At 72.0% G+C, this 48,517-nt stretch carries 43 protein-coding genes and 1 pseudogene; 16 read left to right on the top strand and 28 right to left on the bottom strand.

All coding sequences use genetic code 11. From position 1 onward, the window contains the following. Nucleotides 1-71: 71 nt before the first annotated feature. Together ABD350_RS01940 and ABD350_RS01935 are read right to left on the bottom strand one after the other, a co-directional pair. Nucleotides 72-434 carry an ATP-binding protein gene (locus ABD350_RS01940; protein WP_344345742.1) on the bottom strand — a complete coding sequence of 121 codons (363 nt, stop codon included), beginning with the start codon at nt 432-434 and terminating at the stop codon, nt 72-74. Then, nucleotides 428-646: a hypothetical protein gene (locus ABD350_RS01935; RefSeq protein WP_344345740.1), complete on the bottom strand. Its 219-nt coding sequence runs from the start codon at nt 644-646 to the stop codon at nt 428-430. The genes ABD350_RS01940 and ABD350_RS01935 overlap by 7 nt, the downstream gene beginning before the upstream one ends. Nucleotides 647-762: 116 nt before the next feature. On the opposite strand from ABD350_RS01935, the gene ABD350_RS01930 reads away from it, so the two are divergent. Beyond that, nucleotides 763-1,623, top strand: coding sequence for a helix-turn-helix domain-containing protein (locus tag ABD350_RS01930; RefSeq protein WP_344345738.1), 861 nt, complete (start codon nt 763-765; stop codon nt 1,621-1,623). Beyond that, nucleotides 1,610-1,876: a DUF397 domain-containing protein gene (locus tag ABD350_RS01925; RefSeq protein ID WP_344345778.1), complete on the top strand. Its 267-nt coding sequence runs from the start codon at nt 1,610-1,612 to the stop codon at nt 1,874-1,876. Before ABD350_RS01930 ends, ABD350_RS01925 begins: the two co-directional genes overlap by 14 nt. Before the next feature lie 111 nt (nt 1,877-1,987). On the opposite strand, the gene ABD350_RS01920 is transcribed toward ABD350_RS01925, so the two are convergent. Continuing rightward, complete coding sequence (locus ABD350_RS01920; protein WP_344345736.1) at nt 1,988-2,620, bottom strand: DUF305 domain-containing protein; 633 nt, start codon at nt 2,618-2,620, stop codon at nt 1,988-1,990. Beyond that, the gene (locus tag ABD350_RS01915; protein WP_344345734.1) at nt 2,617-3,294 is read right to left on the bottom strand and encodes a thioredoxin-like domain-containing protein; all 678 of its coding nucleotides are present in this window, start codon (nt 3,292-3,294) and stop codon (nt 2,617-2,619) included. The genes ABD350_RS01920 and ABD350_RS01915 overlap by 4 nt, the downstream gene beginning before the upstream one ends. Before the next feature lie 139 nt (nt 3,295-3,433). Here ABD350_RS01915 and ABD350_RS01910 point away from each other — a divergent pair, with 139 nt between their 5' ends. Next, a complete protein-coding gene (locus ABD350_RS01910; RefSeq protein WP_344345732.1) occupies nt 3,434-3,880 on the top strand; it encodes an RrF2 family transcriptional regulator in 447 nt (148 codons plus the stop codon). Nucleotides 3,881-3,887: 7 nt separating this feature from the next. Here ABD350_RS01910 and ABD350_RS01905 read toward each other — a convergent pair whose 3' ends face one another. Beyond that, entirely contained in the window at nt 3,888-5,072 is a 1,185-nt protein-coding gene (locus tag ABD350_RS01905; protein WP_344345730.1) for a globin domain-containing protein, read from the bottom strand. A 303-nt stretch (nt 5,073-5,375) separates the two neighbouring features. Between ABD350_RS01905 and glnA the strand changes: the two genes are divergently transcribed. Next, a complete protein-coding gene (gene glnA / locus ABD350_RS01900) occupies nt 5,376-6,737 on the top strand; it encodes a type I glutamate--ammonia ligase (protein WP_344345728.1) in 1,362 nt (453 codons plus the stop codon). Nucleotides 6,738-6,860: 123 nt separating this feature from the next. Here glnA and ABD350_RS01895 read toward each other — a convergent pair whose 3' ends face one another. The 4 genes from ABD350_RS01895 to ABD350_RS01880 form a co-directional block, all read right to left on the bottom strand. Next, nucleotides 6,861-9,236 carry an Orn/Lys/Arg family decarboxylase gene (locus tag ABD350_RS01895; protein WP_344345726.1) on the bottom strand — a complete coding sequence of 792 codons (2,376 nt, stop codon included), beginning with the start codon at nt 9,234-9,236 and terminating at the stop codon, nt 6,861-6,863. A gap of 143 nt (nt 9,237-9,379) precedes the next feature. Next, a complete protein-coding gene (locus ABD350_RS01890; protein WP_344345724.1) occupies nt 9,380-10,399 on the bottom strand; it encodes a TolB family protein in 1,020 nt (339 codons plus the stop codon). Then, nucleotides 10,396-11,649: an MFS transporter gene (locus ABD350_RS01885; RefSeq protein ID WP_344345722.1), complete on the bottom strand. Its 1,254-nt coding sequence runs from the start codon at nt 11,647-11,649 to the stop codon at nt 10,396-10,398. Before ABD350_RS01885 ends, ABD350_RS01890 begins: the two co-directional genes overlap by 4 nt. Nucleotide 11,650: 1 nt before the next feature. Further along, nucleotides 11,651-12,538 (bottom strand): alkaline phosphatase family protein, encoded by an 888-nt coding sequence (locus tag ABD350_RS01880; protein WP_344345720.1) that lies wholly within the window; start codon nt 12,536-12,538, stop codon nt 11,651-11,653. Nucleotides 12,539-12,665: 127 nt separating this feature from the next. On the opposite strand from ABD350_RS01880, the gene ABD350_RS01875 reads away from it, so the two are divergent. Next, the gene (locus ABD350_RS01875; RefSeq protein WP_344345718.1) at nt 12,666-13,547 is read left to right on the top strand and encodes a DUF72 domain-containing protein; all 882 of its coding nucleotides are present in this window, start codon (nt 12,666-12,668) and stop codon (nt 13,545-13,547) included. A 264-nt stretch (nt 13,548-13,811) separates the two neighbouring features. Further along, on the top strand, nt 13,812-16,805 hold the full coding sequence (locus ABD350_RS01870) for a bifunctional [glutamine synthetase] adenylyltransferase/[glutamine synthetase]-adenylyl-L-tyrosine phosphorylase (protein WP_344345716.1): 2,994 nt from the start codon (nt 13,812-13,814) through the stop codon (nt 16,803-16,805). A gap of 72 nt (nt 16,806-16,877) precedes the next feature. On the opposite strand, the gene ABD350_RS01865 is transcribed toward ABD350_RS01870, so the two are convergent. Both ABD350_RS01865 and ABD350_RS01860 read right to left on the bottom strand, forming a co-directional pair. Continuing rightward, entirely contained in the window at nt 16,878-17,741 is an 864-nt protein-coding gene (locus tag ABD350_RS01865; RefSeq protein WP_344345714.1) for a phosphatase PAP2 family protein, read from the bottom strand. A 94-nt stretch (nt 17,742-17,835) separates the two neighbouring features. Next, nucleotides 17,836-18,870: a LacI family DNA-binding transcriptional regulator gene (locus ABD350_RS01860; RefSeq protein WP_344345712.1), complete on the bottom strand. Its 1,035-nt coding sequence runs from the start codon at nt 18,868-18,870 to the stop codon at nt 17,836-17,838. 342 nt (nt 18,871-19,212) lie between these two features. On the opposite strand from ABD350_RS01860, the gene ABD350_RS01855 reads away from it, so the two are divergent. From ABD350_RS01855 to ABD350_RS01830, 6 genes are all read left to right on the top strand, one after another. Further along, complete coding sequence (locus ABD350_RS01855; protein ID WP_344345710.1) at nt 19,213-20,487, top strand: extracellular solute-binding protein; 1,275 nt, start codon at nt 19,213-19,215, stop codon at nt 20,485-20,487. 139 nt (nt 20,488-20,626) lie between these two features. Continuing rightward, nucleotides 20,627-21,631, top strand: a complete 1,005-nt coding sequence (locus tag ABD350_RS01850) for a carbohydrate ABC transporter permease (protein ID WP_344345708.1) — start codon at nt 20,627-20,629, stop codon at nt 21,629-21,631. A 19-nt stretch (nt 21,632-21,650) separates the two neighbouring features. Beyond that, nucleotides 21,651-22,556, top strand: a complete 906-nt coding sequence (locus tag ABD350_RS01845) for a sugar ABC transporter permease (RefSeq protein ID WP_344345706.1) — start codon at nt 21,651-21,653, stop codon at nt 22,554-22,556. Nucleotides 22,557-22,687: 131 nt separating this feature from the next. Beyond that, nucleotides 22,688-24,358, top strand: a complete 1,671-nt coding sequence (locus ABD350_RS01840; RefSeq protein WP_344345776.1) for a glycoside hydrolase family 13 protein — start codon at nt 22,688-22,690, stop codon at nt 24,356-24,358. 160 nt (nt 24,359-24,518) lie between these two features. Continuing rightward, entirely contained in the window at nt 24,519-29,885 is a 5,367-nt protein-coding gene (pulA, locus tag ABD350_RS01835; protein WP_344345704.1) for a pullulanase-type alpha-1,6-glucosidase, read from the top strand. A gap of 32 nt (nt 29,886-29,917) precedes the next feature. Further along, complete coding sequence (locus tag ABD350_RS01830; RefSeq protein ID WP_344345702.1) at nt 29,918-30,280, top strand: 5-carboxymethyl-2-hydroxymuconate Delta-isomerase; 363 nt, start codon at nt 29,918-29,920, stop codon at nt 30,278-30,280. Between the two features lie 9 nt (nt 30,281-30,289). Here the strand turns inward: ABD350_RS01830 and ABD350_RS01825 are convergent, their stop codons facing one another. From ABD350_RS01825 to ABD350_RS37910, 7 genes and pseudogenes are all read right to left on the bottom strand, one after another. Next, entirely contained in the window at nt 30,290-30,979 is a 690-nt protein-coding gene (locus ABD350_RS01825) for a TetR/AcrR family transcriptional regulator (protein WP_344345700.1), read from the bottom strand. A gap of 36 nt (nt 30,980-31,015) precedes the next feature. Further along, nucleotides 31,016-32,068: a PDR/VanB family oxidoreductase gene (locus ABD350_RS01820; RefSeq protein ID WP_344345774.1), complete on the bottom strand. Its 1,053-nt coding sequence runs from the start codon at nt 32,066-32,068 to the stop codon at nt 31,016-31,018. A 5-nt stretch (nt 32,069-32,073) separates the two neighbouring features. Then, nucleotides 32,074-32,952: a metal-dependent hydrolase gene (locus ABD350_RS01815; protein WP_344345698.1), complete on the bottom strand. Its 879-nt coding sequence runs from the start codon at nt 32,950-32,952 to the stop codon at nt 32,074-32,076. Between the two features lie 70 nt (nt 32,953-33,022). Beyond that, the gene (locus tag ABD350_RS01810; RefSeq protein ID WP_344345696.1) at nt 33,023-34,936 is read right to left on the bottom strand and encodes a hypothetical protein; all 1,914 of its coding nucleotides are present in this window, start codon (nt 34,934-34,936) and stop codon (nt 33,023-33,025) included. A gap of 159 nt (nt 34,937-35,095) precedes the next feature. After that, entirely contained in the window at nt 35,096-36,370 is a 1,275-nt protein-coding gene (locus ABD350_RS01805) for a VanZ family protein (protein ID WP_344345694.1), read from the bottom strand. A gap of 92 nt (nt 36,371-36,462) precedes the next feature. Continuing rightward, nucleotides 36,463-36,870, bottom strand: a complete 408-nt coding sequence (locus ABD350_RS01800) for a hypothetical protein (RefSeq protein ID WP_344345692.1) — start codon at nt 36,868-36,870, stop codon at nt 36,463-36,465. Nucleotides 36,871-37,117: 247 nt separating this feature from the next. After that, a pseudogene (locus tag ABD350_RS37910) lies at nt 37,118-37,655 on the bottom strand (transposase); the annotation flags it as partial. A 120-nt stretch (nt 37,656-37,775) separates the two neighbouring features. On the opposite strand from ABD350_RS37910, the gene ABD350_RS01790 reads away from it, so the two are divergent. Further along, nucleotides 37,776-38,168, top strand: coding sequence for a hypothetical protein (locus tag ABD350_RS01790; protein WP_344345690.1), 393 nt, complete (start codon nt 37,776-37,778; stop codon nt 38,166-38,168). Between the two features lie 75 nt (nt 38,169-38,243). Here the strand turns inward: ABD350_RS01790 and ABD350_RS01785 are convergent, their stop codons facing one another. The 8 genes from ABD350_RS01785 to ABD350_RS01750 all read right to left on the bottom strand — a co-directional run bounded on the left by ABD350_RS01785 (nt 38,244) and on the right by ABD350_RS01750 (nt 45,714). Further along, nucleotides 38,244-39,728 carry a DUF1996 domain-containing protein gene (locus ABD350_RS01785; protein WP_344345688.1) on the bottom strand — a complete coding sequence of 495 codons (1,485 nt, stop codon included), beginning with the start codon at nt 39,726-39,728 and terminating at the stop codon, nt 38,244-38,246. Nucleotides 39,729-39,863: 135 nt separating this feature from the next. Continuing rightward, nucleotides 39,864-40,517 (bottom strand): LuxR C-terminal-related transcriptional regulator, encoded by a 654-nt coding sequence (locus ABD350_RS01780; protein ID WP_344345686.1) that lies wholly within the window; start codon nt 40,515-40,517, stop codon nt 39,864-39,866. Then, nucleotides 40,502-41,779 (bottom strand): sensor histidine kinase, encoded by a 1,278-nt coding sequence (locus ABD350_RS01775; protein WP_344345684.1) that lies wholly within the window; start codon nt 41,777-41,779, stop codon nt 40,502-40,504. Before ABD350_RS01775 ends, ABD350_RS01780 begins: the two co-directional genes overlap by 16 nt. A 51-nt stretch (nt 41,780-41,830) precedes the next feature. Further along, nucleotides 41,831-42,859: an NAD-dependent epimerase/dehydratase family protein gene (locus ABD350_RS01770; protein ID WP_344345682.1), complete on the bottom strand. Its 1,029-nt coding sequence runs from the start codon at nt 42,857-42,859 to the stop codon at nt 41,831-41,833. A 61-nt stretch (nt 42,860-42,920) separates the two neighbouring features. Continuing rightward, nucleotides 42,921-43,511, bottom strand: coding sequence for a winged helix-turn-helix domain-containing protein (locus ABD350_RS01765; protein WP_344345680.1), 591 nt, complete (start codon nt 43,509-43,511; stop codon nt 42,921-42,923). Nucleotides 43,512-43,629: 118 nt separating this feature from the next. Next, nucleotides 43,630-43,752 (bottom strand): hypothetical protein, encoded by a 123-nt coding sequence (locus ABD350_RS01760; RefSeq protein WP_267925127.1) that lies wholly within the window; start codon nt 43,750-43,752, stop codon nt 43,630-43,632. Nucleotides 43,753-44,037: 285 nt separating this feature from the next. Beyond that, the gene (gene glnII / locus ABD350_RS01755) at nt 44,038-45,069 is read right to left on the bottom strand and encodes a glutamine synthetase (RefSeq protein WP_344345676.1); all 1,032 of its coding nucleotides are present in this window, start codon (nt 45,067-45,069) and stop codon (nt 44,038-44,040) included. Nucleotides 45,070-45,345: 276 nt separating this feature from the next. Beyond that, nucleotides 45,346-45,714 (bottom strand): ArsC/Spx/MgsR family protein, encoded by a 369-nt coding sequence (locus ABD350_RS01750; RefSeq protein ID WP_344345674.1) that lies wholly within the window; start codon nt 45,712-45,714, stop codon nt 45,346-45,348. Between the two features lie 220 nt (nt 45,715-45,934). On the opposite strand from ABD350_RS01750, the gene ABD350_RS01745 reads away from it, so the two are divergent. Further along, a complete protein-coding gene (locus ABD350_RS01745) occupies nt 45,935-46,249 on the top strand; it encodes a hypothetical protein (protein ID WP_344345672.1) in 315 nt (104 codons plus the stop codon). A gap of 41 nt (nt 46,250-46,290) precedes the next feature. Here ABD350_RS01745 and ABD350_RS01740 read toward each other — a convergent pair whose 3' ends face one another. Further along, complete coding sequence (locus ABD350_RS01740) at nt 46,291-47,031, bottom strand: alpha/beta hydrolase (protein WP_344345670.1); 741 nt, start codon at nt 47,029-47,031, stop codon at nt 46,291-46,293. Nucleotides 47,032-47,224: 193 nt separating this feature from the next. Between ABD350_RS01740 and ABD350_RS01735 the strand changes: the two genes are divergently transcribed. After that, on the top strand, nt 47,225-47,500 hold the full coding sequence (locus ABD350_RS01735) for a hypothetical protein (protein WP_344345668.1): 276 nt from the start codon (nt 47,225-47,227) through the stop codon (nt 47,498-47,500). 65 nt (nt 47,501-47,565) lie between these two features. Here ABD350_RS01735 and ABD350_RS01730 read toward each other — a convergent pair whose 3' ends face one another. Next, nucleotides 47,566-47,823: an SCO2583/SCO2584 N-terminal domain-containing protein gene (locus ABD350_RS01730; RefSeq protein WP_344345666.1), complete on the bottom strand. Its 258-nt coding sequence runs from the start codon at nt 47,821-47,823 to the stop codon at nt 47,566-47,568. 159 nt (nt 47,824-47,982) lie between these two features. On the opposite strand from ABD350_RS01730, the gene ABD350_RS01725 reads away from it, so the two are divergent. Further along, nucleotides 47,983-48,471, top strand: coding sequence for a hypothetical protein (locus ABD350_RS01725; protein ID WP_344345664.1), 489 nt, complete (start codon nt 47,983-47,985; stop codon nt 48,469-48,471). Nucleotides 48,472-48,517 lie beyond the last annotated feature (46 nt).

The following is a 48,517-nucleotide window of genomic DNA, read 5'->3' as shown; positions in this document are numbered from 1 at the left end:
GAACGCGCCCTTGACTCACCTCGCGGAGGCACGACACTGACCAAGAAGCGGGCGGCCCCACGGCCACTTCTTCAGTTCCTCAGCTCACACCACACCGTCTTGCAGTCGGGCCCCTGCACTACACCCCAGCACTCGGCCAAGGCATCCACGAGCGCCAGACCCCGCCCCGACTCCTCAGACACCGTCGCGGAGAGCAGAACGGGCAACGCGCGCGGATCAGGATCGGTCACCTCGATACGGGTACGGCCGTGACGCGCCGCCGTACCGATGACCCGTACGGTCACCGGCGTGCCGTCGCCCAAGTGATCGATGACGTTGGTCAGCAACTCGGTTGCGCACAGGCGTACGTCGTAACCGTGATCACGGAGCTGGTGACGCAAGTCCGGCGCGGCCTTCGGCGTCGCCAACAGGTGGAACTCCAGCGACGTCAGCATTGGTCCGCCGCCTTCCGCAGCGCGGCGGCGAGGGCCCGCGCCGTGGTCGTGTTGCAGTTCCCGAGCGACACGAGACCGGGGCTGTGCGAATCCGCGAAGCTCGGCAGGTCGACCTGGAGCGACGGGAGCGTGATGCCGTGCAGGGCGAGGGCGGCGCGTAGTTCCTCTACGCAGAGGACGACGGTGTAGGGAGCGGGGGAGTGGTCGGGCATGTGGGGGTTGCAACCTTCTGTGCGAAGTGTGACGAACGCCTCACAGAATGTCGTTGCGCTCGCTACCGTGAAAGGGGTTTCGCGTTCGCGATCACGGCAGCGGAGGAGGATGAGCGATGGCTCGCGGCAAGGACATCGACGGTTCGATCAGCGTCCCCACCTTCTACGGCAAGGAGTTGCGCTGGAAGAGGGAGGCGGCGGGCCTGTCACTGGAAGCGTTCCTTGAGGGCAGCTTCTACGGCAAGACCTACCTCAGCGACATCGAACACGGCGAACGACGCATGCCCCTCGACTTGGCCCGGCACGCGGATCGGGTCCTGGGGACTGACAGCTTCTTCGAGCGACGTTGCGAGGACGTGCGGAAGGCGCGGAAGAGTAGTCACGCCGAGTACTTCGCAGATGTGCTTGAGTTGGAGAAGCACGCGCTGGAGTTCGAGGAGTGGGATCCGATGTTGATCCCGGGACCGCTCCAGCTGGAGCCGTACATCAGGGCCGTGGTCCTGTCTGCGTACCCCGCAGAGCCCGAGGGGAGCCTGGCGGCCAAGGTCGCTGATCGCCGCAGTCGTGCGTGGCTCTACGAGGACAAAGACTCACCCGAGAGCTGGATCGTTCTGCATGAGGCGGTGCTGTTGCAGCCGATCCTTCCACCAAACGAAATGGCGGAACAGCTGGCCCACATCGCGGAAGTGCTGCGCCACCGCCGAGCGTTTGCGCAACTTGTACCGCGGAAGTTCGGCGCCCACCCCTTCATGATGGGCATGGCAAGGTTCATGACCTTTGCTGATGCGCCGCCGGTCATGTACACCGAGGGCATGTACAGCGGTCAGCTGATCGATGATCCGGTGCTCGTGAAGCAGTACTCGAAGGCATACGGTCGTCTCAGGGCCGCTGCGCTGGATCCAGAGGCGTCCCTGAATCTCATTGAGCAAGCAGCCGAGGACTACCGAAATGGCAAGCAACCACATGCACTTGAGTGACGCTCTCTGGTTCAAGAGCAGCTACAGCAACGAAAGTGGCGGCAACTGCGTCGAAGTGGCCGGCGACTTCCCCGGCGCCGCCCTCTGGCGCAAATCCAGCTACAGCAACGGCGACGGCGGGCACTGCGTAGAGGTCGCCGACAACATCCCCGGCCTCGTCCCCGTCCGAGACTCCAAGCGCCCCGACGGCCCCGCCCTCATCCTCCCCGCCACCGCCTGGGCCCCCTTCATCGCCTCCCTCAAGACGCAGTAACGAGCGGGCCGTCGCCGTGTCCGAGTGGCGCTTCACCCTCGGTCGGCGTGCGCTGCGACGGCACCGCGACGTCGGAGGGCGTACCCGAAGTGCCCGGTCCCGGCTCCCGCGTCACGAACGCGGCCGCGCGCCCCGCTCCTTGAGCATCCCCGCCATCAGCTCGATCTCCGACTGCTGCGCGTCCACCATGCCCTGCGCGAGCCGCTTCTCCACCCCGACCGCGCACTTGTCCACACAGCCCTCGGCCATGTGGATGCCGCCCTTGTGATGCTCCGTCATCAGCTGGAGGTAGAAGACCTCCGCCTGCTTGCCGTCGAGCGACTGGAGCTTCTTCAGCTCGCTGTTGGTGGCCATCCCCGGCATCAGCGCACCGTCCTCGCCGGGAGGCATGCCGCGCATGCCCATCCACGTCATCGGCGGGTCGGCCGACACCTTCGGCAGCCCCCACAGATCCAGCCAGCCCAGCATCATCCCGCGCTGGTTGGCCTGCGTCTGCGCGATGTCGTACGCGAGCCGCCGCACCTCCTCGTTCCTGGTGCGGTCCCGCACGATGTACGACATCTCGACGGCCTGCTGGTGGTGGACGGCCATGTCCCGCGCGAAGCCCGCGTCGGCCGACTTCGCGTCCGGCGTCCGCGTACCGGGGCCGTCGCCGTCCTGGGCGACCGCGTAGGTGATCGCGCCGGCCGCGACGAGTGCCGCCGCCGCGGTCCCGGCGATCCAGCCGAGGGAGCGCCGGCTCACTTCATGACCCCGCCGGTGCACGACGCGCCCGGCTCAGGCGTCTGGGTGCCCTGGACGTACTTCTCGAAGAACTTGTCCACTTCCGGATCCTTGGCGCTCTTGACCGCCACCTGGTGGCCCCAGGCCGACAGCAGCAGCGGGGCGTCCTGGTTCTCGTAGGGGCTGATCATCGAGTACGGCGTGTTCTTCACCTTGGCCGCGAGCGCGTCGACGTCCGCCTTGGGCGCCTTCGCGGTGTACGTCACCCAGACCGCGCCGTGCTCCAGCGAGTGCACGGCGTTCTCCTCCGGCACCGGCGCGGTGTAGACGTCACCGTTGCAGTTCAGCCAGACCGGGTTGTGGTCGCCGCCGACCGGCGGGCGCATCGGGTAGGTCACCTTGGTCGTCACATGCGTCCGGCCCAGCTTGCCCGACCAGGTCCGCACCCCGTCCTTGCCGGTGGTGAAGTGCCCGGAGTCGCCGGAGCCCTTGGCGTCACCGCTCGCGGTGGAGTCCTTGTCGTCCGACTGCGAGTTCACGAGCACCACGCCGCCGACGACGAGACCGGCGACGACCACCACGCTCGCGGCGATGGCGAGGATCCGGTTACGGCGGTCCCGGGCACGCTCGGCGCGCCGCATCTCGTCTATGCGCGCCTTGCGCGCAGCGGTGCTGCTGTTCTTGCCGGAGCCCATGTGACGTGTCCTTCTGGAGAGGAGTGGGTGGGGACGGTGGGGCTCGCTGATCGTAGTGCGGGAAGGGCCGACTGCCGTAGGGATCTCACGGCAGCACGGATGATTTGGCGCCAGGGTGCCCATTACCTACGCTCGCGGTATGCGGCTGCTGCGCTCCACCGATCTGGCCCTGCGCGTCCTGATGCGACTCGCGGTCGCCGCCGACGACATCCCCACGACCCGCAGGGTCGCCGCCGACATGGGGGTGCCCTACACGCACGCCGCGAAGGTGGTCGCCGAGCTGCAGCACCTCGGTCTGGTCGACGCCCGCCGGGGTCGCGGCGGCGGGCTGGCGCTGTCGGAGAAGGGCCGTACGGCGTCCGTGGGCGCGGTGGTGCGCACCTTCGAGGGCGAGGGCGACGTGGTGGACTGCGAGGGTGCGCCGGGCTGCCCGCTGCGCTCCGGCTGCCGGCTGCGGGGCGCGCTGCGACGGGCCCAGGAGGCGTTCTTCGCCACCCTGGACCCGGTCACGATCGCCGACATCGTCACCGACCCGACCGGCCCCCTGCTGCTGGGCATCTCCCGGGGGCCGGCGGAACGGGACTGAGGGGCTGCTAGCCCTGCGCCAGCCACAGGTCGGGGCCGAACACCTCGTAGTGGATGTCGGCCGGGGCCACACCCTTGCCGATCAGCTGGGCGCGGACGGCGCGCATGAACGGCAGCGGGCCGCACAGGTAGGCGCGCGTGCCGGGCCGTACGGCGATGTCCGCCAGGTCGACCAGGCCGGTGCGCGCGCCCGGCCCGGCGTCGCGCTCGTAGAAGAAGTGCGCGTCGGCGTCGGCCAGCTTGCCGGCGTAGGCGGTGTGGTCGGCGCGCAGGGCGTGGTCGGCGGGGGAGCGGTCGCCGTGCACCACGGTGACCGGGCCGCGGTGGCCGGCGGCGGCGAGGCCGGCCAGCATCGCGATCATCGGGGTCACGCCGATGCCCGCCGAGGCGAGCAGCACCGGGGTGTCGTCGCCGGCGTCCAGGACGAGGTCGCCGTAGGGCTCGGACAGTTCCAGGACGTCGCCGGGGCGGACGTGGGCGTGCAGGTGGGTGGAGACCTCGCCGTCGGGCGTGGGGCCGCCGTGCACCCGCTTGACGCTGAACTGGCGCACCGAGTCGGCCGGCGCCCCGGTCAGGCTGTACTGCCGGATCTGCCGGGCGCCGTCGGGCAGGGTGACGCCGACGGAGACGTACTGCCCGGCGCGGAAGGCCGTCACCGGGCCGCCGTCCGCCGGGCGCAGCCGGAAGGTGGTGACGTCGGCGGTCTCCTCGACCCGCTCGACCACCTCCCAGCGGCGCGGGCCCGGGCCGCCGCTCTCCTCGTAGAGCCGCTTCTCGATCGCGATGAGCGCGTTGGCCATCAGCCAGTAGACCTCGTCCCAGGCGGCGGCCACCTCGGGCGTGACGGCCTCGCCGAGGATCTCGGCGATCGCGGCGAAGAGGTGCTCGTGGACGACGTGGTACTGCTCCGGCGCCACGCCCAGGGAGGCGTGCTTGTGGGCGATGCGGCCGAGCATCGCGTCCGGCCGCCGGTCGGGGTGGTCGAGCAGGTGCGTGGCGAAGGCGGCGATGGAACCGGCGAGGGCCTGCCGCTGGGTGCCGGCGGCCTGGTTGCCGCGGTTGAACAGGTCCCGCAGCAGTTCGGGGTGGGCGGCGAAGAGGCGGTCGTAGAACCGCTCGGTGATCTCGCCGATGGCCGCGCCGACGGCGGGCAGGGTGGCGCGGACGGTGGCTGCGGACTGCTCGGTCAGCATCGGGACTCCTCGGAGAACTCGGCTGATCAGCACCGTAGGGAAATTGGCATATAAGCAAATTTAAGTGTGGTGGCATCGGTCACCGGGGAAACGGACCGGCCATTACGGATGCGGGAGCGAGCAGGCAAGATGGGCGAGAGCGCGGTACACGTGCCGTATGAGAGGCCTTCGGCGCGAGGACGCTCGGGCGATCACGCTCCGCAACGCGCGTGAAATGGTGTTGTGGTGGGATGCTCAGGTGCCCGACCGCCTCCCGCAGTACGGGGACAGGCGGCCTGACCAGCAAGGATGGGGAAGCGGAAGATGGACAAGCAGCAGGAGTTCGTGCTCCGGACCTTGGAGGAGCGCGACATCCGGTTCGTACGCCTGTGGTTCACGGACGTGCTGGGCTTCCTGAAGTCCGTCGCCGTGGCCCCCGCCGAACTGGAACAGGCCTTCGACGAGGGCATCGGCTTCGACGGCTCCGCCATCGAGGGCTTCGCCCGGGTCTACGAGTCCGACATGATCGCCAAGCCGGACCCGGCCACCTTCCAGGTCCTGCCGTGGCGCGCGGAGACCCCCGGCACGGCCCGCATGTTCTGCGACATCCTCATGCCGGACGGCTCCCCGTCCTTCGCCGACCCGCGCTACGTCCTCAAGCGGGCCCTCGCCCGCACCTCCGACCTGGGCTTCACCTTCTACACCCACCCCGAGATCGAGTTCTTCCTGCTGAAGGACCGCCCGCTGGACGGCTCCCGCCCCACCCCGGCCGACAACTCGGGCTACTTCGACCACACCCCCACCAACATCGGCATGGACTTCCGCCGCCAGGCGATCACCATGCTGGAGTCGATGGGCATCTCGGTGGAGTTCTCCCACCACGAGGGCGCGCCCGGCCAGCAGGAGATCGACCTGCGCTACGCCGACGCGCTGTCCACGGCCGACAACATCATGACCTTCCGCCTGGTCATGAAGCAGGTGGCGCTGGAACAGGGGGTCCACGCGACGTTCATGCCCAAGCCCTTCTCCGAGCACCCCGGCTCCGGCATGCACACCCACCTGTCCCTCTTCGAGGGCGACCGCAACGCGTTCTACGAGTCCGGCGCCGAGTACCAGCTCTCCAAGGTCGGCCGCTCCTTCATCGCGGGCCTGCTGAGGCACGCCGCCGAGATCTCCGCGGTCACCAACCAGTGGGTGAACTCCTACAAGCGCATCTGGGGCGGCTCCGAGCGCACGGCGGGCGCCGGCGGCGAGGCCCCCTCGTACATCTGCTGGGGCCACAACAACCGCAGCGCCCTGGTCCGCGTCCCGATGTACAAGCCGGGCAAGACCGGCTCGGCGCGCGTGGAGGTCCGCTCCCTGGACTCCGGCGCCAACCCCTACCTGGCCTACGCCGTCCTCCTCGCCGCCGGCCTGAAGGGCATCGAGGAGGGCTACGAGCTCCCGCCGGGCGCCGAGGACGACGTCTGGGCGCTGTCCAACGCCGAGCGCCGCGCCATGGGCATCGAGCCCCTCCCGCAGAACCTCGGCGAGGCCCTGACCCTCATGGAGAGCAGCGACCTGGTCGCCGAGACCCTCGGCGAGCACGTCTTCGACTTCTTCCTGCGCAACAAGCGCCAGGAGTGGGAGGAGTACCGCAGCGAGGTCACGGCCTTCGAGCTGCGCAAGAACCTGCCGGTGTTGTAGCTTTCCGTCGTGCGGGGGCCGGCGTTCGCAAACCGCCGGCCCCCGCACGCGTCAGTCCTCCCGCACGCGTCAGTCCTCCCGCACGCGTCAGTCCTCCCGCACGCGTCAGTCCTCCCGCACGCGTCAGTCCTCCCGCACGCGTCGGTCCCGACGCAGGCACTCGATCTCGTAGTCCCCCGTGTCCTCGTCGATCGTCACGCCGTGGGTCTCGCTGCGGAAGCCGGGGAAGCGGCGGTCGAAGGTCTCCAGGGCGGTGAGGTAGCGCAGGAGGGGGCCGTCGGGGGCGCCGGTGGACTCGCCGGGCATGAGGACCGGGATGCCGGGCGGGGTGACCGTGACCATCGCCGCCGCCACCCGGTGCGCGGCGTCGGCGACGCGGACGCGTTCCGTGCCGCCGCGCACCAGCCGCTGGTAGCAGTACTGCGGCGGGAAGACCGGCTCCGGAAGCTCCTGGAACGCGGTGTCCAGCAACTCCACCAGACGGGCCGAGCGCAGCTCGTCGTGCATCTCCTGGCACAGCTGCCGCAGAGTCGTCCCCGCGTAGCGGCGCGGGTGCGCGGCGACCGCCTCGGGCAGGACGCGGTCCAGCGGGGCGTCGCCGTCGTAGAGGGCCTTGAAGTCCATCAGGGCGTCCAGCAGCGTGCCCCACTTGCCCTTCGTGATGCCCATCGAGAACAGGATCAGCGTGGTGTAGCTGTCGGTCTTCTCGACCACGATGCTCCGGGTGGCCAGGTACGCCGTCAGCACCCGCGCCGGAATGCCCTCCTCGGCCATCTCACCGGTCGCCGTGATCCCGGGACAGGTCAGCGTGACCTTGACCGGGTCCAGCATGCAGTGGCCCTCGGTCAGCCCGGGGAAGCCGTGCCAGGCCGCGCCCGGCTCCAGCAGCCAGCAGGACTGCTCCCGGCCCAGCAGCTCCGGCGGGGCCTCGTCGAAGGCCAGCCGCTTGCCGGTCGCCGGGTCGGTGACCTCCTCCGGCTGCCAGACGCCGAAGAACCACGGCGGCCGGTCCCCGGCGCTCGCCACCCGCCGCCCGAGCCGCACCATCTCCTGCCGGAACCGGACGGCCTCGGTGACCGCCTCGTCCACCAGCCACTCGCCCTGCGGCCCGTCCATCATCGCCGTCGCCACGTCCAGCGAGGCGATCATCGGATACAGCGGGGAGGTGGTGCCGTGCATCATCAGCACCTCGTTGAACCGGTCGTGCTCCACCGGGGCCCGGGGCGCCGGCCGGACGTGCACCATCGCCGACTGCGACAGCGCGGCCAGCAGCTTGTGCGTGGACTGGGTGGCGAACACCGTCGGCCGCCGAGGGCCCGGGAAGGCCGCCTCGTCCACGGACATGCCGTACCGGCCCGCGTACAGCGGGTGGAAGCGGGCGTAGGCGAACCACGCCTCGTCGAAGTGCACCCGGGGGGTGCTGGCCGCGAGTGCCTTCGCGGCCGGTACGGCGTCGTAACTCAGGCCGTCGTAGGTGGAGTTGGTGAACACCGCGTACTGGGGCTCGCGGGTGGCGGCGCCCTCGGCGAGCGGGTGTGCGGCGATCCGGGCCGCGATCGACTCCGCCGCCAGCTCGGCCGGGGGCAGCGGGCCGGCCAGGCCGTAGCCGTTGCGGGTCGGGATGAGGTAGACCGGCCGGGCGCCGGAGACCACCAGGCCGTGCAGCACCGACTTGTGGCAGTTGCGGTCCACCAGCGCCAGCTCGTCCCGGGTGACGCTGAAGTGGCCCACCAGGCGGTTGCAGGTGGAGTCGCCGTGCAGCACGAAGTAGGTCAGGTCGGCGCCGAAGACCCGGGCCGCGTTGCGCTCGGCCTCCCCGATGGGCCCGGTGTGCTCGAACAGCGAGCCCAGCTCCTCCACCGAGATCGACAGGTCGGAGCGGAGCAGCCGCTCGCCGAAGTAGTCGTGGAAGGCGCGCCCGGCGGGCGACTTCAGGAAGGCGACGCCGCCGGAGTGGGCCGGGGTGTGCCAGGAGTACTCGTGCGCGTCGTGGAAGCGGCGCAGCGCCCGGAAGAACGGCGGCAGCACGTCCTCCCGGTAGTTGCGGGCGGCGCTGGTGATCCGGCCCGCGATGAACCCGGGAGTGTCCTCCAGCGGCCAGACGTACCCGACGACCGTCTCCGACACCCACAGCGGCAGTTCCCGCACGCCCTCCTCGGCCATGACCAGGAACACCGGCAGATTCCGGTAGCGCCGCCCGATCCGGCGCAGTACGGCGGCCCCGCCCGGCGCCTCCTCGACGGTGCCGGCCGGCCCGGCGAGCGCCGCCCCGGGACCGTCGCCGGCCCGCGCGCCCCCGGGCAGGTCCCACGCCACCAGGGCCGCCGCCAGGCCCGCCTCGGTGCGCAGTACCGCGTCGGCGTCCTCGGCGGTGACGGCCCAGCGCACCCCGAAGCCGTCCGCCTCCACCGCCTCCCGGATCTTCCGCAACTGCTCGGCGCCGGCACCCTCCGCACGCGGGTGCTCCGGCACCGCCACCAGGATCCTGCTCTCGCTCATCCGGTGCCCTGCCCTCTCCCGGCGGCCGCCCGGCCGCCACGGCGGCAAGTCTCCGGCGCGGCCCGCCGGGCGGGCGGGCGGCGGCGACGGAAGAGCACCCGGATGGCGCACATCCCCGCCACCGCGTTGACGCAAGCGGGCGGCTAACCGAGGTACGCGGGCGACACCGCGGCCCGGCTGATCTGCCGTGAGTGGCCCGTTCCGTCCGCCGGGACCTGGTACAGGTCGGCGCCGTAGTCGCCGGGGAGCGCGTACACGACCGTGTGCGCGTCGCGCCACACCGCCTGGTCGTCCACGCTGCGTGTCTCCGCGAGCGCGGTCTCCCGCATCGTCCGCAGGTCGAGGACGTACAGCCGCCAGGGCGCGTCCTTCGGCAGGCCCGCGACCCGCTTCTTGTACGCGACCCGGGTACCGTCCGGCGACAGCGACGGGCACTCCACGTTGGCGTGCAGGGTGGTGACCGTACGCGCGCGCAGGTCGCCGCGGACCAGGTACGTGCGGCCCTTCGTCGCCAGCGTGGCGTAGAACGTACGATCGTCGGCCGCGAACGTCACCCCCCAGAAGTTGACGTCCGCCGCCCGGTAGGTCCGCCCGTCCTTGACGATCCGGAACGCCTCCAGCGACGGGATCAGCTCCCCGCCGCGGGTGTCCACGACCGCCGTCCGCGTGGAGAAGTCCGTCCCCGCGTACGAGTCACCGCCCACGAACGCCGTCCAGGCGGCGAAGTGCCCGGTGGGGGAGACCCGGGCGCGGGAGGGGATGCCCGGCACGTCGTAGCGGCCCCGGATGTGCAAAGAGGCGTCCAGGACCAGCGCGCGGTAGGTGTCCGACACCGGCCCGTGCACCGCTTGCAGACACACTCCGGTGCCCGCGGCGGCGTGGAAGCGCAGGCACTTCGGCCCCGCTGCGGTGCGCGGCCCGCCCGGATCGTCCGCCGGGACGCTCGTCAGCTCGTCCCGGTGCGGCCCCCACGCCAGGTTCCGGAACACCAGCCGCCCGGAGGCGCGCAGCGACACCGCGCCCGGCGTGACGCGCGGCCCGCCCGCCTGGGTGTGGTCACGGCGCTCCGCCCGCGCGGAGGCGTGCAGGACGGCGGCCAGCCCGACCGCCGCGAGCACGGCGACGGCGAAGACGAGGGTCAGCACCCGGTTGCGTACGCTCACGCGGCCACCGCCCCCTTCGGACGCAGCGTCAGGGCGAACGCCCCGCACCCCACGAGCGCCACCGCCGCCCCGGCCAGCGCCGCCCGGTCGCCCCACACCGTCCAGGCCGCGCCGAACAGCAGCGAGCAGGCGAACCGGGTGAGCGCCTGCCCGGTCTGTACGACGGCCAGCCCGGAGGAGCGCAGCCCCTCCGGCACGCTGTCGCAGGCGGCGGCCATCAGCACCCCGTCGGTGGCCGCGTAGAAGCAGCCGTGCAGGGCGAGCACCAGCCAGGGCAGCGCCGGGCCGCGCCAGGAGCCGAGCAGCAGCCCGTACCCGGCGAGCAGGGCGCCGTGCCCGGCCAGGAAGACCGTCCAGCGGCCCACCCGGTCCGCGAGCCGGCCGAGCGGCACCGCCAGCAGCAGGAACGCGGCGGCCGTGCCCAGCGGCAGCAGCGCGAACCAGCGGTCGGGCACCCCGAGCCGGCGCTGGAGCAGCAGGTACACGAAGGAGTCGCTGACCGTGGCCAGGCCCAGCAGCAGCGCGCACACGGTGATCCGGCGCAGGTCGCGGCGGCGCAGCAGGGCGAACGCGGCCCGCAGCGTGGGCCGTTGCCCCACCGCCGGCGCGCCCCGCCCGCCCGGCACGAACAGCACCAGCACCAGCACGCCCACCGCGGCGACACAGAAGCTGACGGTGAACACCGCGTCGTAGCCGTCCACGGTGGCCCGCAGGATCCAGAACGCCACCAGCGGCCCGAGCAGGGCCCCGGCGGTGTCCATCGCCCGGTGCACACCGAAGGCCCGGCCGCGCGTATCGGGCGTGCTGGACAGCGAGATCAGCGCGTCCCGGGGCGCGGTCCGCAGCCCCTTGCCGGTCCGGTCGGCGGCGAGCACGATCCCGATCGGCGTCAGCGAGTGCGCCACCAGCAGCAGCGGCTTGCACACGGCCGAGATGCCGTAGCCCAGCCCGGCGACCCACTTGTGCCGTCCGCCGCCCCGGTCGGCGAAGTGCCCGCCGACCAGCCGGACGAGCGCCGAGAACCCGTTGTAGACGCCGTCCAGGAGCCCGAACCCCAACGGCGACAGACCCAGACCGCTCACCAGGTACAACGGCAGCACCGCCGTCACCATCTCCGAGGAGACGTCGGTGACCAGGCTCACCGTCCCCAGCGCGAGCACGGTCGGCGCGACCGCCGCACGGCGCCGCCCGGCCGGGGGCCGGACGGCGCCATGAGCGGACGTACCGGCACGACTGTCCGCTACGTACACGTCAGGACGCCCAGATGCCGGTGATGTCCTCGGCGGAGGCCGCGTTGCCCGCGTGGGTGGTCAGCCCCTGCGTGTCCTCCAGGGTGCGCAGCAGGTCGTAGTGGTTGTACGTGGTGCTCGACGAGGACCCGGCGAGGACGGGCTGCCCGTAGAACACCGTGGGGATCCGGTTCCCGCTGAGCCGGTTGTCCTCGTCGAAGGTGACGACGAGCAGGCTGTTGTGGGTCTTGGCCCAGGTGGCGTAGGCGCCCAGGTTGTTCTTCAGCCAGGTGTCACCGGTGGACACCGAGCAGTCGTGCATGTCGCTGCACAGGTTCGGCACCACGAACGACAGCTGGGGCAGCGTCGAGTAGTCGGTGGGGAACTGCGCGAACGTCTTGGCGGTGGACGTCGGCACGTTGCCGAACCCGAACCAGGGGTTGTGCTTGCGCGCGTACTTGCCGCTGCTGCACGTCGTGGACCCCTGACTCGGCAGGGTCTCGTTGTAGCTGGCCCAGCTGCGCCCGGCGGCGATCATCTCGGACGCCAGGTTGGGCGCCGAGGAGAAGCCCGGGGTGTAGCAGCTGTCGTCGGTGATGCCCTGCGTGGACCCGGAGAACATCGCGAAGTAGTTGGGCTGGCTCGGGTGGGTCTCGGCGTACGACTGGGTCAGGTTGGCACCCCCCGCCTTCAGCGAGTTGAGGTACGGCGCGCTGGACGACCCGATGACCTGGCTGTACGCGTGGTTCTCGAAGACCACGACCACGACGTGGTCCGGGCGGGGCACGGTGCCCGCGGCGTGCGCGGACTCCTGGCCGAGCCCGGTCCACAGCCCGACCGCGGCCGCGGCGAGGGCCGCCGCGGCGGCCACGAGGGCCCGGGCACGGCGGTACACGGAACTGCCGGACACATCAACCTCCGGGAATGGATGGACGGCTGGCGGTGCGGACAGAGCATGCACACGTCAACATTCCCGCGCCCTACGCGGGCCAACCCCATGGGTGAAGACCGGATGAACGCCGGGTACCCCCGCCCCCATGGCGGACATCCTCATCGGCACCTGCGGCTGGACCGACCCGAACCTGCTCAGGAGCGGCTGGTACCCACCGGGCCACAGCGACCCGGAAAAACGCCTGCGCCACTACGCGACCCGCTTCCCCCTGGTGGAGGCGGACTCCCCGTACTACGCCCTCCCGTCCCCCCGCACCACCACCCACTGGGCGGAACGCACACCCCCCGGCTTCCGCTTCGACGTCAAGGCGTTCTCCCTCCTCACCGGCCACCCCACCCGCCCCGCGGCCCTCCCCCCGGACCTGCGCGCCCACCCCCGGAACGAGGCCCTGCGCACGGAGGTCTGGACCCGCTACGCCGAAGCCCTGACCCCCCTCCTCCACTCCGGCCGCCTCGGCACCCTCCTCTTCCAGTACCCGGCCTCCCTCCACCCCGGCCCCGAGGCCGAGGCCTTCATCCGCACCGCCCGCGAACGCGCCCACGGCTGGCCGTTCGCCGTGGAGTTCCGCGACCCCGCCTGGTGGCACCCGGCCCACGCCCCCCGTACGACCGCCTTCCTCAAGGACCTGGACGCCACGGCGGTCGCCACGGACACCCCCGAGACCCGGCACCCGGTCCCCGTCACCACCCCCCGCCTCACCGTCATCCGCTTCCACGGCCGCAGCCCCCACTGGCGCACCGGCACCAAGGAAGAGCGCTTCCGCCACACCTACACCGAGCAGGAACTCGAAGAGTGGCTCCCCCGCATCCACACCTCGGCGGCGACCGCGACCGAACTCCACCTCCTCTTCAACAACTGCTGCGGAGACGCGGCCCCCAAAGCGGCCGAAACGATGCGACAGCTACTGACCAGAAGCGGACTCCCGCACCAGCGGGCAGCGACGAAGGAGACCCCGACGGGCCCGTAGGCGAAACGACACGATCCCGCAGCCGTGCACGGGGGACGGGGGAGGGGAGCGAGGCGGACGCGCTCCTGGGACAGGACGGGGAAGCCCCCGAACGACGGCGGGCGCCACCGCAACCACGACGCACCCGCACAGGCCGCCGCAGGCATACAGGCCACGCACCCGCAGCCGGCGAAGCACAGCCATCCCCACAGCCCAAGCCGCCCCCGCCCCCGCCGGTTACGCTCTCGCCAGGACGCCGCACACACCCCAGAGGAGACCACGGACATGACGCCGGGGCGCAGAAGCAGCACCTTCACCCGTCTGCTCCGACACGGCTTCACCGACCCCTCCGCGGCCGAGCGCCTCCTGGACGGCCCCGAACTGGCGACCGTCCGCGACGACCCCGTCCTCCTGGAAGCCCTCGGCGCCACCGCGGACCCCGACCTCGCCCTGCACGGCCTGGTCCGCCTCCTGGAGGCCCAGCCCACCCCCACCGCCCACCGCGAACTGCTGGACACCCTCATCGCGGCCAAACCCCTCCGCGACCGCCTCCTCGGCATCCTCGGCGCCTCCGCCGCCCTCGCCGACCACCTCGCCCGCCACCCCACCGACTGGCACGTCCTGGTCACCTACGAACCGCACGACCTCCACCCGGGCGTCACGGAGTTCGAACAGGGCCTGGCCGAGGCCGCCGACCCGGTCACGCTCCGCGTCGCCTACCGCCGCTGCCTGCTCTCCCTCGCCGCCCGGGACGTCTGCGGCACCACGGACGTCGCCGAGACCGCAGCCGAACTCGCCGACCTGGCCACCGCCACCCTCCGCGCGGCCCTGGCCCTCGCGGAGGCCGCGGCCCCCGAGGACGCCGCCGCCTGCCGCCTCGCGGTGATCGCGATGGGCAAGTGCGGCGGCCACGAACTGAACTACGTCTCCGACGTCGACGTGATCTTCGTGGCGGAACCCGCGGAGGGCACCCCGGAGACCCAGGCCCTGCGCTCCGCGACCAAACTCGCCTCCCACCTGATGCGGATCTGCTCCGAGACGACCGTGGAGGGCTCCATCTGGCCGGTGGACGCCAACCTCCGTCCCGAGGGCCGCAACGGCCCCCTCGTGCGCACCCTCAGCAGCCACGTCGCCTACTACCAGCGCTGGGCCAAGACCTGGGAGTTCCAGGCCCTCCTCAAGGCCCGCCCGGTGGCCGGCGACCCGGCGCTCGGCCAGGCGTACCTCGACGCGCTGCACCCCCTCGTCTGGAAGGCGGCCGAGCGGGACAACTTCGTACCGGACGTGCAGAAGATGCGCCGCCGCGTGGTGGAGAACATCCCCGCGGCCGAGATCGACCGGGAACTCAAACTCGGCCCGGGCGGCCTGCGCGACGTGGAGTTCGCCGTCCAGCTCCTCCAGCTGGTGCACGGCCGCACCGACCCCGCCCTGCGCAGCGGCACCACCCTGGACGCCCTCCAGGCCCTCGCCGCCGGCGGCTACGTGGGCCGGGAGGACGCCGCCCGGCTGGACGAGGCGTACCGCTTCCTGCGCTCCCTGGAGCACCGCATCCAGCTGTACCGCCTGCGCCGCACCCACCTCGTCCCCGAGGCGGAGGCCGACCTGCGCCGCCTCGGCCGCTCGCTGGGCCTGCGCACCGACCCGGTGGCCGGGCTGACCCGCGAGTGGAAGCGGCACACCACGGTCGTACGCCGCCTGCACGAGAAGCTGTTCTACCGCCCGCTGCTCGACGCGGTCGCCCAACTCGCGCCGGGCGAGGCGAGGCTGAGCGCGGAGGCGGCCCGCGAACGCCTCATCGCCCTCGGGTACGCCGACCCGGCCGCCGCCCTGCGCCACCTGGAGGCCCTGGCGTCCGGCGTGACCCGCAAGGCGGCCATCCAGCGCACCCTGCTGCCGGTACTGCTCGGCTGGTTCGCCGACTCCGCCGACCCGGACGCCGGCCTGCTGAACTTCCGCAAGGTCTCCGACGCGCTCGGCAAGACCCCCTGGTACCTGCGGCTGCTGCGCGACGAGGGCGCGGCGGCGGAGAACCTGGCCCGCGTGCTGTCGGCGGGCCGCCTCGCCCCCGATCTGCTGATGCGCGCCCCGGAGGCGGTGGCCCTGCTCGGCGACGGCGACGGCGGCGGCCTCGCACCCCGGCAGCGCGCCGCGCTGGAGCAGGAGATCCTGGCGGCCGTGGGCCGCGCCGAGAACGCCGTGCAGGGCGTCACGGCGGCCCGCGGGGTGCGCCGCCGCGAGCTGTTCCGCACCGCCGCCGCCGACATCGTCGGCTCCTACGGCACCGAGACCAGCCCGGCCGAGGCCGACCGGGGCGCCCTGGTGGACCGGGTCGGCGCGGCCGTCTCCGACCTCACCAAGGCCACCCTGGCCGGCACCCTGCGCGCGGTCGTCCGGGAGGGCTGGGGCGACACCCTGCCCACCCGGTTCGCGGTCATCGGCATGGGCCGCTTCGGCGGGCACGAGCTGGGCTACGGCTCCGACGCCGACGTGCTGTTCGTGCACGAGCCGAGGGAGGGCGTGGCCGAGCAGGAGGCGTCGGCCGCCGCCAACCGGGTCGTCGCCGAGATGCGCCGGCTGCTCCAGCTGCCCAGCGCCGACCCGCCGCTGCTCATCGACGCCGACCTGCGCCCGGAGGGCAAGTCGGGGCCGCTGGTGCGCACCCTGAAGTCGTACGAGGCGTACTACCGGCGCTGGTCGTCGGTGTGGGAGTCGCAGGCGCTGCTGCGGGCCGAGCCGGTGGCCGGCGACGCCGACCTGGGCCGGCGCTTCATCGAGCTGGTCGACCCGCTGCGCTACCCGGCGAAGGGTCTCACCGAGGACGCCGTGCGCGAGATCCGCCGGCTGAAGGCCCGGATGGAGTCCGAGCGGCTGCCGCGCGGCGCCGACCCCAAGCTGCACACCAAGCTGGGCCCCGGCGGGCTGTCCGACGTGGAGTGGACGGTCCAGCTGCTCCAGCTCCGCCACGCCCACCACGAGCCGGGACTGCGCACCACGCGCACCCGCGAGGCGCTGGCCGCCGCCCGCGCGGCCGGGCTGCTGTCCGCCGAGGACGCGGAGATCCTGGACGAGGCGTGGGTGCTGGCGACCCGGGTGCGCAACGCGGTGATGCTGGTGCGCGGCCGGGCCGGGGACACCTTCCCCACCGAGCCGCGCGAGCTGGCCGCGGTGGGCCGCTACCTCGGCTACGGCGCCGGCCACGCCGGAGACATGCTGGACGCCTACCGCCGCACCACCCGCCGGGCCCGCACGGTGGTGGAGGACCTGTTCTACGCGGACTGACGCCGGCCGAACCCGCCCCGGCCGGAGGCCGGAGCCCGCACCGGTCGGTCGAGCGGATTCGTCCCGCGCGGGCTACACGGACGGTGCCGACCCCCACGCCCGCCCCGCGGGCCGGGGGAGCAGCCGGGGCAATGCGTACGGCAGGCTGCCGTACCAGACGCGGGACGCCGTGAAGCCGAAGGCGAGGCAGAGGACCCCGCCCACCGCGTCCAGCCAGAAGTGGTTGGCCGTGGCGACGATCACCACCAGGGTGAGGGCTGGATACAGCAGCCCCAGCACCCGCGCCCACGGCACCGACGCCAGCGCGCAGATCGTCAGCCCGCACCACAGCGACCAGCCGATGTGCATCGACGGCATCGCCGCGTACTGGTTGGACATGTGCTTGAGGTCGCCGGAGGCCATCGAACCCCACGTGTGGTGCACCATCACGGTGTCCACGAAGTGCCCGCCGCGCATCAACCGGGGCGGTGCGAGCGGGAACAGGTAGTAACCGAGCAGGGCCACACCCGTGGTCGCGAACAGCACCAGCCGGGTCGCCGCGTACCGCCCGGGATGCCACCGGTACAGCCACACCAGCACCCCGAGCGTGATGACGAAGTGCAGTGTCGCGTAGTAGTAGTTCATCCCGATGATGAGCCAAGACACCGAATTGGCGGCGTGGTTGATCGCCTGCTCCACGCCGACGCCGATCGCGTGCTCGAACCGCCAGATCCAGTCCGCGTTGCGCAGCGCCGCGGCCCGCTGCTCCGGAACGGCGTTGCGCACCAGCGAGTACGTCCAGTAACTCACCGCGATCAGAAGGATCTCGAACCACAGCCGGGGACGGCGCGGGCGCCGGAGCCGGCCCGGTGGACCCGCCCTGCCCTCGCCCGTGACGGCCCGCGGAGCGGCCACTTCCTCGCGACCGTCCGGCTCTGTCACGGTCGAGTCACTCATGGTCACAGAGTCTGCCAGAAAAGGTTGTTTACCCGGCCGATCATCCCAAGGTTGGCTCCGCGGCGCACCTTCTGGGGCCGCGCGGCCCCGCGGCCTAGGCCGGGCGCGGGCCGTGCGGAGCCGAGGCGGTCGAGCCGCGCACCACCAGCTCCGGCATGAACACGAACTCGCTGTGCGGCGCCGGGGTCCCGCCGATCTCCTCCAGCAGCGTGCGCACCGCCGCCTGCCCCATCGCCGGGACCGGCTTGCGGACCGTGGTCAGCGGCGGGTCGGTGAAGGCGATCAGCGGGGAGTCGTCGAAGCCGACCACCGACACGTCCCGGGGCACTTCGAGGCCCCGCTGCCGGGCCGTGCGTATCGCGCCCAGCGCCATCATGTCGCTGGCGCAGACCACCGCGGTGCAGCCCCGCTCGATCAGCGCCGCCGCGGCGGCCTGGCCGCCCTCCAGCGTGTACAGCGAGTGCTGGATCAGCTCGCTCTCCACGGTCTGCGCGGCGAGCCCCAGCTGGTCCTGCACGGCCCGGACGAAACCCTCGATCTTGCGCTGCACCGGCACGAACCGCTTGGGCCCGAGGGCGAGCCCGATCCGGGTGTGCCCGAGCGACACCAGATGGGTCACCGCGAGCGTCATCGCCGCCCGGTCGTCGGGGGAGATGAACGGCGCCTGCACCTGCGGCGAGAACCCGTCCACCAGCACGAACGGCACGCCCTGCGCCCGCAGCCGCTCGTAGCGCTGCATGTCGGCGGTGGTGTCGGCGTGCAGCCCGGAGACATAGATGATCCCGGCGACCCCGCGGTCCACCAGCATCTCGGTCAGCTCGTCCTCGGTCGACCCGCCGGGGGTCTGCGTGGCGAGCACCGGGGTGTAGCCCTGGCGGGTCAGCGCCTGGCCGATGACCTGCGCCAGGGCCGGGAATATCGGGTTCTCCAGCTCGGGCGTGATCAGGCCCACCAGGCCCTCGCTGCGCTGCCGCAGCCGTACCGGGCGCTCGTAGCCCAGGACGTCCAGGGCGGCGAGCACGGATTGACGGGTGGTGGCGGCGACGCCCGGTTTTCCGTTGAGGACCCGGCTGACGGTCGCTTCGCTCACCCCCGCCTGCGCAGCGATGTCGGCAAGCCGTGTGGTCACGCCACTGGACTGTACCGGTCGGCTCCGCCCTTGCACACCGGCCGGACGCCGGACGCGGGCGGCCGGTCGGCCCGCCGTGGGTTGCTGCCTCATCGCGGCTCCCTCGAATCGTGATGGCAAGAGCTTGCAGAGTCTTGCACACGTGTCCATCGGCCGCCGAACGGTTACGACCGGGTAACCATCGGGTTCTCTTGCACTTTTTTTCTGCAAGGTCTTTCGCGGCGCTTACATCGCTGTTACGTTCCCTGTCGCCCGGCCGCGGCAACGGCGCAGTCGGCAAGTCGCAAGGGGCGGACGGGACCGCCCCCTGTACCACTCGGGCTTAACCCTCAAGGAGAACTCATGCGGCGTGGCATAGCGGCCTTGGCGCTGGTGGCGTCCCTCGCCCTGACGGCGACGGCGTGCGGCGGGAGCGACGGCGACGGCGGGAAGTCGGACGGCCCGGTCACCCTCACCTGGTGGGACACCTCCAACGCCACCAACGAGGCGCCGGCGTACCGGGCCCTGGTCGAGCAGTTCGAGGCCGCGCACAAGGACATCAAGGTCAAGTACGTCAACGTGCCCTTCGACCAGGCGCAGAACAAGTTCGACACCGCGGCCGGCGCCACCGGCGCCCCGGACGTGCTGCGCTCCGAGGTGGGCTGGACCCCGGCCTTCGCCAAGAAGGGCTTCTTCCTGCCGCTGGACGGCACCGAGGCCCTCGCCGACCAGGCGAAGTTCCAGCCGAGCCTGATCAAGCAGGCCCAGTACGAGGGCAAGACCTACGGCGTGCCGCTGGTCACCGACACCCTCGCGCTGGTCTACAACAAGGCCCTGTTCCAGAAGGCCGGCGTCACCGAGGCCCCCAAGACCTGGGACGAGCTGAAGGCCGCCGCCGCGAAGATCAAGGACAAGACCGGGGCCGACGGCTACTGGGGCTCCACCCAGGCCTACTACGCCCAGCCCTTCCTGTACGGCGAGGGCACCGACACCGTCGACGTCGCCGCCAAGAAGATCACCGTGAACTCGGCCGCCGCCAAGAAGGCCTACGGCACCTGGCAGAGCCTGTTCTCCGGCAAGGGCCTGCACAAGGCCGACACCACCGCCGACGCCTACGCCCACATCCAGGACGCGTTCGTCAACGGCAAGGTCGCCGCGATCATCCAGGGCCCCTGGGAGATCACGAACTTCTACAAGGGCAGCGCCTTCAAGGACAGGAAGAACCTCGGCATCGCCACCGTCCCGGCCGGCTCCACCGGCACGGCGGGCGCCCCGACCGGCGGCCACAACCTGTCGGTCTACGCCGGCTCGGACAAGGCCCACCAGGAAGCGGCGCTGAAGTTCGTGAACTTCATGACCTCCGCCGCGGCCCAGGAGACCGTCGCCCTGAAGAACTCCACCCTGCCCACCCGCTCCGACGCCTACACCGCGAAGGTCAAGGCCGACCCGGGCATCGCCGGCTACCAGGGTGTCCTGGCCGCCGCCCGGCCCCGCCCGGAGCTGCCCGAGTACAGCTCCCTGTGGGTCCCGCTCGACACCGAGCTGGCCAAGGTCGCCGGCGGCAAGGAGTCGCTGGACAAGGGCCTGGACAACGCCGAGCTGGCCATCTCCAAGCTGGTGGACGGCTTCGGCGGGTGAGCCCGGCCGGCCGCCGGAGTCCCCCCGCCGTACCCGGGGGGAGAGCCCGGCGGCCACGGCCCGGAACCGTCCGGCGGCCACCGCTTCTCGAGCCCGGCCTGCCCAGCCCATCCCCTTGATCCTTTGAAGGTGTCGAACCATGACAGTCGCCATCGACCGCGCCACCGGCAAGCGCCGCGGTGACCGCGCGCCTCGTCCCGGGCTGGGGCAGCGCGTCAAGAACGGCCTCCAGAAGTACTGGTACGCCTACGCGATGATCGCCCCGGTGGTCGTCGTGCTCGGCATCCTCGTCGGCTACCCGCTGGCGCGCGGCTTCTACCTCACCCTCACCGACGCCAACAGCCTCAACTCGGCGCGGACGATCGGCGTCAACCACATCGACGCCACCTACGAGTTCATCGGCCTGGACAACTACCAGGACATCCTGTTCGGCCCGACGGCCTACGACCGGTTCTGGTCGCACTTCCTGTGGACCGTCTTCTGGACGGCCGCCTGTGTCGCCCTGCACTACATCCTCGGGCTCGGCCTCGCACTCATGCTGAACCAGAGGCTGCGCGGCCGTACCGTCTACCGGCTGCTGCTCGTCCTGCCCTGGGCCGTGCCGACCTTCGTCACCGTCTTCTCCTGGCGGATCATGCTCGCCGACTCCGGCGCGCTCAACCAGCTCCTCGGCTCCCTCCACCTGCCCCAGCCGGCGTGGCTGGAGGACACCTTCTGGCAGCGGTTCGCCGCGATCATGGTCAACACCTGGTGCGGTGTGCCGTTCATGATGCTCTCGCTGCTCGGCGGGCTGCAGTCCATCGACCCCACGCTCTACGAGGCCGCCGAGATGGACGGCGCGAGCGCCTGGCAGCGCTTCCGCCACGTCACCCTGCCCGGGCTGCGCGCGGTCAGCTCCACCGTGGTCCTGCTCGGCGTCATCTGGACCTTCAACCAGTTCGTCATCATCTTCCTGCTGTTCGGCAGGAACTCCGCCCCGGACGCCCAGATCCTCGTCACCTGGGCCTACCAGCTGGGCTTCGGCCAGCAGCCGCGCGACTTCGCCCAGTCCGCCGCCTACGGCGTGCTGCTGCTGTCGATCCTCACCGTCTTCACCTCCTTCTACTTCCGCTGGCTGAAGCGCAATGACCAGCTCGCCGTCTGACGCCGCAGGAGCCGCCGCCATGAGCACCACGACCCTGGACACCACCGAGACCGCGCCCGCCCCCGCCGCCGTACCCGTCCGCCTAAGGCGCCGGCGCGGCGAGCGCGGACCGCTCGGCACCGCCCTGCTGCACGGCGGCCTCGCCCTGGCCAGTCTGATCGCCCTCGCCCCGGTGGCCTGGCTGTGCTACCTGTCCCTCGGCCCGGACAAGGACGACTACCTCCACCCGGGCCAGATCGCGGGCAAGGCGACCTTCTCCAACTACGGCTTCGTGCTCCGGCACACCGGCTTCTTCGACTGGTTCACGTCCACGATGATCGTGGCCCTCGGCACCACCGTCATCGGTGTCCTGGTCGCCGCCACCACCGGCTACGCCGTCTCCCGGATGCGCTTTCCCGGCTACAAGCAGCTGATGTGGGTCCTGCTGCTCACCCAGGCCTTCCCGATCGCCATCCTGATCGTGCCGATGTACGAGATCTTCAGCGAACTCGGCCTCATCGACACCTACTGGGCGCTGATCGCCGTCAACTGCTCCACCGCCGTGCCGTACAGCGCCTGGCTGCTCAAGGGGTACTTCGACACCATCCCGTTCGAGATCGACGAGGCGGGGCGGGTGGACGGGCTCACCCCCTTCGGCACCTTCTTCCGGCTGATCCTGCCGCTGGCCCGCCCGGGCCTGGCCGTCGCCGCGTTCTACACCTTCATCACCGCCGTCGGCGAGGTCGCCTTCGCGACGACCTTCCTGCTGGACGACTCCAAGTACACCTTCGCCGTCGGCCTGCAGACCTTCGTCAGCGAGCACGACGCCCAGTGGAACTACATGGCCGCCACCGCGGTGCTGATCGCGATACCGGTGACGGTGTTCTTCTACCTCGTGCAGAAGAACCTGGTCACCGGCCTCACCGCCGGCGGCACCAAGGGCTGACGCCCGCACCGGTCCAGGCGGGCTGCGGTGGCCCATCCGACCCCGCTGCCACCGCGGCCCGCCTCACACCCCGGCCGGCCGTCACCGGCCGACGACCGCCCACCATGACCCAGTTACGTATCAAGGACGCCATGAGCCAGCAGCACTCCGCCGCACCGGCCCGCCACTCCACCGCCGTCTCCGTCGCCGACCGCCACGACTGGTGGCGGGACGCGGTCATCTACCAGGTCTATCCGCGCAGCTTCGCCGACAGCAACGGCGACGGCATGGGCGACCTGGAGGGCGTACGCTCCCGCCTGCCGTATCTGCGCGACCTCGGCGTGGACGCGGTGTGGCTCAGCCCCTTCTACGCCTCCCCGCAGGCCGACGCCGGCTACGACGTCGCCGACTACCGTGCCGTCGACCCGATGTTCGGCTCCCTGCTGGACGCCGACGCGCTGATCCGCGACGCCCACGCGCACGGCCTGCGCGTCATCGTGGACCTCGTCCCCAACCACTCCTCCGACCGGCACGAGTGGTTCAAGCGCGCCCTCGCCGAGGGCCCCGGCTCCCCGCTGCGCGAGCGGTACCACTTCCGCCCCGGCAAGGGGAAGAACGGCGAACTCCCGCCCAACGACTGGGAGTCCATCTTCGGCGGCCCGGCCTGGACCCGGGTGCCGGACGGCGAGTGGTACCTGCACCTGTTCGCCCCCGAGCAGCCCGACTTCAACTGGGAACACCCCGCCGTCGGCGACGAGTTCCGCTCGATCCTGCGCTTCTGGCTGGACATGGGCGTGGACGGCTTCCGCATCGACGTCGCCCACGGCCTGGTCAAGGCCGCGGGCCTGCCCGACCTCGGCTCCCACGACCAGCTGAAGCTGCTGGGCAACGACGTCATGCCGTTCTTCGACCAGGACGGTGTGCACGCCATCTACCGCCAGTGGCGCCGCATCCTCGACGAGTACTCGGGCGACCGCATCTTCGTCGCCGAGGCGTGGACCCCCACCGTCGAGCGCACCGCGAACTACGTCCGCCCCGACGAACTCCACCAGGCGTTCAACTTCCAGTACCTGGCGACCGCCTGGGACGCACGGGAGCTGCGGACGGTCATCGACCGCACCCTGGACGCGATGCGCCCCGTCGGCGCCCCCGCCACCTGGGTGCTGTCCAACCACGATGTCACCCGGCACGCCACCCGCTTCGCCAACCCGCCCGGCCTCGGCACCCAGATCCGTACGGCCGGCGACCGCGAGCTGGGCCTGCGCCGCGCCCGCGCCGCCACCCTGCTGATGCTCGCCCTGCCCGGCTCGGCCTACCTCTACCAGGGCGAGGAACTGGGCCTCCCGGACGTGGTGGACCTGCCCGACGAGGTGCGCCAGGACCCGGCGTACTTCCGGGGCGCGGGCCAGGACGGCTTCCGGGACGGCTGCCGGGTGCCGATCCCGTGGTCCCGTACGGGCTCCTCCTACGGCTTCGGCGACGGCGGCAGCTGGCTGCCCCAGCCGCCGGTCTGGGCCGAGCTGAGCGTGGAGGCGCAGACCGAGGACCCCGGCTCCACGCTGGAGCTGTACCGGTCGGCGCTGCGGATCCGCCGGGAGCGGCCGGATCTGGGCGCGGGCGAGTCCGTGGAGTGGCTGCGCGCGCCGGAGGGCGTCCTGGCCTTCCGGCGGGGCGACTTCGTGTGCGTGGCCAACACCACCGGCGAGACCGTGACGACCCCGTCCTACGGCCGGGTCCTGCTCGCCAGCGGCGAGGTCGCCGAGGCGGACGGCGAGACGAAGGTCCCCGCCGACACCACGGTGTGGTGGACCGCCGCGGACTGACCACCCGTCCGGACGTTCTCGCACCGGCTTCTTCGGGGCCCGCTGCCTTCGGGGCGGCGGGCCTCCGCCCTCCGCGTCCCCGCAACCTCGCTGAAAGATTGCAGCAAGCGCTCCTCCCGCCCCGGCCGTCCCTGTCGCCTTCACCGCCGAAGGACCCCACATGGCACGCAGCACCCTCCCCATAGCGGCCGCCCTCGCCGCCGCCCTCGCCGCCACGCTGCTCCCACCCCTGACCGCGCACGCGGCCGGGCCGCCCGCGCCGCCCTCGGACGCGCAGCTCGCCGCCGTACCCGCCCGGCACGACGCCACCCGCGAGCAGTTCTACTTCGTCCTGCCGGACCGCTTCGCCAACGGCGACCCGGCCAACGACCTCGGCGGCCTGACCGGTTCCCGGCTGAGCACCGGCCACGACCCCACCGACAAGGGCTTCTACCAGGGCGGCGACCTCAAGGGCCTGACCGGGAAGCTGGACTACATCAAGGGGCTCGGCACCACGGCCATCTGGCTGGCGCCGATCTTCAAGAACCGTCCCGTGCAGGGCACCGGCGAGAACGCCTCGGCCGGGTACCACGGGTACTGGATCACCGACTTCACCCAGGTCGACCCGCACTTCGGCACCAACCAGGACCTGAAGAACCTCATCTCCAAGGCGCACGCCAAGGGCATGAAGGTCTTCTTCGATGTCATCACCAACCACACCGCCGACGTCGTGGACCACGACGAGAAGTCCTCCGACTACCTCTCCAAGGGCGCCTTCCCCTACCTCACCAGGGACGGCCGGCCCTTCGACGACGCCGACCACGCCGACGGCGGCCGGGAGTTCCCCAAGGTCGGCACCGGCTCCTTCCCGTACACCCCGAAGGTGACGAGCCGCGGCAAGGTCCCGGCCTGGCTCAACGACCCGTCGATGTACCACAACCGGGGCGACTCGACGTACAGCGGCGAGTCGACCACCTACGGCGACTTCTCCGGCCTGGACGACCTGTGGACCGAGCGCCCCGAGGTCGTCCGGGGCATGGAGCGGATCTACCAGCGCTGGGTGCGGGACTTCGCCGTCGACGGCTTCCGGATCGACACCGTCAAGCACGTCAACATGGAGTTCTGGACCCAGTGGGCCACCGCGCTGGACCGCTACGCGGCCGAGCGCGGCCGGAAGGACTTCTTCATGTTCGGCGAGGTCTACTCCGCCGACCCCTCCGTCACGGCCCCCTACGTCACCCGGGGCCGCCTCGACGCCACCCTCGACTTCCCCTTCCAGGACGCGGCCCGCGCCTACGCCTCCCAGGGCGGCAGCGCCCGGAAGCTGGCGGCCGTCTTCGGCGCCGACCACAGGTACACGACCGACAAGGCCAACGCCTACGAACAGGTCACCTTCCTCGGCAACCACGACATGGGCCGTATCGGGACCTTCCTGAGGCAGGACAACCCCGGGGCGACCGACGCCGAGATCCTGGCCAAGGACCGGCTCGCCAACGAGCTCATGTTCCTCAGCCGGGGCAACCCGGTCGTCTACTACGGCGACGAGCAGGGCTTCACCGGCTCCGGCGGCGACAAGGACGCCCGCCAGACCATGTTCGCCTCCAAGGTCGCCGACTATCTGGACGACGACGAGATCGGCACCGACCGCACCCACGCGAGCGCCGCCTACGACACCGACGCCCCGCTGTACCGGCGGATCGCGGCCCTGGCGGGGCTCCGCAAGGCCCATCCGGCCCTGACGGACGGTGTGCAGACCGAGCGGTACGCGGCCGACGGTCCCGGCGTCTACGCCTTCACCCGTACCGACGCCGCGTCCGGCCGGGAGTACATCGTCGCCTTCAACAACGCCGGCTCCGAGAAGACGGCGTCCTTCGCGACCGGGTCGGCGGACATGACGTACCGGGGCATCTACGGCGCCACCGGCCCGGTGCGGTCCGACGGCGACCGGAAGCTCACCGTCACCGTCCCCGCCGGGTCCGCCGTCGTCTACCAGGCGGCCGGCCCCCTCGCCGAGCCCACCGCCGAGCCGGTGATCACCCTGACCGCCCCCGCCGCCGGAGCCACCGGAACGGTCGGCCTCAAGGCCGACGTCGACGGCGGACAGCTCAACCGGGTCGTCTTCGCCGCCCAGGTCGGCAACGGGAAGTGGCAGACGCTCGGCTCCGCCGACCACGCCCCCTACCAGGTCACCCAGACCCTCGGCACCGACGTGCCCGCCGGGACCGCCCTGCGGTACAAGGCCGTCGTCATCGACTCGGCCGGGCACACCGCTGGCGCCACGGCGAGCAGCACCACCGGCACCCCGCCCGCGCCCGAGGTCCCCAGGGCCTCCGCCCGGGACCACGCGATCGTCCACTACCGGCGCGCCGACGGCGACTACGCCGACTGGAACCTGTACGCCTGGGGCGACCTGGCCGACGGCGAGGCCACCACCTGGCCGGCCGGCCACCCCTTCGTCGGCCGGGACGCCTACGGCGCCTTCGCCTACGTCAGGCTCAAGCCGGGCGCCTCGGACGTCGGCTTCCTGGTCGTGGACAAGGACGGGAACAAGGACGTCTCCGCCGACCGGTCCATCGACGTCACCCGCACCGGCGAGGTGTGGATCGAGCAGGGCAAGGCCGACGTACGCACCGAGCGGCCGGAGTACCCCGCCCAGGACCCGGCCAAGGCCGTCCTGCACTACCACCGCGCCGACGGCGACTACGCCGGCTGGGGGCTGCACGTCTGGACGGGCGCCGCGCACCCCACCGACTGGTCACGGCCGCTGGAACCGGTGAAGACCGATGCCTATGGCGCGGTCTTCGAGGTGCCCCTCACCGAGGGTGCCACCAGTCTCGGCTACCTCGTCCACAAGGGCGACGAGAAGGACGTCCCGGCCGACCGGAGCCTGGACCTCAAGGCCGACGGCCACGAGGTGTGGCTGGTGAACGGCCAGGAGAAGCACCTGCTGCCGCAGCCGGCCGGCACCGCCGCGGCGCTCGACCCCACCACCTCCAAGGCGGTCTGGATCGACCGGGACACCGTCGCCTTCAACGGCGTGCCGGGCGCGGCCTCCACCCAGCTGCTGTACTCCCGCGACGGCTCCCTGACCGTCCGGGACGGGACGTTGGCCGGCGACGACGAGCGCTGGATCAGACTGGCGAAGACGACGCTGACCGACGCGCAGAAGGCGAAGTTCCCGCACCTGAGGGACTACACCGCCTGGTCGGTGGACCCGCGCGACCGGGACCGGGTGCGCGAAGCGGTCAGGGGACAGCTCGTGGTCGCGCAACGGGCGGCGAACGGCGCCGTACTGGCCGCGACCGGTGTGCAGACCGCCGGCGTGCTGGACGACCTCTACCCCGGCGCCACCAAGGCGCGGCTCGGCCCGGTGTTCGACCACGGCCGGCCCACGCTGTCCGTGTGGGCTCCGACGGCACGGAGCGTGTCACTGGAGCTCGGCGGCTCACTCAAGGGCATGCGCCGGGACGACGGCACCGGCGTGTGGTCCGTCACCGGGCCGGCGTCCTGGAAGGGCGAGCCGTACCGGTACGTGGTGAAGGTGTGGGCGCCCAGTGCGGGCAAGGTGGTCACCAACAAGGTCACCGACCCGTACTCGGTGGCGCTCACCGCGGACTCCGAGCGCAGCCTGGTCGTGGACCTGGACGACAGGTCCCTGGCCCCGGCGGGCTGGCCGGCGCTGCGCAAGCCGAGGGCCGTACCGCTGCGGGACGCGCGGATCCAGGAGCTGCACATCCGCGACTTCTCCGTCGAGGACCGCACCTCCCGGCACCCGGGCACCTACCTGGCGTTCACCGACAAGGACAGCGACGGTTCCCGGCACCTGAGGAAGCTGGCGAAGTCGGGGACGTCGTACGTGCACCTGCTGCCCGCCTTCGACATCGCCACGATCCCCGAGCGCGAGGCGGACCAGGCGGCCCCGGACTGTGATCTGTCCGCGTACCCGGCGGACTCCGAGCGGCAGCAGGAGTGTGTGGGCAAGGCGGCGGCGAAGGACGCCTACAACTGGGGGTACGACCCGTACCACTACACGGTCCCGGAGGGCTCGTACGCCACCGATCCCGACGGCACGGCCCGGACGGTGGAGTTCCGCCGGATGGTGCAGGCGCTGAACCAGGACGGGCTGCGGGTGGTGATGGACGTGGTCTACAACCACACGGCGGCGAGCGGGCAGGCCGGCACCTCGGTGCTGGACCGGATCGTGCCGGGCTACTACCAGCGGCTGCTGGCCGACGGGTCGGTGGCGAACAGCACCTGCTGCGCCAACACCGCGCCGGAGAACGCGATGATGGGCAAGCTGGTGGTGGACTCGGTCGTCACCTGGGCGAAGCAGTACAAGATCGACGGGTTCCGCTTCGACCTCATGGGCCACCATCCCAAGGCCAACATCCTGGCCGTCCGCGAGGCGCTGGACGCGCTGACCCCGGCGAAGGACGGCGTGGACGGCAAGAAGATCATCCTGTACGGGGAGGGATGGAACTTCGGGGAGGTCGCCGACGACGCCCGGTTCGTCCAGGCCACCCAGAAGAACATGGCCGGCACCGGTATCGCCACCTTCTCCGACCGGGCCCGCGACGCGGTGCGCGGCGGCGGCCCCTTCGACGCCAACCCCGGTGTGCAGGGCTTCGCTTCGGGGCTGTACACCGACCCCAACGCCTCCACCGCCAACGGCACGACGGAGGAGCAGAGGGCCCGGCTGCTGCACTACCAGGACCTGATCAAGGTGGGGCTCAGCGGAAACCTCGCGGCATACCACTTCACCGACACCCGGGGCAGGCCGGTCACCGGCGCCGAGGTCGACTACAACGGCTCTCCCGCCGGGTACGCCGACGCCCCCGGTGACGCCCTCGCCTACGTGGACGCCCACGACAACGAGTCGCTGTTCGACGCGCTGGCCTACAAACTGCCCCAGGGCACGTCCGCCTCCGACCGGGCCCGGATGCAGGTCCTGGCCATGGCCACGGCCGCCCTCTCCCAGGGCCCGGCGCTGTCCCAGGCGGGCAGCGACCTGCTGCGCTCGAAGTCGCTGGACCGCAACTCCTTCGACAGCGGGGACTGGTTCAACGCCATCCACTGGAACTGCGCCGACGGCAACGGCTTCGGCCGCGGCCTGCCCCCGGCCGCCGACAACCGGTCCAAGTGGGAGTACGCCAGGCCGCTGCTCACCGCGGTCAGGGTCGGCTGCCCGGAGATCACCGGTGCCTCGGCCGCCTACCGGGACCTGCTGAGGATCCGGACCACCGAGAAGGCCTTCTCCCTTCCCACCGCCACCGAGGTCCAGGACCGGCTCTCCTTCCCGCTGTCCGGCAAGGACGAGACCCCGGGCGTGATCACCATGAAGCTCGGCGACCTGGTCGTGGTCTTCAACGCCACCCCCGAACGGCGGGAGCAGCGCGTCGGCACCCTCGCCGGCACCCCGTACACCCTCCACCCGGTCCAGGCCACCGGCTCCGACCGGACCGTGAAGTCGGCGTCGTACGCGGCCGGTTCGGGCACGTTCACCGTCCCGGCACGGACCGTCGCGGTGTTCACCCGGGCGGGGAACTAGGGTGAGGCCGTTGCCGTAGAACAGGAGTGCGCATGCCGCAGATCACCATCGACTACTCCGACCTCATGGAGGACGCCTTCGACCGCGAGGGCTTCGCGCGGGCGCTGCACGAGGCCACCGTGGAGATCGCGGCGGCGAGGCCGGAGGCGTGCAAGACGCAGTTCCGGCCGAGCGCGTTCACGGCGTTCGGGTACGACGACCCCGGGGCGCGCGGGCACGCCGTCGCGCACGTGACCTTCGGGCTGCTCGCCGGGCGCTCCGAGGAGACGAAGGCACGGCTGACGGAGACGGCCGTGGAGCTGCTGCGCAAGCATGTGACGGGCGGGGCGTTCACCCTGCACGCCTCCGCGGAGGTCCGCGATCTCGACCCGTCGTACCGGACCTCGGCAGGGTAGGGCGCCCGCTCAGGAGACGAGCGTGATGAGCCGGCCGACCAGCACCGCGAAGGGGCCGTCGGCCGGCTCGTCCTTCACCATCGTGCGCAGCAGCCCGGCCATGTCCTCGTCGTGGGCGGCGCCGACGGCGGCCAGCGCGGCGAAGTCGTGCACGAGCTGGACCTCCAGCTCGGCGCGCGGCACCCGCCGGCCCTCCAGCCAGATCAGCGCCGTGGACTCGGCGAGCGAGATCCAGGAGCGGACCACCAGCTCCAGCCGCGGCGACGCCTCTCGCACACCCAGGTGCGACAGGATCTGGTCGTAGGCGGCCTGCCGTACGGAGTCGATGAGCGCGTTGGTCGCCGAGGAGCCGACCGCCGGGCCGCCGCGCAGCAGTGCCGAGAAACCGGGGCCGTGCTCGTCCACGAAGTCGAAGTAGCGGCCCATCACCCGCAGCAGCCGGACGCCGAGCGGGCCCTCGCGCGGCTCGTCGAAGCGGCTCGCCAGATCCTCCGCCGCCCGCTTCAACGCGGCCTCGTACAGGCTGAGTTTGCCCGGGAAGTAGTGGTACACCAGCGGGCGGGAGATGCCCGCCGCCGCGGCTATCTCGTCGATCGAGACCTCGTCGGGCGAGCGTTGGCTGAACAGCTCCAGGGCGACGCCGATCAGCTGCTGGCGACGCTCCTCGACGCCCATTCTGCGGCGCACCCCGGTCCTCATACGAACACCTTACCGAGCGGATTCGGCCGCCGGTGATCACATGTCGAGCACCAGCCGGTCGCTCCGGGCCCGGGACACGCAGATCAGCATCGAGTCGTGCCGTTCGGCGTCCGTCAGCAGCTCGTCCCGGTGTTCGACCTCGCCCTCCAGCACCCGCTGCTGACAGGTGCCGCAGAAGCCCTGCTCACAGGAGTACGCGGCATCGGGCAGCACCCGGCGTACGGCGGCCAGCACGCTGGAGCCGGCCGGGACGTGCACCGTGCGCCCGCTGCGGCGCAGTTCCACCTCGAACCCGGTGTCCGCGCCGGCCGCCGTACGCGGCGCGAACCGCTCCAGGTGCAGGGTGGCTCCCTCGGGCAAGGCCCGCTCGACGGCCGCCATCAGGCCCTCGGGGCCGCAGCAGTAGACCGCCGTGCCCGCGGCGGTCCCCGCGAACAGCCCGGCCAGGTCCGGCCGCCCGTCCTCGTCCTCGGCGACGACCGTCAGCCGGTCGCCCGCGAGCTCGGTCACCTCCTCCAGGAACGGCATCGACGCCCGGGTCCGCCCGCCGTACAGCAGCCGCCACTCGGTGCCGTCCGGCAGGGCCCGCAGCATCGGCAGGAGCGGGGTGATGCCGATGCCGCCGGCGACGAAGACGTAGGCGGGCGCGGCGACCAGGGGGAAACGATTCCTCGGTCCGCGCACCTCCAGCTCCATGCCCTCGGTGAGCTGCTCGTGCACCTCGCGGGAGCCGCCCCGGCCGTCCGCCACCAGCCGGGTGGCGAGGGTGTAGCCGGAGGTGTCCCCGGGGTCCCCGCACAGGGAGTACTGCCGGACGAGTCCCGAGGGCAGTACCAGGTCGACATGCGCCCCCGGCTCCCAGCGCGGCAGACCGCTGCCCTCCAGGCGCAGCCGTACGACCCCGTCGGCGATGGTCTCGTGCGCGGTGAGCAGCAGCCGCTGCGGCCGGGTGCGGCCCTGGCCGGAGACCGGCGGGTCCAGGGCGGGCAGCGGCCACAGCGGCGAGCTGCGCACGCGGCGGCGCAGGGCCCGCCGGGTGAGCAGGGCGGCGGCCGTGGCGCCCGCGACCAGCGCGGCGGTGCGCGGCATCGGTGTCACGCCGCCCTCCGTTCCGCCGCCGTGGCCGCGGGGGAGGCGGCCAGATAGGCGAGCGCCTGCTCGGTGTCGCCCTCCTGCGAGGGGTGGTAGGCGCGGCTCAGATAGCGGGGTATGGACCGCAGCATGTCCCCGGTCCCGGGCAGCAGGCCCCGCCTGCCCCGGTCGTGGAAGTCCCTGAACGTGGCCTTGCCGTCGGTCAGGGTCGGATCGTTCGCCATGAAGAACCGCGCCCCGCGCTGCCACAGGAACACCAGTGCCGTGAAGGCGGTGGCCCAGGTCCGCACCCGCCGCCGGTAGCTTCCGTCGAGGTGCTCGAACAGCTCGAAGGCGACCGAGCGGTGCTCGACCTCCTCCGCGCCGTGCCAGCGCAGCAGGTCCAGCATGACCGGGTCGGCGCCGCGCCGGTCCAGCTCCCCGGCGTTCAGCACCCAGTTCCCGAGGAACGCCGTGTAGTGCTCGATGGCCGCGATCAGCGCGATCCGCTCCAGCAGCCACCACCGGCGCGGCCTGCCCGGCGGCAGGGTCCGGTCGCCGAGCAGCTTCTCGAAGAACCAGTCGACCTGCGCGGTGTACGGCGTCGGGTCGAGCCCCAGCTCCCGCAGGCGGGGCAGTACCTCGTCGTGCGCCTGGGAGTGCACGGCCTCCTGACCGATGAAGCCGATGACATCCTCGCGGAGCCGGTCGTCCCGGATCAGCGGCAGCGCCTGCTGGTACACCCGCACGAACCAGCGCTCCCCGGCGGGCAGCAGCAGGTGCAGCACATTGATGGTGTGGGTGGTGAAGGGATCCCCCGGCACCCAGTGCAGCGGTGTGTGGTCCCAGGAGAACGACACCTGGCGTGCCTTGAGCGGCACCCGGGCCTGCGTATTAGACATGGCGTCAATGTACTGACGGGTAGCGCGGCTGAGAACCCCCCGCGCCCCACCTTGTCCGATGCCGGTGCCGCTAGCGCAGGCGGCCGATCTCCCGTCCGTCCGCCGACACGCCCCTCAGCTCGGCCCGCGCTCCCCGCTCGGCCCGCGCCACCAGCAGCGGCCCCGGCCCGGACGCGGTCACCCCGCCCGTGGCCTCGATCGACGCCGTGTCCTTGCTGCCCGCCGCCAGCAGGTACCAGTTCCCGGCCGCCGACTTCCACAGCACCCCGGCCAGCACCCGCGGGTCACGCGGCCCGCAGGCCGGGACGTCCGCGCCCTTGGCGACGACCGCCCCGGCCGCCCTGCCCGGCGCCCGGAACTGGGCCAGCGCGGCCGTGCCGTCCCCGCGCCAGGTCTCCGCCCGGGTGCACACCCAGGTGGCGGAACCGGTGCCGTCGGGCAGCGGCTGCTCGGCGAACGTCCAGGCGTTGACACTGCGGACGCCCGCCGCGCGCCCGGCCGACAGCGAGCAGGCGAACGGCGCCCAGGTGCGCAGCCCCCGCGCGCCCGAGGCGTCCTCGGCCGCGCCGGGCCGGCCGACCGTCAGCCGGGCCGGGACCAGCTCGCCGAGGTCGGTGCCCAGATACGTGCCGGAGGCGTCGGTCAGCTGGAGCACGGTCCACGAGGCGCAGCCGCCGGACTGGACGGCGGGGCTGGCCAGCGGCCCGGTCACGCCGTCGGCGAGGGGGAGCGGTACGGCCGCCGAGTCCGGCTTCGTCAGATCCCGCTGGGCCGCCTTCGTCACCCAAGGAGCGGTCAGGAAGCGCACGTTGGCGTCGGAGCGGCCCAGCACCAGCGCGCTCGCCCCGGCGCCCGTCGCACCGTCGACCCGGGCGAAGTCCAGCGCTGCGCCCTGCGTGCCGTCCTTCGGCTCGGCGTAGCGGGCGATGCGCAGGCCGTCGTAGAGGAGCACCACCCGGGCGGCGTCGACCTCGCCCGCGTACAGCAGCTGGGGCGGGCCGGCCGGGCCGCCGGTCTGGGTGCCGGGGGTCGCCGAGACCCGGACGCTCCCACCGGGGCGGGCCCACACGGCCAGGGCGCGGCGCAGCAGGGCCCGGTCACCGGTGAGCGGGCCGCGCGCGGGCCACACCGAGAAGCCGGCGCGGTCCGCGGTCCGCCAGGCGCCGGGGGCGGCCCGGGTCAGCCTCCCCGGGTCCAGGGCGGCCTCGGCGGCGGGGTTCCCGGCGTACACGGGCGCGGCGGCGCCGTCCGGGCCCCAGCCGTCGCCCGGCAGGGCGACCAGCGCGGCGCAGACCGCGAGCGCGGCGGCGGCGGCGAAGGCGGCCTTGGTGTGCTGGCGGCGGCGCATCAGATCGGTGGGCCGCGCCTGGAGCGTGCACGGGTCGAACTCGGGGGACGACAGCAGCCCCGGATGCGCGGGCACACTGTTCGCCGAGGTCAGCGCGCCCCCCGGGTCGGACACCCCGGCCGCCTTCAGCAGTTCCCGCACGTCCGCGTCGGGCAGCTGCTCCAGGCCGCGCAGCGCATAGGCGGCGCGGGCCGGACCGGACAGGGCCGACAGCCGCTGCTCCAGGGCGAGCGCGTCGGCGCCGCCGGAACGCGGGAACAGCCTCAGCCCCCACACCTGCGGCAGCGCCGGCGGCAGCTGGGCGAGGCGGGGCAGGCCCCTGCGGGGGCGGGCCGCCGCCAGGGCCATGTGCAGCACCCGCTCGCGCAGATAGGCGTACCCGGGGTCGTCCGCCCGGCCGCCGCCCTGGGCCGGGATCGGGGCCGGCTGCTTGCGGCCCCGGGGCAGCGCGCGCTGGGCGAGGGCGTGTGCGGTCAGCACGCGGCGGCCCCGGCCGAGACCCGGTGGCAGCACGAGATAGGCGAGCCGGACCAGCCGGGGGTAGTGCTCGGCGAGCACGGCCTCGGCCTGCTCGACGTCGGCCGGGCCGGGGCCGGCGGAGGGTGCGTGGCGCTGGGAGAGATCCTGTGACTGCACGCCCGGAAGAACGAGCGAGCCGGTGGACGGTCACCGCCGGACCCTGTCGCCGGACACCCGCCCGCCTCGCGCCGCCATGCGCCTGAGAACCGGGCGCGGCTACGGCGACGCGGCAGCCCTTCCCAGAGGTCGATCCCCATCTCTCGAAGCACCTGGTCGTCAGTAGGGGGCTACGTTGCCCTGGGGGATCCGATGACCGGTAACGGCATCAATGAACACGTCACCGCTCTCGACGCCCACCATCCACACCGGCCGCCACCCATGATCCTTGACCTTCTGAGCAATAAGTACCGCGCCTTGCACGGTGTGACCCGTGTATGCCTGTGCAAGCTTCGAGGCCTCATCCTTTGAAACGGTGCTCTCGGGTAGCTGGGGATCCTTCACGGCGCGGGCGGTGAAATTGAGGATGCGACCGCCCGAGGTCACCATGACGTTCAGCCGCATGGGCATCATCACGCCCTTGCTGTACCGACGGTATATGAACGCGTAGACCGCAGTGTTGCCGGACCCGCTGACGTGGACGGTTAGCCTCGCCCCATGGACCTCGGCAGGGAACCAACGCTGGACGAAGCGAGTTGAGACCTGTTGGGCCTGATGCTGGTTCAGAGAGCCGGCCTCGGCCTTGTTGTCCGCGAAAGCGGCTTCTTCCAATTTCTTCGCGGGCCACCATCCGGAGATCTCACCCCGATTGGTTTTTGCTGACACCAGCCCACTGCGCTTCGATACTTCGGTCTGCTCGACCCGAGTGCCCTTACCGAAGACATATGTAGCGGCGTCGGTGATCCAGGTGTCTGCACCCTCAATAGCCCGCTGGTCGGCTTCAAACCCCGGGCGCTCTGTCAGCGGGATATAAGGAGTGATGGACGAATGGAATACGCCGATCAATGCGGTAGATCCCGTAACGGCGAGAGCTATTCCCCAGAGCGCATCGCGCTTGCCTCTCCATATGCATCGTCCGGTACGCCACAACCATACGGTCGCTGCCGCCGCTCCAAGTAGAGCCCCGATGGTGTTGGCTGCGAGATCTGTCGCACTGCACGAGCGCCCCATTGCGCCCTCCGCCTGGATGAGTTCGACAAGGCCGCTTCCAACTGCCGCTACGGCAACGGCGGTCAGGTGACGACGAAAGATCAGACCGGCGAAGAAGGGGGCCGGGATGAACAGAGCGATGTTCAGCAGCGCACTTGAGGAGGTGAACATCTGAGGGAACGGCGAACTCAGGTCACACACTGCTCCTCCGCCGACGGGTCCTCCGCCGGTGGGGAGCAGTGTCACAGCCAAAACACCGGCAACGCAGACGGAAAGAAGTACACGCACCGTGACCGGCTTCTCCCGCACGCGTGCGATCAGCCCCGTCGGGATCGCCAGGATCGCAGCGATCACTACGAAGGAGATGAACAGTCCGGGAACGGCCTGTATAGACGCGTCGATCAAGTGAGCAGCGACCCTTTCACGATAAGCAGCGAGAGGAGACGAGGAAGGAGTCCGTCGCGCCGGACTCCTTCCTCATATGATCACCGGGAGGATCAGCAGAAGCTGACATGTGGCGTGTAGTACTTGCCCGTGCTTGCGTCCATCAGACCCACTGCCCAGCAGTCCGGAGCGTACTTGGCTATGGACTTGGCGCCGAAGGAGTGCGAGATCGACTGTCCTGCGGACACCGCCTTCTCCTTGTCGCTGAATTGAGCGTTGCTCGTTTCCATTTTAAGAGTGGCGTAGACCTTGCTGCCGCCGCTCTTGTCGTACTGAGTAGCGCTGTAGAAGACGCTGGAGTTACCGTCGATGACGGAGCCGTTGCGTGCCTCGAACTTCAACGTGCCGTTGGACAGCTTGGTGCTTGTGGTACCCCCGGTTCCGGCGAAGGCAGTCGCAGTACCCCCGAAAACCAGCGCCGTGGATACGGCGACGATGGTTAAAATGCGGCTGGAAGCCATGTGAGGTTCCCTTCTGGCAAAGCCCATTGCTGGGCCAAGAGTGGTCGCCGGAGAGTCTAGCCATGTTCATGATCTACGCATGCCATTTTTGGCCAGGTTGATATCGGCTCTGGCATGTCGCGGTGGCAGGCGGGGCAGGCTCCGGTCCAGACCGTGAAGAGTGGCTGAAGTTCGCGGGCGACTTGGTAGGGATTCAAGCCGGCGCCGACCCTTTTGCGGACCGTGTGATATGCCGGAGGGTGCGGAAGGAGAGCCAGAACTCGACGGGTTCGGGTTGGTTGGCGGACCATTCGGCCACCAGCCGGTGCACCGGGAGGTCGGGGCCGTCGGCTTCGCGGTTCTCGTATCCGGCGGGACGGATCCGCAGGGCCACGAGTCGCGAGTACATGCGCTTCAGATCACCGCACCGGCCGGGCAGCTTGCTTGCTAACCGCGATGACCAGCTTCTTCGCCGTCTGGGCCGGCCCGGGACAGACCGGCCGGGGCCTCGGGACCGCGACCGACCTAGGGCGGAGTATGCGGCCGTGCCGTTTCCGGGTGCGCGGTGGTCGTGGCGGAGATGCCGACCACATAGTTCAAGCCGCGTTCTTCCGAACCAGCCGAAGGGCTGCCGCGTCGCCGTAGCCGCGGTCGGCGACGACGAGCGGGACATCGATGCCCCATGACCTGGTCTCGTCGGTCATGTCCAAGGTCGGCTGCCACTTCTCGACATGGCCGATGTCGGTCGGGACGCCCCACGTGGTGCGGCGGGCCGCCTTGCCCGGAGACGCCTTGGGCGAGGCGGGATGTCGGTGCGCTCCCTCGCGCGCGTGCGCGTTGCGGGGCGCCGGAGTGAGCGCGCCGGGCCCGGGAGCCGTATCCGTGGGGGCCGGGGCCTGCCCGGCATATCAGGACCGGAGGGACAGATGAGGGTGACGCGACTCGTGCCCGCCGTGGCCGTACTGCTGGCGCTGGCGGGCTGTGGCTCGGGTGGGGACACCGGCCTGGTGCCGCCCGCCGCGGCCGGCAGCCTGGAGGAACTGGCCGCCGAGGTGAAGTGCGTACCGGACGTGCAGACCGACGCCGACGAGCTCCGTCAGGCCGTCTGCCGTACGGCACGCGGGCGGTTCGTCCTCGCCACCTTCGCCACCGACCGGGGGCAGCGCGAGTGGGTCGATGACGCCAAGGACTACGGCGGCCACTATCTGGTCGGCCGCAAGTGGGTGGCCGTGGGCGACGACGGGGTGGTCCGGGCGCTGCGCGGCACGCTGGGCGGCGAGCTGGAGGCGGGTACCGACCACCGCGCGCACGGCGGCTGAGCCGGTCGCGGGCAGGGCGAAGGCCGGTGACGAGGGGGACGTCACCGGCCTTCGGTCAGCTGGCCGTGGTGGGGGTCACGCGCAGTTCCGACCGCGGTTGAGGCAGTCGGCGATCCTGTCGGCCAGTCCGTTCCGGGTGACGCCGATGAAGTCGTCGTGGTCGGTGGCCGGCTTGTGCAGCTGCTCGGGGAAGCCGTCCACCGCGTAGGCGTTCCGCACCTGCCCGTTCCGGATCACCGGCGGGGGGACGGCGTAGACGAGGCGCATCGTCAGCTGTGGAATCGCCTTGAACCCGTTCGGGCAGACCCCACTGGCCGGGTCGGCGAAGGCCACGTGCGTACGGTGGTTGGCGCTGTCGGTGTTCCGCCCGTCCCAGCAGCTCTGGAAGGCGAAGGAGCGCACCACCTTGCTGCCCTGCGGACAGATCGGGTACCGCTCGGTGAGCTGCACCTTGTCCTCGAAGCCGGTGCAGCTCCAGTGCGCGTTGGCGTTGGCCGGGCCGTTGGTGGTGGCCTTGGCGTCACCGGTGATGATGCGCAGGAACCGGGGCATCGCGACGACCTTGGCCGCCGGGCTGCCGACGTACGTGATCTCGGCCTGGGCCGGGGTCAGGATCCGGCCGACGTTGCCCTCCTTGCCGCCGCCGTCGGCGTTCTGGTCGAAGTCCCGGGTGCCGTCCTGGACGCGGAGCACCGGCCAGTAGTACGACGACAGGTCGTCGCGGTTCCGGCAGCTGGTGCCGGCCTGGAGGAGCGTCCGGTTGTCGGAGAAGGCGTCGACGTCCTGGTTGCCGACGTAGTCGTGCAGGTGGTGCGCGCCGTTGGCGACACCGGGCGCCACGATCACGTTGTCGGTGTTGTGGTTCTTGTTGGCGTTCACCCCGCAGCGGGTGGTGAAGGTGCCCGTCGAGGCGTTGCCGGTCCGGCGGGGCTTGCCCTGGACGTTCGGCGCGACCTTGGTGATGTCCACGAAGTCCGCCGCGACGGGGCCGTTGCCGGCCTGCCCGCCGATGCCTCCCCGCTGCCCGCCGTCGTCCTGTTGCCGCCCCCCGTTTCGCTGTCCGCCGCCCGCGTCGGTCCGGTTCGCGCTCCGCGTGGTGCAGGGGGCGAGCTGTTCCAGGGTGCTGTCGAAGGATCCGCCGGCCCGTTGGACGCCGATCCTGATCCGGACGATCGTCGCCGCCCGCTTCTCGCCGAGGGGGCCGACGATCGCGTTCCGCACGAAGCCGGGATCCTTCGCCTGCGCGTCCCGGGTCGAGGCGAGCCGGGCGTACGCCTCGGTGATCTGCCGGTCCAGAGCGGCCAGTTCCCGCGCCACGCCCTGCCGGGCCGGCTCCGGCACGTTCGTCAGCCGCTGGCCGACGTCCGGGCAGGACACGGTCGCCACCTGGGCCGTCGCGGCCTTGGTCCGGTCGCCTCCCCAGGCCCGCTGGTCCGGCTCGTGCGCCGAGGCGTGGACGTTCGCCCAGACCAGCCCGCCCCCGCCGAGCGCTAGGGCCGCCGCCGCGGCGATGGCCTTGATGGCCGGCGGCGTACGGCGTTTTCGTGTGTTGCGTCCCATGGAACTCCTCTGACGTCCTTGCGGGGCGGCACGGAGGCGCCCGACAGGAGTGAAGCGGCGCCCTTCCATACGGACGCCGCCCCGAAGGTGTTCACCGGTCCCGCGAATCTCCTCGGGGAGCAGCGGAGCCGACGGTCAGCGGTCCCGGTCGAGATAGGCGAGCACCGCCAGGACGCGCCGGTTGTCGTCGTCCGAGACCTCCAGGCCGAGCTTGGCGAAGATGTTGGAGGTGTGCTTGGCGATCGCCCGTTCCGTCACCACGAGCTGGGCCGCGATGCCCGCGTTGGACCGGCCCTGGGCCATCAGCTCCAGCACCTCCCGCTCCCGCGGGGTCAGCCGGGCGAGCGGCCGGTCAGCGGCCGACCGCCGGGACAGCAACTGCTGGATCACCTGAGGGTCCATGGCCGTACCGCCCGCCGCCACCCGCCGTACGGCGTCCACGAACTGCTCCGCGTCGAACACCCGGTCCTTGAGCAGATAGCCGATCGCCCCGTCGCCGTCGGCGAGCAGCTCGCGCGCGTACAGCTGCTCCACGTGCTGGGAGAGCACCAGCACCGGCAGCCCGGGCCGGGCCCGGCGGGCGGCGAGCGCGCACTGCAGGCCCTCGTCGGTGTGGGTGGGCGGCAGGCGTACGTCCACCACGGCCACGTCCAAAGTCGACTCCTCCAGTGCCTTGGCGAGTTCGGGCCCGGACTCGACGGCCGCCGCGATCTCGAAGCCGTAGGCCGTCAGCATCCGCACCAGCCCGTCGCGCAGCAGGAAGAGGTCTTCGGCTAGGACAACACGCACGGGATCTCCATGGTCACCATGGTGGGACCGCCGGCGGGGCTGCTGACGGCCAGGACGCCGTCGAATGTACCGAGCCGGCGCTCCACCCCCGCGAGCCCCGAGCCGGCCCCCGCCACCGCGCCGCCCCGGCCGTTGTCGGTGACCGTGAGCCGCAGCCGGCCGTCGGTGTGGTGCACGTCGATCCAGACCCGGTCGGCGCCGGAGTGCTTGACGGCGTTGGTCAGCACCTCGTTGACCGCGAAGTAGGCGGCCGACTCCACCGGCGCCTCCGCGCGGCCGGACAGCTCCACGTCCACCTCCGCCGGCAGCGGCAGCCGCAGCGCCAACGCCCGTACCGCGTCGCCCAGTCCGCGTTCGGCGAGGACCGGCGGATGGATGCCGCGCACCAGGTCGCGCAGCTCCTCCAGGGCCTCGGCGGAGTTCCGGCGGGCCTGCGCGATCAGCTGCTTCGCCGCGGCCGGGTCCCGTTCGACCAGCATCTCGATGGTCCCGAGGTCCATGCCCATGGCGACCAGCCGGGCCTGCGCGCCGTCGTGCAGGTCCCGTTCGATCCGGCGCAGCTCGGCGGCCGAGGTGTCCACCGCGTCCCGCCGGGTCTCGGTCAGCACCCGCACCCGCTCGGTGAGGTCGCCCCGGCCGCCGCCGAGAACGGCCCGGGTGAGCAGGAAGTGCGCGGTGAGCAGCCGGGGGGTGAAGCGGTGGGCGACCACCAGCAGCACGGCGGCGAGGGCGCCGGCGAGCAGGGCGGTCGCCTGCCCGGTGACCGGCACGAACGCGTACCAGTAGGTGTCGTCCGGCCCCTGTACGTACGCCCGCCACAGCCCGGCCGCCACCAGCAGCCCCTGCACCGGGAAGAACAGCAGCACGGCCGGGAGCAGCGCGGTGGCCGTGCCCGCCGTCATGTCGGTCAGCAGCCACAGCACGTCCCGCCAGGTCTGCGGGTCCCGCAGCAGGGTGACCGTGCGCGTCCACGGGCCCGCCCCCGGCGGAACGGGCCGGTAGACCACCGGGATCACCACCCCGCCCCACTCGGCGGCGAGACGGCGCCGCGTCTTCGCGTACCCGCGCACCGCGCCGAGCACCGGGGGCACCAGGAACAGGCCGAGACCGAGCGGGAGGAGTTCGAGGGACATGACGGTGAAGGCGAAGCACAGCACCGTCACCGGCGGCATCGCCAGGGCCAGGACCAGGCCCTGTACGGCGGCCAGCACCGCCTGCCGGGTGCGGGTGCGGAAGTCTTCCCGCGGGACGTCGGTGTTCATGGCGCCAGTCTGGCCGACCCGCCGGGCCCGGTCACGGGGCGGAACCCCACGTCAGGGGGTGGTGCCAGGTACACCTCGGGCAAGCCCCAGCACCTTCGCCTCCACCTCGGGGTCCAGGCCCGGAGGGTGGCGGTCCGGCCGCAGCGGCCCTCTCCCGCCGAGGGCGCTCAGCCGGCGCCAGGTGTCCGCGACCGTCTCCGCCACCGGCCGGCACACCAGCCCGGTCGCCACCGCCCGCGACACGTCCGCGCCGTGCACGGCGCCGTGCGTCTCGCCGCCCGGCGGCATCCACACCGGCAGCTCGGTCCACGGCTCGATCCCGGCGGCCAGGATCGTCTCCGGGTCGGTCCAGCGCAGCTCCGCGTCCGCGCCGGTCGCCCGCACACAGGCGTCGAGCAGCTCGCCCATGGTGGTGTGGCCGGGCGGGCTCACCAGGTTGTACGGCCCGCCCAGGCCGCGTTCCAGCGCGCCGAGCAGCCAGTCGGCGAGGTCGCGGGCGTCGATGTACTGCAGGGGCAGTTCGCGCGGGCCGGGGGCCAGGACCGGGCCGCCGCGCGCGATCCGGGTCAGCCACCAGGGCAGCCGGCCCACGTTCTCGTGCGGGCCGAGGATCAGCCCGGCCCGCACCAGCAGCGCGTCCCCCGCGCCGAAGGCGTCGACGGCGGCCAGTTCACCGCCGCGCTTGTCGGCCGCGTAGTCCGTGGCGCCGGCGTCGGCGGCGCCGGCGACCAGCGGGGCGTCCTCCGCGGCGCCGGGCGGCCAGGGCCAGGCGTACACCGACCGGCTGGAGACGTACGCGTACCGCCCGGCGCGGCCGCGCAGCAGCCGGGCCGCCTCGTGCACGGCGCGCGGGGCGGCCGACCAGGTGTCCACGACGGCGTCCCAGTCACCGTCCGCGGTGCCGGTGGTGAGCGCGGCGAGGCCGTCGGGAGCGGTGCGGTCGCCGTGCAACGACCGTACGCCGGGCGGTGGTTGGTGCCGTCCCCGGTGGAAGACGGTCACCTCCCAGCCCCGCCCGAGCGCGGCCTGGACGACGGCGCGCCCCACGAACTCCGTACCGCCCAGCACGAGAAGTCTCATGCCGGTGATCCTGCCCGGTCCGGGGCCGTGGGCACGCGGGACTCTGCCGAGGGCAGAACGGTCAGCGGGCGGCCGGCGGGCTGTACTTGTAGCCGACCCGGCGCACGGTCTGGATCGACTTGCGGTGCCGGTCGCCCAGCTTGCGGCGCAGCCGGGCGATGTGCACGTCCACGGTGCGGCCGTCGCCGACGTGGCCGTAGCCCCACACCGTGGTGACCAGCTGGTCGCGGGTGTGCACCCGGTGCGGGTGCGCCACCAGATGGGCCAGCAGCTCGAACTCCAGGTAGGTCAGGTCGAGTTCGCGGCCGTCGACGCTGGCGGTGCGCCGCACGGGGTCGATCCGCACCAGCGGCTCGGTGCCGGCCTCCGCCCCGGTGCGCGCGGTCTCCCGCTCCGGCTGGTCGGGGACGGCGACCGGCAGGAACGGGGGCCGCTGGTCGGCGGGGACCAGCACCAGGTAGCCGACCATCGGCGGCTGGCCCGGCAGGGTGGGCAGGGTGTGCTGCGGCGCGGGCAGCCAGGTGGCGCCCGGCGGCAGGAAGTCCGCCACGTGCACCGCCTCGTCCCGGTCTACGGCGCGCAGCCGGTGCCGGGTGCCGTTCGGGGCGGGGGTGGGCAGGGTGGCGGTGGACAGGGAACGGGTGGTCGCCATGAGAGGTCAGCTCTTTCGCGCGAGGAGTTCGTCGGGAGGAGCGGCGGACCCGGTTCGTGGTCGGGTGTCGCCGGCGGACGTACGTCGTTTCGCGCTGGCCGAAGGCCGGGGTACGGCTTTAGAGGGCCCGCGCGTTCATCGCGGGGCGACACACACGGTCGAAGTCGTGGTGCTGACGGGAAGGCCAGAACGGCTGGAGGTCGTAGCGACCCGTCGCGGTGATCTGCTGGATGCTGGCCATGCTCCCATTGAAGCAGAGCCGTGCGGCGGGCAGGAGCCTCCTCTCACTGCTTGGACGCTTCCTCGGTGTGACAGCGACGTGACAGCCCCTCATGACCCGGGCTTTCCGCCCTGGTCACGGGCCTGGAGCGGGGTGGGGCGGTCCGGAACGCCGTCTCACATTCCGGACGGCACGGTGGGGCCGGCCACCACGGCGGCGGCCGTCGGCCGCCCTCCGGAGCGGCGCGCGGATACGCGACGGGGGCGCCCGCCGTGACGGCGGACGCCCCCGAGGACGCGGGACGGATCAGACCTGGCCGGCCTTCTCCAGCGCGGTGCAGCAGGTGTCCACCAGCAGGCGGGTCACCACGTACGGGTCGACGTTCGCGTTCGGGCGGCGGTCCTCGATGTAGCCCTTGCCGTCCTTCTCGACCTGCCACGGGATGCGCACCGAGGCACCCCGGTCGGAGACGCCGTAGGAGAACTTGTCCCACGGGGCCGTCTCGTGCAGACCGGTCAGGCGCTCGTCGATGCCGGCGCCGTAGTTCTTCACGTGGTCCAGCGGCTTCGAGCCCTCGCCGAGCGACTCGCAGGCGGTGATGATGGCGTCGTAGCCCTCGCGCATGGCCTTGGTGGAGAAATTGGTGTGCGCGCCCGCGCCGTTCCAGTCGCCCTTGACCGGCTTGGGGTCCAGGGTCGCGGAGACACCGAAGTCCTCGGCGGTGCGGTACAGCAGCCAGCGGGCCACCCACAGCTGGTCGGAGACCTCCAGCGGGGACAGCGGGCCGACCTGGAACTCCCACTGGCCGGGCATGACCTCGGCGTTGATGCCGCAGATGCCGAGGCCCGCCTTCAGACAGTTGTCGAGGTGGGCCTCGACGACGTTCCGGCCGAAGATCTCGTCGGCGCCGACACCGCAGTAGTAGCCGCCCTGCGGGGCCGGGAAGCCGCCCTCGGGGAAGCCGAGCGGGCGGGAGCCGTCGAAGAAGGTGTACTCCTGCTCGATGCCGAAAATCGGCTCCTGCGCGGCGAACCGCTCGGCCACCTCGGCCAGCGCGGCCCGGGTGTTGGTCGGGTGCGGGGTCAGGTCGGTGTCCAGCACCTCGCACAGCACCAGTACGTCGTCGCCGCCGCGGATCGGGTCCGGGCAGGTGAAGACCGGCTTGAGCACGCAGTCCGAGGAGTGGCCCGCGGCCTGGTTGGTGGAGGAGCCGTCGAAGCCCCACAGCGGCAGCGCGTCGAGACCGGCCGGGGCACCCGTGATGACCTTCGTCTTGGAACGGAGCTTGGCCGTCGGCGCGGTGCCGTCGATCCAGATGTACTCAGCCTTGAAGGTCACGGGGGCCACATCCTTCGGGGGTGGGTCGGGCGCAACCGCCTGCGCGGGTGCCGCGTTGCTGCGGCAGGGGGCGCCGCTCGAACTGCGGGCAGCCTGTCAACAGGCGGTTTCCCGGCCATTGCCCGGATGTGAACCCCGTGTTACCTGGCGTTCGTGTGCCGAGGCTCACGCGGTGAGGCGCCGCGGTCCCGGCCGCGCGGGTTGCGTACGACCCGGGCCCTCCCCGTCCGCCGCGGTGGACCTCGCGCACCGGACCCTCGACGTGAACGGGAGTCGTCAGCGCTTGCTGTGGGACAGGGCCTCCCGTACGGCCTCCTCGCTGCGGGCCACCAGCGTCGTGCCGTCGTCCGCGGTGATGATGGGCCGCTGGATGAGCTTGGGGTGCCCGGCCAGCGCGGCGATCCAGCGGTCCCGGGCGCCCGCGTCGCGCGGCCACTCCTTCAGCCCCAGCTCCTTGGCCGCCGCCTCCTGGGTGCGGGTGATGTCCCACGGTTCGAGCCCCAGCCGGTCCAGTACCGCCCTGATCTCGTCCTCGCCCGGCACGTCCTCCAGATACCGCCGCACGGTGTACTCGGCCCCCTCGGCGTCGAGCAGGGTGAGCGCGCTACGGCACTTCGAGCAGGCGGGATTGATCCAGATCTCCATGGGCGACACGGTACGCGGTACCGGCTCTGTTCGAATTCACGACACCTCGGGGGCCTCATCACCACCACCGGTGACAGGGCGCCAATTTCCGGTGTGAGCTGCGGATTCACTCCCTTCCGGAGCCGACCGATTGTCAGTGGCCGCCGGTAGACTTGAAGCAGTGTTCGAGACCGGGCGCCGGGCCGCCGGCGACCGGTCTGACCGCGACAGGAGGATGCCTGTGCCCGCTGCCGCCCTCAAGCCGAAGCCGTTGCCGACCCAGTCCACCGCCCAGCACCCCGTGCTGTTCGACTCGCCCTACCAGCCCGAGGCGAAGCGACCGCTGCCGGCCGGACGGCCGCGCGAGTGGTACGTCACGCACAACCGGCGCCTGAAGGCCATGCGCCTGGCCATAGCCCTGCTCGACTCCGGGATCTACCTGCCGGACCAGGCGCGGAACGAGACGATCCGCGGCACGGCCGAGCGGATCGGGATGCGGCCGCCCTCCGACACCACGTGTCACATGGTGCGGGCGCTGATGCGCTACTCGCGGTGAACCGTGTGCCGGGTGCCCCGCGCGGGGCACCCGGCACACCGTCAGCGAAGGGGCGTGTCCGCGCGCCCGTCCAGGCCCGCCAGCAGCTCCGTCACGAACCTCCGACGGTCCTCGGCGTGGTCGCGGAACCACAGCCCCAGGATGTGATCGGCGTCCGGGAGGTCGAGGCGGGTGAACCGGGCGCGCGCCGACAGCGCCTCCTGTACGGCCTGTGTGACCGCCGCCGGGACGATCGTGTCGGTGCCCGGCACCGCCAGCACCGCCCGGCCCCCGTACGCGCGGAACGCCTCCAGGGCGGGGGAGTCCCGCCAGGTGTCCGGGGTGCGGATCAGCCGCGAGAACCGGCCGTCGCCGGTGCCGAACGGCAGGTCCCAGGCCTCCTCGGCGTAGACGGCGGGCGCGCACAGCCCCACGGCCGCGACCCGGGGCCCGTAGTGCCGTACGAGATCCGCGACCGTCTGCCCGCTCATGCTGAACCCGATGACGATCAGCGGATCGTCCGCCGGGGCGTGCGCGTCCAGCACCGCCACCGCCTGCTCGTACCGGCGGCGCAGGCTCGACTCCGCGAGCGCGCCCGTGCTCTCACCGTGCCCGGAGAAGTCGAAGGCGAGGGCGCGGCAGCCCCGGTCGGCGAAGTCGGCGAGGAACGGCAGCAGCCGCTCCTTGCTGCCGTTGCCCGCGCCGTGCAGCAGCAGCGCCGTGGCCCGGCCGGCCGGTCCGGCGCCCGCCCCGCTGAGCCGTTCACCGTCGTACGCGTAAGTGAAAGTGGAGAGTCGGTCCATACGGGCCATTCACTCACGGCGCCCTTCCGCGCCGGCGACACTCCCTCGAAACCGCCCGGGGCGCGGGGAGGGCGAGCTGTGAGGGGCGCGCGGAAAACGGGATGCGCCGGTGATCGCGCCCTCCCTACGCTGTACGTACGGAGACGAAACAGACACGCTCCGCTTCCCCCGACTCACCCCACGGAGGTCCGTCATGCGTGGCATTCCCGCGACCGGGACCGTGGTCCTGGTGACCCTCGGAATCGGAAACCATCTCTGGTGGCTCGCCGCGGTGGCCCTGCTGTACCTGTACGCGACACACGGCCGCGGCACCCCCGGCACGGCCCCGCCCGCCTCCGCCCCCGGCGCCCCGCCCGACACCTACCGGGCGTACCGGGAGCGCCGGGACCGCCAGGCCCGCTGGGAGCGCCGCTACCGCCGCGAGCGGCCCTTCGAGACCCGCCGGCAGGAGCGGGAGGAGACCCGGTGAACCATGGGCGCCCCCGGCCGTCACAGGCCGGGGGCGCCCCGCGCGTCCCCGCGCACCGGTGCGGATCAGTAGGGGGACCGCATCTGCGCGTACCCCAGCAGCGCGATCACCGCGGCCACGCAGCCGAGCACCACGGCCGTCGACACCCAGGAGGACCGGCGCGGGCGGGCCGGCCCGGGGTCGGCACGGAAGGGTGCCGGCTCCGGCGGATTCTCCTTCCAGCGCGCGGCGAGCATCCGGGCCCGCGCGGAAGGCTCCTTGTGCTCGGCCGAGTTCACCCACGCGTGATCGAACTCGCGCTCCCAGTCGTCCTGTTCCGCCATCCCCGTGCAACCTCTCTCGTCCGGAACTCCGGAGGCATGATCCTCCGACAATAGGAAGTCTGGGAAGCGGGAAAGGTTGCACGGGAGCAGCGGCCGGTCGGCGGTGGGCGGGCGCCCCCGGCCCCTCGACAGGTGGGTCGGTGTTGAGAAACTCCGCCCATGGGATCGTGGGGAACCTTGGGGCCGGCGCTGCTGTCCCTCGCGGGGGTCGTGCTCGGCGCGGGCGGGTCGCTGTTCGGCCAGTACCTCGTCTCGCGCGTGAGTGCCCGACAGCTCGAAGTCCAGGAATCAGCCGCCCACCGGGCGGAGCTCAAGGAGGCGGTTCTGCGGTTCGTGAGGATCGCGCTGCAGGTGGAGAAGGCCGCGCTCACACGCTCGGACGCCGGCGGTGCCGCGGCCGATTCCGAACTCGGCCGGCTCGTCGACGATCTGTGGCTCGCCCAGGCCGAGATCGACCTGTCGGCCAGGAGCGAACCCCTGCGAGGCGCTGCCTACCGTTACGCCTTCCGCCTCGCCGAGGCGGCCCGGGACGGGGTGGCCGACGCGTCGGCGCTGCGCGGGCCGCAGGCCCGGTTCATGGACGCCGCGTACGGCGACATGTGGCCCGGCCGGGGACGGGCGGAGGGCGATCCCGGCGCACCTCGGTGAGACGGTCGCGGTGGGGCGGGACACAACACCGGACCCCGTCACTCAC

This window comes from Streptomyces nogalater (assembly GCF_039532885.1).
GTDB classification, from domain to species: Bacteria; Actinomycetota; Actinomycetes; order Streptomycetales; family Streptomycetaceae; genus Streptomyces; species Streptomyces nogalater.
Note: the sequence above shows the minus strand (reverse complement) of the source record. Positions and strands in the feature narration are given on the sequence as shown.

What these genes read in the sequence shown, in the direction of transcription:
- ABD350_RS01915 (WP_344345734.1), bottom strand. Translation starts at nt 3,294, where the DNA reads ATGGGCTCCGGCAAGAACAGCAGCACCGCTGCGCGCAAGGCGCGCATA.
- ABD350_RS01775 (WP_344345684.1), bottom strand. Translation starts at nt 41,779, where the DNA reads ATGAACACCGACGTCCCGCGGGAAGACTTCCGCACCCGCACCCGGCAG.
- ABD350_RS01930 (WP_344345738.1), top strand. Translation starts at nt 763, where the DNA reads ATGGCTCGCGGCAAGGACATCGACGGTTCGATCAGCGTCCCCACCTTC.
- ABD350_RS01840 (WP_344345776.1), top strand. Translation starts at nt 22,688, where the DNA reads ATGAGCCAGCAGCACTCCGCCGCACCGGCCCGCCACTCCACCGCCGTC.
- pulA (WP_344345704.1), top strand. Translation starts at nt 24,519, where the DNA reads ATGGCACGCAGCACCCTCCCCATAGCGGCCGCCCTCGCCGCCGCCCTC.
- ABD350_RS01730 (WP_344345666.1), bottom strand. Translation starts at nt 47,823, where the DNA reads ATGGCGGAACAGGACGACTGGGAGCGCGAGTTCGATCACGCGTGGGTG.
- ABD350_RS01910 (WP_344345732.1), top strand. Translation starts at nt 3,434, where the DNA reads ATGCGGCTGCTGCGCTCCACCGATCTGGCCCTGCGCGTCCTGATGCGA.
- ABD350_RS01750 (WP_344345674.1), bottom strand. Translation starts at nt 45,714, where the DNA reads ATGGAGATCTGGATCAATCCCGCCTGCTCGAAGTGCCGTAGCGCGCTC.
- ABD350_RS01935 (WP_344345740.1), bottom strand. Translation starts at nt 646, where the DNA reads ATGCCCGACCACTCCCCCGCTCCCTACACCGTCGTCCTCTGCGTAGAG.
- ABD350_RS01735 (WP_344345668.1), top strand. Translation starts at nt 47,225, where the DNA reads ATGCGTGGCATTCCCGCGACCGGGACCGTGGTCCTGGTGACCCTCGGA.
- ABD350_RS01875 (WP_344345718.1), top strand. Translation starts at nt 12,666, where the DNA reads ATGGCGGACATCCTCATCGGCACCTGCGGCTGGACCGACCCGAACCTG.
- ABD350_RS01760 (WP_267925127.1), bottom strand. Translation starts at nt 43,752, where the DNA reads ATGGCCAGCATCCAGCAGATCACCGCGACGGGTCGCTACGACCTCCAG.
- ABD350_RS01740 (WP_344345670.1), bottom strand. Translation starts at nt 47,031, where the DNA reads ATGGACCGACTCTCCACTTTCACTTACGCGTACGACGGTGAACGGCTC.
- glnA (WP_344345728.1), top strand. Translation starts at nt 5,376, where the DNA reads ATGGACAAGCAGCAGGAGTTCGTGCTCCGGACCTTGGAGGAGCGCGAC.
- ABD350_RS01905 (WP_344345730.1), bottom strand. Translation starts at nt 5,072, where the DNA reads ATGCTGACCGAGCAGTCCGCAGCCACCGTCCGCGCCACCCTGCCCGCC.
- ABD350_RS01725 (WP_344345664.1), top strand. Translation starts at nt 47,983, where the DNA reads ATGGGATCGTGGGGAACCTTGGGGCCGGCGCTGCTGTCCCTCGCGGGG.
- ABD350_RS01790 (WP_344345690.1), top strand. Translation starts at nt 37,776, where the DNA reads ATGAGGGTGACGCGACTCGTGCCCGCCGTGGCCGTACTGCTGGCGCTG.
- ABD350_RS01800 (WP_344345692.1), bottom strand. Translation starts at nt 36,870, where the DNA reads ATGGCTTCCAGCCGCATTTTAACCATCGTCGCCGTATCCACGGCGCTG.
- ABD350_RS01940 (WP_344345742.1), bottom strand. Translation starts at nt 434, where the DNA reads ATGCTGACGTCGCTGGAGTTCCACCTGTTGGCGACGCCGAAGGCCGCG.
- ABD350_RS01830 (WP_344345702.1), top strand. Translation starts at nt 29,918, where the DNA reads ATGCCGCAGATCACCATCGACTACTCCGACCTCATGGAGGACGCCTTC.
- ABD350_RS01785 (WP_344345688.1), bottom strand. Translation starts at nt 39,728, where the DNA reads ATGGGACGCAACACACGAAAACGCCGTACGCCGCCGGCCATCAAGGCC.
- ABD350_RS01870 (WP_344345716.1), top strand. Translation starts at nt 13,812, where the DNA reads ATGACGCCGGGGCGCAGAAGCAGCACCTTCACCCGTCTGCTCCGACAC.
- ABD350_RS01855 (WP_344345710.1), top strand. Translation starts at nt 19,213, where the DNA reads ATGCGGCGTGGCATAGCGGCCTTGGCGCTGGTGGCGTCCCTCGCCCTG.
- ABD350_RS01845 (WP_344345706.1), top strand. Translation starts at nt 21,651, where the DNA reads ATGAGCACCACGACCCTGGACACCACCGAGACCGCGCCCGCCCCCGCC.
- ABD350_RS01925 (WP_344345778.1), top strand. Translation starts at nt 1,610, where the DNA reads ATGCACTTGAGTGACGCTCTCTGGTTCAAGAGCAGCTACAGCAACGAA.
- ABD350_RS01820 (WP_344345774.1), bottom strand. Translation starts at nt 32,068, where the DNA reads ATGCCGCGCACCGCCGCGCTGGTCGCGGGCGCCACGGCCGCCGCCCTG.
- ABD350_RS01895 (WP_344345726.1), bottom strand. Translation starts at nt 9,236, where the DNA reads ATGAGCGAGAGCAGGATCCTGGTGGCGGTGCCGGAGCACCCGCGTGCG.
- ABD350_RS01815 (WP_344345698.1), bottom strand. Translation starts at nt 32,952, where the DNA reads ATGTCTAATACGCAGGCCCGGGTGCCGCTCAAGGCACGCCAGGTGTCG.
- ABD350_RS01770 (WP_344345682.1), bottom strand. Translation starts at nt 42,859, where the DNA reads ATGAGACTTCTCGTGCTGGGCGGTACGGAGTTCGTGGGGCGCGCCGTC.
- ABD350_RS01850 (WP_344345708.1), top strand. Translation starts at nt 20,627, where the DNA reads ATGACAGTCGCCATCGACCGCGCCACCGGCAAGCGCCGCGGTGACCGC.
- ABD350_RS01825 (WP_344345700.1), bottom strand. Translation starts at nt 30,979, where the DNA reads ATGAGGACCGGGGTGCGCCGCAGAATGGGCGTCGAGGAGCGTCGCCAG.
- ABD350_RS01765 (WP_344345680.1), bottom strand. Translation starts at nt 43,511, where the DNA reads ATGGCGACCACCCGTTCCCTGTCCACCGCCACCCTGCCCACCCCCGCC.
- ABD350_RS01865 (WP_344345714.1), bottom strand. Translation starts at nt 17,741, where the DNA reads ATGAGTGACTCGACCGTGACAGAGCCGGACGGTCGCGAGGAAGTGGCC.